The sequence below is a fragment of the Paraburkholderia sp. CNPSo 3274 genome, from assembly GCF_024206475.1.
GTDB lineage: Bacteria > Pseudomonadota > Gammaproteobacteria > Burkholderiales > Burkholderiaceae > Paraburkholderia.
In genome coordinates this window covers 1-55,979 of record NZ_JAMBPR010000045.1, presented here as the reverse complement: position 1 = coordinate 55,979, position 55,979 = coordinate 1, and the positions used below count along the sequence as shown (strand labels likewise).

The 55,979-nt window shown below is 65.0% G+C and carries 54 protein-coding genes (1 of these 54 running past the window's edge); 29 read left to right on the top strand and 25 right to left on the bottom strand.

Annotated elements, in window-relative coordinates:
• The 9 genes from ahcY to M3I54_RS27410 all read left to right on the top strand — a co-directional run.
• Positions 1–368, top strand: partial view of an adenosylhomocysteinase gene (ahcY, locus tag M3I54_RS27450; RefSeq protein WP_254341806.1) — the 3' end only. 1,051 nt of this gene lie to the left of the window's left edge; the window shows 368 of its 1,419 coding nt (coding positions 1,052–1,419); the start codon falls outside the window, past its left edge; the stop codon is at positions 366–368.
• A gap of 162 nt (positions 369–530) precedes the next feature.
• A complete protein-coding gene (locus M3I54_RS27445) occupies positions 531–884 on the top strand; it encodes a phage holin family protein (RefSeq protein WP_254341805.1) in 354 nt (117 codons plus the stop codon).
• 52 nt (positions 885–936) lie between these two features.
• Positions 937–1,767 (top strand): methylenetetrahydrofolate reductase [NAD(P)H], encoded by an 831-nt coding sequence (gene metF / locus M3I54_RS27440; protein ID WP_254341804.1) that lies wholly within the window; start codon positions 937–939, stop codon positions 1,765–1,767.
• 334 nt (positions 1,768–2,101) lie between these two features.
• Complete coding sequence (locus tag M3I54_RS27435) at positions 2,102–3,736, top strand: ABC transporter substrate-binding protein (protein WP_254341803.1); 1,635 nt, start codon at positions 2,102–2,104, stop codon at positions 3,734–3,736.
• Positions 3,737–3,865: 129 nt separating this feature from the next.
• Positions 3,866–4,879, top strand: a complete 1,014-nt coding sequence (locus M3I54_RS27430; RefSeq protein ID WP_254341802.1) for an ABC transporter permease subunit — start codon at positions 3,866–3,868, stop codon at positions 4,877–4,879.
• Between the two features lie 54 nt (positions 4,880–4,933).
• Positions 4,934–5,851: an ABC transporter permease subunit gene (locus tag M3I54_RS27425; protein ID WP_254341821.1), complete on the top strand. Its 918-nt coding sequence runs from the start codon at positions 4,934–4,936 to the stop codon at positions 5,849–5,851.
• A gap of 1 nt (position 5,852) precedes the next feature.
• On the top strand, positions 5,853–6,860 hold the full coding sequence (locus M3I54_RS27420; protein WP_254341801.1) for an ABC transporter ATP-binding protein: 1,008 nt from the start codon (positions 5,853–5,855) through the stop codon (positions 6,858–6,860).
• Entirely contained in the window at positions 6,857–7,882 is a 1,026-nt protein-coding gene (locus tag M3I54_RS27415) for a peptide ABC transporter ATP-binding protein (RefSeq protein WP_254341800.1), read from the top strand. The genes M3I54_RS27420 and M3I54_RS27415 overlap by 4 nt, the downstream gene beginning before the upstream one ends.
• A gap of 130 nt (positions 7,883–8,012) precedes the next feature.
• Positions 8,013–9,185, top strand: a complete 1,173-nt coding sequence (locus tag M3I54_RS27410) for a TraB/GumN family protein (protein ID WP_254341799.1) — start codon at positions 8,013–8,015, stop codon at positions 9,183–9,185.
• A 157-nt stretch (positions 9,186–9,342) separates the two neighbouring features.
• Here the strand turns inward: M3I54_RS27410 and M3I54_RS27405 are convergent, their stop codons facing one another.
• The 5 genes from M3I54_RS27405 to pxpB form a co-directional block, all read right to left on the bottom strand.
• Complete coding sequence (locus M3I54_RS27405) at positions 9,343–10,296, bottom strand: DUF979 domain-containing protein (RefSeq protein ID WP_254341798.1); 954 nt, start codon at positions 10,294–10,296, stop codon at positions 9,343–9,345.
• Positions 10,293–11,042 (bottom strand): DUF969 domain-containing protein, encoded by a 750-nt coding sequence (locus M3I54_RS27400; RefSeq protein ID WP_254341797.1) that lies wholly within the window; start codon positions 11,040–11,042, stop codon positions 10,293–10,295. Before M3I54_RS27400 ends, M3I54_RS27405 begins: the two co-directional genes overlap by 4 nt.
• A gap of 219 nt (positions 11,043–11,261) precedes the next feature.
• Positions 11,262–12,017 (bottom strand): 5-oxoprolinase subunit PxpA, encoded by a 756-nt coding sequence (gene pxpA, locus M3I54_RS27395; protein ID WP_254341796.1) that lies wholly within the window; start codon positions 12,015–12,017, stop codon positions 11,262–11,264.
• Between the two features lie 44 nt (positions 12,018–12,061).
• Positions 12,062–13,129: a biotin-dependent carboxyltransferase family protein gene (locus M3I54_RS27390; RefSeq protein ID WP_254341795.1), complete on the bottom strand. Its 1,068-nt coding sequence runs from the start codon at positions 13,127–13,129 to the stop codon at positions 12,062–12,064.
• Positions 13,126–13,785, bottom strand: a complete 660-nt coding sequence (pxpB, locus tag M3I54_RS27385; RefSeq protein ID WP_254341794.1) for a 5-oxoprolinase subunit PxpB — start codon at positions 13,783–13,785, stop codon at positions 13,126–13,128. Before pxpB ends, M3I54_RS27390 begins: the two co-directional genes overlap by 4 nt.
• A 205-nt stretch (positions 13,786–13,990) precedes the next feature.
• Here pxpB and M3I54_RS27380 point away from each other — a divergent pair, with 205 nt between their 5' ends.
• Positions 13,991–14,503, top strand: coding sequence for a winged helix DNA-binding protein (locus tag M3I54_RS27380; protein WP_112169842.1), 513 nt, complete (start codon positions 13,991–13,993; stop codon positions 14,501–14,503).
• 15 nt (positions 14,504–14,518) lie between these two features.
• On the opposite strand, the gene M3I54_RS27375 is transcribed toward M3I54_RS27380, so the two are convergent.
• A complete protein-coding gene (locus M3I54_RS27375) occupies positions 14,519–15,145 on the bottom strand; it encodes a 5-formyltetrahydrofolate cyclo-ligase (RefSeq protein ID WP_254341820.1) in 627 nt (208 codons plus the stop codon).
• An 8-nt stretch (positions 15,146–15,153) separates the two neighbouring features.
• Between M3I54_RS27375 and M3I54_RS27370 the strand changes: the two genes are divergently transcribed.
• The 4 genes from M3I54_RS27370 to M3I54_RS27355 all read left to right on the top strand — a co-directional run bounded on the left by M3I54_RS27370 (position 15,154) and on the right by M3I54_RS27355 (position 20,175).
• Positions 15,154–17,127: a lytic transglycosylase domain-containing protein gene (locus M3I54_RS27370; protein WP_254341793.1), complete on the top strand. Its 1,974-nt coding sequence runs from the start codon at positions 15,154–15,156 to the stop codon at positions 17,125–17,127.
• Positions 17,128–17,275: 148 nt separating this feature from the next.
• Complete coding sequence (locus tag M3I54_RS27365; RefSeq protein WP_254341792.1) at positions 17,276–18,232, top strand: complex I NDUFA9 subunit family protein; 957 nt, start codon at positions 17,276–17,278, stop codon at positions 18,230–18,232.
• Positions 18,233–18,286: 54 nt separating this feature from the next.
• Positions 18,287–18,937, top strand: coding sequence for a glutathione S-transferase family protein (locus M3I54_RS27360; RefSeq protein ID WP_254341791.1), 651 nt, complete (start codon positions 18,287–18,289; stop codon positions 18,935–18,937).
• Positions 18,934–20,175: a multifunctional CCA addition/repair protein gene (locus M3I54_RS27355; protein WP_254341790.1), complete on the top strand. Its 1,242-nt coding sequence runs from the start codon at positions 18,934–18,936 to the stop codon at positions 20,173–20,175. The genes M3I54_RS27360 and M3I54_RS27355 overlap by 4 nt, the downstream gene beginning before the upstream one ends.
• Before the next feature lie 18 nt (positions 20,176–20,193).
• Here M3I54_RS27355 and M3I54_RS27350 read toward each other — a convergent pair whose 3' ends face one another.
• The gene (locus M3I54_RS27350; protein ID WP_254341789.1) at positions 20,194–20,388 is read right to left on the bottom strand and encodes a DUF2905 domain-containing protein; all 195 of its coding nucleotides are present in this window, start codon (positions 20,386–20,388) and stop codon (positions 20,194–20,196) included.
• 18 nt (positions 20,389–20,406) lie between these two features.
• Positions 20,407–21,642 (bottom strand): class I SAM-dependent methyltransferase, encoded by a 1,236-nt coding sequence (locus M3I54_RS27345; RefSeq protein WP_375542213.1) that lies wholly within the window; start codon positions 21,640–21,642, stop codon positions 20,407–20,409.
• 19 nt (positions 21,643–21,661) lie between these two features.
• Between M3I54_RS27345 and M3I54_RS27340 the strand changes: the two genes are divergently transcribed.
• From M3I54_RS27340 to M3I54_RS27315, 6 genes are all read left to right on the top strand, one after another.
• Positions 21,662–22,480: an SDR family oxidoreductase gene (locus M3I54_RS27340; RefSeq protein WP_254341819.1), complete on the top strand. Its 819-nt coding sequence runs from the start codon at positions 21,662–21,664 to the stop codon at positions 22,478–22,480.
• A gap of 202 nt (positions 22,481–22,682) precedes the next feature.
• Positions 22,683–23,078, top strand: coding sequence for a dihydroneopterin aldolase (locus M3I54_RS27335; protein ID WP_233883225.1), 396 nt, complete (start codon positions 22,683–22,685; stop codon positions 23,076–23,078).
• A gap of 3 nt (positions 23,079–23,081) precedes the next feature.
• On the top strand, positions 23,082–24,053 hold the full coding sequence (gene ttcA, locus M3I54_RS27330) for a tRNA 2-thiocytidine(32) synthetase TtcA (RefSeq protein WP_254341787.1): 972 nt from the start codon (positions 23,082–23,084) through the stop codon (positions 24,051–24,053).
• Between the two features lie 202 nt (positions 24,054–24,255).
• A complete protein-coding gene (glmU, locus tag M3I54_RS27325; RefSeq protein WP_254341786.1) occupies positions 24,256–25,617 on the top strand; it encodes a bifunctional UDP-N-acetylglucosamine diphosphorylase/glucosamine-1-phosphate N-acetyltransferase GlmU in 1,362 nt (453 codons plus the stop codon).
• A 77-nt stretch (positions 25,618–25,694) separates the two neighbouring features.
• Positions 25,695–27,521 carry a glutamine--fructose-6-phosphate transaminase (isomerizing) gene (gene glmS / locus M3I54_RS27320; RefSeq protein WP_254341785.1) on the top strand — a complete coding sequence of 609 codons (1,827 nt, stop codon included), beginning with the start codon at positions 25,695–25,697 and terminating at the stop codon, positions 27,519–27,521.
• A 270-nt stretch (positions 27,522–27,791) separates the two neighbouring features.
• Entirely contained in the window at positions 27,792–28,559 is a 768-nt protein-coding gene (locus M3I54_RS27315) for a Sir2 family NAD-dependent protein deacetylase (protein WP_254341784.1), read from the top strand.
• A gap of 604 nt (positions 28,560–29,163) precedes the next feature.
• Here the strand turns inward: M3I54_RS27315 and M3I54_RS27310 are convergent.
• On the bottom strand, positions 29,164–30,129 hold the full coding sequence (locus M3I54_RS27310; RefSeq protein ID WP_254341783.1) for a DMT family transporter: 966 nt from the start codon (positions 30,127–30,129) through the stop codon (positions 29,164–29,166).
• Positions 30,130–30,555: 426 nt separating this feature from the next.
• Here M3I54_RS27310 and M3I54_RS27305 point away from each other — a divergent pair, with 426 nt between their 5' ends.
• On the top strand, positions 30,556–30,777 hold the full coding sequence (locus M3I54_RS27305) for a hypothetical protein (RefSeq protein WP_254341782.1): 222 nt from the start codon (positions 30,556–30,558) through the stop codon (positions 30,775–30,777).
• Between the two features lie 76 nt (positions 30,778–30,853).
• On the opposite strand, the gene M3I54_RS27300 is transcribed toward M3I54_RS27305, so the two are convergent.
• Together M3I54_RS27300 and M3I54_RS27295 are read right to left on the bottom strand one after the other, a co-directional pair.
• Positions 30,854–31,138 carry a hypothetical protein gene (locus tag M3I54_RS27300; RefSeq protein ID WP_254341781.1) on the bottom strand — a complete coding sequence of 95 codons (285 nt, stop codon included), beginning with the start codon at positions 31,136–31,138 and terminating at the stop codon, positions 30,854–30,856.
• A 117-nt stretch (positions 31,139–31,255) separates the two neighbouring features.
• Positions 31,256–32,074: a Mut7-C RNAse domain-containing protein gene (locus tag M3I54_RS27295; protein ID WP_254341780.1), complete on the bottom strand. Its 819-nt coding sequence runs from the start codon at positions 32,072–32,074 to the stop codon at positions 31,256–31,258.
• Between the two features lie 139 nt (positions 32,075–32,213).
• Here M3I54_RS27295 and M3I54_RS27290 point away from each other — a divergent pair, with 139 nt between their 5' ends.
• Entirely contained in the window at positions 32,214–33,086 is an 873-nt protein-coding gene (locus M3I54_RS27290; RefSeq protein ID WP_254341779.1) for an NAD(P)-dependent oxidoreductase, read from the top strand.
• 252 nt (positions 33,087–33,338) lie between these two features.
• On the top strand, positions 33,339–33,704 hold the full coding sequence (locus M3I54_RS27285) for a response regulator (RefSeq protein WP_254341778.1): 366 nt from the start codon (positions 33,339–33,341) through the stop codon (positions 33,702–33,704).
• A gap of 243 nt (positions 33,705–33,947) precedes the next feature.
• Here M3I54_RS27285 and argC read toward each other — a convergent pair whose 3' ends face one another.
• Together argC and M3I54_RS27275 are read right to left on the bottom strand one after the other, a co-directional pair.
• Positions 33,948–34,895 (bottom strand): N-acetyl-gamma-glutamyl-phosphate reductase, encoded by a 948-nt coding sequence (gene argC / locus M3I54_RS27280; protein WP_254341777.1) that lies wholly within the window; start codon positions 34,893–34,895, stop codon positions 33,948–33,950.
• Between the two features lie 162 nt (positions 34,896–35,057).
• On the bottom strand, positions 35,058–35,585 hold the full coding sequence (locus M3I54_RS27275; protein ID WP_254341818.1) for a YbhB/YbcL family Raf kinase inhibitor-like protein: 528 nt from the start codon (positions 35,583–35,585) through the stop codon (positions 35,058–35,060).
• 336 nt (positions 35,586–35,921) lie between these two features.
• On the opposite strand from M3I54_RS27275, the gene M3I54_RS27270 reads away from it, so the two are divergent.
• Complete coding sequence (locus M3I54_RS27270; RefSeq protein ID WP_254341774.1) at positions 35,922–36,629, top strand: response regulator; 708 nt, start codon at positions 35,922–35,924, stop codon at positions 36,627–36,629.
• A 113-nt stretch (positions 36,630–36,742) separates the two neighbouring features.
• On the opposite strand, the gene M3I54_RS27265 is transcribed toward M3I54_RS27270, so the two are convergent.
• Positions 36,743–37,429: an orotate phosphoribosyltransferase gene (locus M3I54_RS27265; RefSeq protein ID WP_028203433.1), complete on the bottom strand. Its 687-nt coding sequence runs from the start codon at positions 37,427–37,429 to the stop codon at positions 36,743–36,745.
• Positions 37,430–37,808: 379 nt separating this feature from the next.
• On the opposite strand from M3I54_RS27265, the gene M3I54_RS27260 reads away from it, so the two are divergent.
• Entirely contained in the window at positions 37,809–39,050 is a 1,242-nt protein-coding gene (locus tag M3I54_RS27260; protein WP_254341772.1) for an MFS transporter, read from the top strand.
• 208 nt (positions 39,051–39,258) lie between these two features.
• Complete coding sequence (locus tag M3I54_RS27255; RefSeq protein WP_254341770.1) at positions 39,259–41,544, top strand: NADP-dependent malic enzyme; 2,286 nt, start codon at positions 39,259–39,261, stop codon at positions 41,542–41,544.
• An 84-nt stretch (positions 41,545–41,628) separates the two neighbouring features.
• Here the strand turns inward: M3I54_RS27255 and M3I54_RS27250 are convergent, their stop codons facing one another.
• On the bottom strand, positions 41,629–45,225 hold the full coding sequence (locus tag M3I54_RS27250) for an indolepyruvate ferredoxin oxidoreductase family protein (RefSeq protein ID WP_254341768.1): 3,597 nt from the start codon (positions 45,223–45,225) through the stop codon (positions 41,629–41,631).
• Positions 45,226–45,642: 417 nt separating this feature from the next.
• Here M3I54_RS27250 and M3I54_RS27245 point away from each other — a divergent pair, with 417 nt between their 5' ends.
• Entirely contained in the window at positions 45,643–45,831 is a 189-nt protein-coding gene (locus tag M3I54_RS27245; protein ID WP_028203437.1) for a hypothetical protein, read from the top strand.
• Between the two features lie 145 nt (positions 45,832–45,976).
• Here M3I54_RS27245 and hppD read toward each other — a convergent pair whose 3' ends face one another.
• Entirely contained in the window at positions 45,977–47,074 is a 1,098-nt protein-coding gene (gene hppD / locus M3I54_RS27240) for a 4-hydroxyphenylpyruvate dioxygenase (protein ID WP_254341767.1), read from the bottom strand.
• A gap of 140 nt (positions 47,075–47,214) precedes the next feature.
• On the opposite strand from hppD, the gene M3I54_RS27235 reads away from it, so the two are divergent.
• A complete protein-coding gene (locus tag M3I54_RS27235) occupies positions 47,215–47,709 on the top strand; it encodes an Lrp/AsnC family transcriptional regulator (RefSeq protein WP_028203439.1) in 495 nt (164 codons plus the stop codon).
• An 83-nt stretch (positions 47,710–47,792) separates the two neighbouring features.
• Here M3I54_RS27235 and M3I54_RS27230 read toward each other — a convergent pair whose 3' ends face one another.
• The 8 genes from M3I54_RS27230 to paaA all read right to left on the bottom strand — a co-directional run bounded on the left by M3I54_RS27230 (position 47,793) and on the right by paaA (position 54,090).
• Entirely contained in the window at positions 47,793–48,458 is a 666-nt protein-coding gene (locus M3I54_RS27230) for a GNAT family N-acetyltransferase (RefSeq protein ID WP_254341765.1), read from the bottom strand.
• A 240-nt stretch (positions 48,459–48,698) separates the two neighbouring features.
• A complete protein-coding gene (locus M3I54_RS27225) occupies positions 48,699–49,301 on the bottom strand; it encodes a TetR/AcrR family transcriptional regulator (RefSeq protein ID WP_254341763.1) in 603 nt (200 codons plus the stop codon).
• A gap of 6 nt (positions 49,302–49,307) precedes the next feature.
• Entirely contained in the window at positions 49,308–50,132 is an 825-nt protein-coding gene (locus tag M3I54_RS27220; protein WP_254341761.1) for a DUF1835 domain-containing protein, read from the bottom strand.
• A 164-nt stretch (positions 50,133–50,296) separates the two neighbouring features.
• The gene (gene paaE / locus M3I54_RS27215) at positions 50,297–51,385 is read right to left on the bottom strand and encodes a 1,2-phenylacetyl-CoA epoxidase subunit PaaE (RefSeq protein WP_254341759.1); all 1,089 of its coding nucleotides are present in this window, start codon (positions 51,383–51,385) and stop codon (positions 50,297–50,299) included.
• A gap of 1 nt (position 51,386) precedes the next feature.
• A complete protein-coding gene (paaD, locus tag M3I54_RS27210) occupies positions 51,387–51,920 on the bottom strand; it encodes a 1,2-phenylacetyl-CoA epoxidase subunit PaaD (protein WP_254341751.1) in 534 nt (177 codons plus the stop codon).
• A gap of 30 nt (positions 51,921–51,950) precedes the next feature.
• Positions 51,951–52,757: a 1,2-phenylacetyl-CoA epoxidase subunit PaaC gene (gene paaC, locus M3I54_RS27205; protein ID WP_254341741.1), complete on the bottom strand. Its 807-nt coding sequence runs from the start codon at positions 52,755–52,757 to the stop codon at positions 51,951–51,953.
• 9 nt (positions 52,758–52,766) lie between these two features.
• Positions 52,767–53,051, bottom strand: coding sequence for a 1,2-phenylacetyl-CoA epoxidase subunit PaaB (gene paaB, locus M3I54_RS27200; RefSeq protein ID WP_028203445.1), 285 nt, complete (start codon positions 53,049–53,051; stop codon positions 52,767–52,769).
• Positions 53,052–53,091: 40 nt separating this feature from the next.
• Positions 53,092–54,090 carry a 1,2-phenylacetyl-CoA epoxidase subunit PaaA gene (paaA, locus tag M3I54_RS27195; RefSeq protein ID WP_254341732.1) on the bottom strand — a complete coding sequence of 333 codons (999 nt, stop codon included), beginning with the start codon at positions 54,088–54,090 and terminating at the stop codon, positions 53,092–53,094.
• 253 nt (positions 54,091–54,343) lie between these two features.
• On the opposite strand from paaA, the gene M3I54_RS27190 reads away from it, so the two are divergent.
• The gene (locus tag M3I54_RS27190) at positions 54,344–55,603 is read left to right on the top strand and encodes an SGNH/GDSL hydrolase family protein (RefSeq protein WP_254341730.1); all 1,260 of its coding nucleotides are present in this window, start codon (positions 54,344–54,346) and stop codon (positions 55,601–55,603) included.
• A gap of 181 nt (positions 55,604–55,784) precedes the next feature.
• Here M3I54_RS27190 and M3I54_RS27185 read toward each other — a convergent pair.
• Positions 55,785–55,979 (bottom strand): hypothetical protein (locus tag M3I54_RS27185; protein WP_254341722.1); only part of this gene is annotated, 195 nt, incomplete at its 5' end.

Sequence of the window (55,979 nt, the reverse complement as noted above, 5' to 3'; positions counted from 1 at the left end):
CGTCGACGCGCCAGTACCAGTGGGACAACATCAAGCCGCAAGTCGACCACATCATCTTCCCGGACGGCAAGCGCGTGATCCTGCTGGCCGAAGGCCGCCTCGTGAATCTGGGCTGCGCCACGGGCCACCCGTCGTTCGTGATGTCGAACTCGTTCACGAACCAGACGCTCGCGCAGATCGAACTGTTCACGCAGGGCAAAAAGTACGAGAACAAGGTGTACGTGCTGCCGAAGCACCTCGACGAAAAGGTCGCACGCCTGCACCTCGCGCGCATCGGCGCGAACCTGACTGTGCTGTCGGACGACCAGGCTTCGTACATCGGCGTCGACAAGAACGGTCCGTTCAAGCCGAACCACTATCGCTACTAAGCCGATACAACGCGATACAAAACGGGCTGCGGTTTTAAGCCCGTTTTAAGCGGTCAAGCGGATGCTGACCCCAATCCCCGCGCGCGCAGCGTGTGGGGATTGCGGGCGGCATCCGCCGCTGGCACCTGGCGATACAAAAGCAACGACGCAAAAGGAGTCCTTATGACCGTGCTGCTGACCTGGCTGATCAACGCGCTCGCGCTCCTGATCATCACCTGGCTCGTTCCGTCGATCCATATCCGCAGTTTCGGCACCGCGCTCATCGTCGCGATCGTGCTCGGCCTCATCAACGCCGTGCTGCGCCCGCTGCTGATCGTGCTCACGCTGCCTGTGACCATTCTCACGCTCGGCCTTTTCATCCTCGTGGTGAACGCGCTGTGCTTCTGGCTGGCGGCGTCACTCCTCAAGGGCTTCGAGGTGTCGGGCTTCTGGTCGGCATTTTTCGGCTCGATCCTGTACAGCATCGTGTCGTGGCTGCTTTCGGCGCTGATTTTTGGCAACCGCAGCCTCGTCTGACGCGGGCCCGGGCCACTCACATTCGCGGGCCGGCCTCACTGGCCTCATCAACATGAAACCGATCGAACTCTCATTCGAATTCTTCCCGCCGAAGACGCCGGACGGCGTGGAAAAGCTGCGCGCCACGCGCGCCCAGCTCGCCACGCTCAAGCCGAAGTTCGTCTCGGTGACGTTCGGCGCGGGCGGCTCGACGCAACAGGGCACGCTCGACACCGTCGTCGATATCGCGAAGGAAGGCGTCGAAGCGGCGCCGCACCTCTCGTGCATCGGCTCTTCGAAAGAGAGCCTGCGCGCGATTCTCGGCGAGTACCGCTCGCGCGGCATCCGCCACATCGTGGCGCTGCGCGGCGACCTGCCCTCGGGCATGGGCGCGATGGGCGAGCTGCGCTACGCGTCGGAGCTCGTCGCGTTCATCCGCGAGGAAACCGGCGACGCGTTCCACATCGAAGTGGCCGCGTATCCCGAGTACCACCCGCAGGCGCGTTCGCCGCGCCACGACCTCGAAGCGTTCGCGCAAAAGGTGAAAGCGGGCGCCAATTCGGCGATCACGCAGTACTTCTTCAACGCGGATGCGTATTTCCGCTTTGTCGACGACGCGAAGAAGCTGGGCGTGGATATTCCCATCGTGCCTGGCATCATGCCGATCACGAACTACTCGCAGCTCATGCGCTTTTCGGAAATGTGCGGCGCCGAAGTGCCGCGCTGGGTCGCGAAGCGCCTGGAAAGCTTTGGCGACGATCGCGAGTCGATTCGGGCGTTCGGGCTCGACGTGGTGACCAACCTGTGCCGCCGTCTCGTCGAGGCGGGCGTGCCGGGCATCCACTTCTACACGCTCAATGCGGCGCAGGCCACCAAGGCCGTTTGCGAGCGGCTCGGGTTCTAGGGCGCCCACGCTCGACTCGGCAAGCGACAATCAACCGCGCGGTTCCCGGACTCCCGGGCCGCGCGGTTTTCTTTTGGGTAGAGCGATCCGCGTGACGTGCGTCAGGCGCTCAGGCCCGCCCTGGAGCGTGCGTCAATTCGGCGCGCTATTGTCGTGTTCAGGCGCAATAAAAAAGGGGCAAAGCTACGTTGCACCGCACCATGGGGCAACAAGCGATCCTGTCAACCCGGCGTTTTCCACAGGCGACGGGACTTTTGGCTTGCTTGTGACTGCGGCACGTGCTCAAGTAAGATCGCGCTACGCTGGCGCAAGCTGGCATTGAACTGGAGGAAACATGAAAGAAAACAAACTGTTGCGTGCTGCCCGATTGACGTCTCTCGTGGCGCTCGCAGCGGCATCGATTGGTGGAGCCCCGCTCGCGCACGCCGCGCAAAGCATTCCGAACAAGACGCTCGTCTACTGCTCGGAAGGCAGTCCCGCCGGCTTCGACCCCGCCCAATACACCACGGGCGTCGACTTTACCGCGAACACGTTTACCGTCTACAACCGCCTCGTCGAATTCGAGCGCGGCGGTACCAAGGTCGAACCGGGTCTCGCAGAGTCGTGGGATGTTTCCGCAGACGGCAAGAGCTACACGTTCCATCTGCGCCATGGCGTGAAGTTCCAGACCACCTCGTTCTTCAAGCCCTCGCGCGAATTCAACGCCGACGACGTCGTGTTCACGTTCGATCGCATGCTCGACGCGAACAACGCGTTCCGCAAAGCGTACCCGGTGTCGTTCCCGTATTTCACGGACATGGGGCTCGACAAGCTGATCGCGAAGGTCGAAAAGGTCGATCCGTACACGGTCAAGTTCACGCTGAACGAGCCGAACGCGCCGTTCATCCAGAACATGGCGATGGAATTCGCCTCGATTCTCTCGGCTGAATACGCGGATCAACTGATGAAGGCCGGCAAGGCCGCCGACATCAACCAGTTCCCGGTCGGCACGGGTCCGTTCATCTTCAAGAGCTACACGAAGGACGCAACCATCCGTTTCGACGGCAATCCTGACTACTGGAAGCCGGGCGCCGTGAAGCTTTCCAAGCTGATCTTCTCGATCACGCCGGACGCCAGCGTGCGCGTGCAGAAGATCAAGCGCGACGAATGCCAGGTGATGAGCTATCCGCGTCCCGCCGACATCGCGCCGCTGAAGGCCGAGGCGAACATCGCGATGCCGTCGCAGCCGGGCTTCAACCTGGGCTATCTGTCGTACAACGTCACGCACAAGCCGCTCGACAACGCGGACGTGCGCCACGCGCTCGACATGGCGATCAACAAGAAGGCGATCATCGACTCGGTGTACCAGGGCGCGGGCCAGCTCGCAACCAACCCGATGCCGCCGACGCAGTGGTCCTACGTCAAGAACCTGCCGGCCAACGCGTACGACCCGGCGAAGGCCAAGGCGCTGCTCGCCAAGGCTGGCTTGTCGAACGGTTTCGAGATCACGCTGTGGGCCATGCCCGTGCAGCGCGCCTACAACCCGAACGCCCGTCTGATGGCCGAAATGATCCAGGCCGACTGGGCCAAGGTCGGCGTGAAGGCGAAGATCGTCACGTATGAGTGGGGCGAGTACATCAAGCGTGCGCACGCGGGCGAGGACGACTCGATGCTGATCGGCTGGACGGGCGACAACGGCGACCCCGACAACTGGCTCGGCACGCTGCTCGGCTGCGAGGCCGTGAACGGCAACAACTTCGGCAAGTGGTGCTACAAGCCGTTCGACGAGCTGGTCCAGAAGGGCCGTCAGACGTCGGACGTTGCGCAGCGCACGAAGTTCTACCAGCAGGCGCAGCAGATCTTCGCGCAGCAACTGCCGTTCTCGCCGATCGCTCACTCGACCGTCTATCAGCCGGTCAGCAAGAAGGTGATCGACATGCGCATCGAACCGCTCGGCTACGCGCGCTTCGACGGCGTGGGCATGCAGTAAGGATAATCGGGTAAGACTTTCCGCTCGGTCCGCACATCAGCCAGGACCGGCGGAAAATGGTCCGGCGACCGGGGTCACGAGCCCCTGTCGCCGGTTGCGTTTCATTTCAAGCTTTTGGGGGAACACCACATGTTCCGCTTCGTATTGCGCCGCATCGGCATGGTCATACCCACGTTCATCGGTATCACCATTCTGGCGTTCGCACTCATCCACCTGATTCCGGGCGACCCCATCGAAGTGATGATGGGCGAGCGCGGCGTCGATCCGCAAATGCACGCCGAGGCGATGCACCGCTTAGGGCTCGACGAGCCCCTGCCGATGCAGTATGTGCACTACGTCTGGCACGCCGTGCACGGCAATCTCGGCACCTCGATCATCACCAACACGAGCGTGATGGGCGAGTTTCTCGCGCGCTTTCCCGCCACCGTCGAGCTTTCGATCTGCGCGCTCATTTTCGCGCTCGCGATCGGCTTGCCCGCTGGCGTGATCGCGGCACTCAGGCGCGGCACCGTCGTCGATCACGGCGTCATGGGCACCGCGCTCACCGGCTACTCCATGCCGATCTTCTGGTGGGGGCTCATCCTCATCATGGTGTTCTCGTCGAAGCTCGGCTGGACGCCTGTGTCGGGCCGCATCGCGGTGGAATTCGACATTCCTCACGTGACCGGCTTCATGCTGATCGACTCGCTCCTGCCCGGCACCGACGAAGGCGCGTTCAGGTCGGTTCTGAGCCACCTGATCCTGCCGGCCATCGTGCTCGGCACGATTCCGCTCGCCGTGGTCGCGCGCATGACGCGCTCTTCCATGCTCGAAGTGCTGCGCGAGGACTACATCCGCACCGCGCGCGCCAAGGGTCTTTCGCCCTTGCGCGTGATCGTCGTGCATGCGCTGCGCAACGCGCTCATTCCCGTGGTGACCGTGATCGGTCTGCAGGTCGGCACGCTGCTCGCGGGCGCGGTGCTCACCGAAACGTTGTTCTCCTGGCCGGGCATCGGCAAATGGCTGATCGACGCGATCAGCCGGCGCGACTACCCGGTGGTGCAAGGCGGCATTCTCATGATCGCGACGCTCGTGATCGTCGTGAACCTGTTCGTCGATCTGCTGTACGGCGTGCTCAACCCGCGCATTCGACATACGAGGTAAGCGAGCCATGAAAATGCGAACCCCACAACACATCATTCAACACCAGGAGGCATGATGGCTGACATTCAGAACACCGTGCCTCGCGCCGTCACGCCGCCTTCGGGCCGCGCACTCGTGCTGCGCGAATTCTGGGCGAACTTCTCGCGCAACAAGGGCGCCGTCGGCGCCGGCGTGATCGTGCTGCTGCTCGTCTTCCTCGCGATCTTCGCGCCGTTGGTCGCACCGCACAGCCCCATCGAGCAATATCGCGACTACGTGAAGATTCCGCCCGCGTGGCTCGACGGCGGCAACTGGAAGTTCATCCTCGGCACCGACGAAGCGGGCCGCGACATCCTCTCGCGTCTCATGTACGGCGCGCGGCTTTCGCTGTGGATCGGCTGCGTCTCGGTCGTGCTCGCGCTGATTCCGGGCATCGTGCTCGGGCTCGTGGCCGCGTTCTTCGAGAAGTGGGCCGATACGCCCATCATGCGTCTCATGGACGTGCTGCTCGCGCTGCCCTCGCTCTTGCTCGCGGTCGCCGTGGTCGCGATCATCGGTCCGGGCCTCACGAACACCATGCTCGCGATCGCGATCGTGGCGCTGCCCGGTTACGTGCGTCTCACGCGCGGTTCGGCCTTGGGCGAACTGCACAAGGAGTACGTGACCGCTTCACGCGTGGCCGGTGCCGGCACGCTGCGCCTGATGTTCTCGCAGGTGCTGCCCAACTGTACGGCTCCGCTCATCGTGCAGGCGACGCTCGGCTTTAGCTCGGCGATTCTCGACGCCGCCGCGCTCGGCTTCCTCGGCCTGGGCGTTCAGCCGCCGCGTGCAGAGTGGGGCGCGATGCTCGCCTCGGCGCGCGACTACATCGACAGCGCATGGTGGATCGTCACGATGCCGGGTCTGTCCATCCTCATTTCGGTCCTCGCGATCAACCTGCTCGGCGACGGGCTGCGCGACGCGCTCGATCCCAAGCTCAAGCGGATGGCCTGACATGACTCAAGACCTTTTGACTATCCGCAATCTGGCGGTGAACTTCAACGGCCTGCCCGCCGTTGACCGGGTGAATCTGTCGGTCGCGCCTGGCGAAGTGCTCGGCATCGTCGGCGAATCGGGCTCGGGCAAGAGCGTGACGATGATGGCGCTGATGGGCCTCATCGACGCCCCCGGCAAGGTGAGCGCCGATTCGATCACGTTCGACGGCCGCGATCTTCTCAATGCCACTGGCAAGGAGCGCCGCCGCATCGTGGGCAAGGACATCGCCATGGTGTTCCAGGACGCGCTCACGAGCCTGAACCCGAGCTACACCATCGGTTATCAGATCAAGGAAGTGCTCAAGCTGCACGAAGGTCTGCGCGGCTCGGCGCTCAACACGCGCGCGCTGGAACTGCTCGACCAGGTGGGCATTCCCGACGCGAAGAACCGTATCGACAACTTCCCGCACCAGATGTCGGGCGGCATGAACCAGCGCGTGATGATCGCGATGGCCGTGGCCTGCAACCCGAAGCTGCTGATCGCCGACGAGCCCACCACGGCGCTCGACGTGACGATCCAGGCGCAGATCATGGAGTTGCTCGTGCGTCTGCAGAAGGACCGCGGCATGGCGCTCGTGCTGATCTCTCACGATCTGGCCGTGGTTTCCGAAGTCGCGCAACGCGTGGCCGTGATGTACGCGGGCGAGATCATCGAAACGAACCGCGTGCCGGACATCTTTTCGCGTCCGCATCATCCATACACGGAAGCGCTGCTCGCCGCGATTCCCGAGCACAACAAGGGGGCGATGCGTCTTGCCGCGCTGCCCGGCATGGTGCCCGGCCGCGACGACCGGCCGAGCGGCTGTCTCTTCGCGCCGCGCTGCAAGTACGTGGTGGACGACTGCATGAAGGCGCGGCCTGCGCTCGACGCGGTGACCGATGAGAGCGGCGATGCGCAAGTGCGCTGCATCAAGCCGCTGAACGCAGCGGTGAACCTGACTAACCTGACCAAAGGAGGCGCGCGATGAACGCAGTCCAGCAACACGCGGCTCATGAGGACGATAAGGTTCTCGTCGCGGAAAACCTCAAAAAGCATTACTCCGTCAAGCGCGGCATGTTCGGCACGGGCACCGTGAAGGCGCTCAATGGCGTGTCGTTCTCGCTCACGCGCGGGCGCACGCTCGCCGTGGTGGGCGAGTCCGGCTGCGGCAAATCGACGCTAGCGCGCCAGCTCACGATGATCGAGCCGCCCACCGCGGGCAAGCTCACCATCGACGGCGAGGACGTTGCGCACGCAAACGCGGCGAAGATCGCCGCGCTGCGCCGCCGCGTGCAGATGGTGTTCCAGAACCCGTTCGCCTCGCTCAATCCGCGCAAGACCGTGGAGCAGACCCTCGGCGAGCCGCTCGCCATCAACACGCGGCTCACGGCGAGCGAGCGCGCTGACCGCATCGCGCACATGATGCGCATCGTCGGCCTGCGGCCCGAGCACGCCAAGCGCTATCCGCACATGTTTTCGGGCGGCCAGCGCCAGCGCGTGGCGATCGCGCGCGCCATGATTCTCGACCCGCAGATCGTCGTGGCCGACGAGCCGGTTTCCGCGCTCGACGTCTCGATCCAGGCTCAGATTCTCAATCTGTTCATGGACTTGCAGGAGCAGTTCCGCACGAGCTACGTGTTCATTTCGCACAACCTGGCCGTGGTCGAGCACATTGCCGACGACGTGATGGTGATGTATCTGGGCGGCGTGGCGGAACTGGGCGACAAGCACACGGTGATCTCGCGGCCGCGCCATCCGTACACCCGCTCGCTGCTTTCGGCCACGCCCGCGATCTTCGAAGCGGACCGCCGCGTGAAGATCAAGCTCGAGGGCGAATTGCCTTCGCCGCTCAACCCGCCGTCTGGTTGCACGTTCCATCAACGTTGTCCATACGCGGTCGATCGGTGTCGTAAGGAAGTGCCTGCACTTCGCGAAGTGGACGGCCGTCAGGTATCCTGCCATCGTGCAGAGGAGGTGGGGGAAGAGGATGGGCGGCCCATGCCGGCCTGAAGCGACGGCGGCGCGTCGTTTTATTGCTACGCGCCGCCAGTCGATGGGCGGCCGTCGTGCCGCCTTTTTCACTGTTTTTTCCAACGTTTTCTCCGCCGTTCTTTCAATCATTCCGGCTGCCGCTTTTGCCATGGTGGCCGGGCTGTGTACGGCTGTTCGTGTGACATTCGGTGTGGCTTTTCGCGTGGCATTCGCTGTGGCGTTCCGTGCGGCGTTGAAGACGGCGTCGATCGATGCGGTGCGCGTGGCGCTCACGCTGGCGCTTGCGATCGGCTTTCTCGCAGGCGCGCCGGGCTCGGCGTTCGCTGGCGGTGCCGTCGCCAACACGCCCGGGTTGCACCCGGCCGTGCCCATGCCGCCCGGTTCCGCTCGCGGCGCGAACGGCGGTATTCCCGGCTTTCACGCCGCGCCGGCCGTGCCGAGCTACGCATCGGGCACGACGGCTGGCGGCCCGGTGCGCACCCAGCCTGCGCGCATGCCGTTCTATGTCGCCACGCGCGGCAATCTCACGATCTATCTGCTCGGCACGCTCCATGTGGGCGACCCCGCCGACTACCCGCCCGGCCAGCCGTTTCGCCCGCAGATTCTCGCGGCGCTCGCCGCGTCGCCCATTCTCGCGCTCGAACTTTCCCCCGACGATCTGCTCGTTTCCCAGGACGACGTCTCGAAATATGGCGTGTGCAAGCGGCCCTGCCTGCCGGGCCTCCTGCCCGATCCGCTCTGGCAGAAGCTTGAAGCGCGCATGCGCGGCAATCCGGAAGCGCTCGCCGAGATCCGCAAGATGCGGCCGTGGCTCGCCTCGCTGCTCGTGGAAACCTACGATTCGCTGAGCGCCGGCCTGCAGACCGAGTACGGCACCGAGGCGCAGTTGCAGAACGTGTTCCTGCGCTGGAAGGGCCGCCGCATTGTCGGGCTGGAGACGCTCGCCGAGCAGATGCGCGCCTTCACGAACCTGAGCCTCGCGCAACAGCGCGAAATGCTCGCGCAGGACCTCGCGCAGACGCCCGCGCAAAACGTGTCCGACGTGCAGACGCTCCTGCACCTATGGCGCGTGGGCGACGCCGACGCGATCTCCGCGTGGGAATCGGCGCGCACCGAAAAGCTCTCTCACGACGCGCGCGTGGCGGCGTCGGTCGATAACCGCATCGTCTACGAGCGCAACCGGCGTTTCGTCTCGCGCATGCAGCAGTACGTGGCGCCCAACAAGCCGCTCTTCGTGGCCGTGGGCGCGCTGCACCTGGGCGGCCCGAGAGGCGTGCTCCAGCTGCTGCGCCAGCGTGGGTTCAACGTCGATCCGGGTTGAGCCGGGTTGAGCCGGGTTGAGCCGGGTTGGGTCGGGTTGGGTCGGGTTGGGTCTTTACGCTCGATCAGGAGCGCAGCCATTCAGCGACGCTCTCGCGGCCTGAAAGCAAAAAAGCCGGCTTTCGCCGGCTTTTTTGCAACCGCGCGCGTACGAGTCGTCAAAACCCGAACACATTCAGCAGCACGATATTCGCCGCGAGTACGCCCAGCGCCGTGGGCACCTGCACGCGTATCACCGCGTTCTTGTCGGGCAGTTCAAGCAGCGCGGCGGGCACCATGTTGAAGTTTGCGGCCATCGGCGTCATGAGCGTCCCGCAATAGCCCGAGAACATGCCGATGGCGGCCATCATCGCCGGATTGACGTGGAACACGCCCACCAGCACCGGCACGCCCACGCCGCCCGTCATCACCGGAAACGCGGCGAAGCCGTTGCCCATGATGATTGTGAAGAGCGCCATGCCCACGCAATAGACCACGACGGCAACGAAGCGCACGTCCATGTTGATGTACGACGTCGTCACGTGCGCAACGGCCTTGCCCACGCCGGCGTCCGAGAACACGAGGCCGAGCATGCCGAGCATTTGCGGCAGGACGGCGGCCCACGAAAGCGCATCGACGAGGCGGCGCGTCTCCTTCATCGACTGGCCGACGCTGTCGCGCGTGATGATGCAGGCAATGACGAGCGCGATCACGCAGCCAATGCCGAAGCCGATCAGCGTGACGTTCTTCGGGTCGATGAACGGCTTGCCGCCGAACACGAGATGGCTTGCCGCGAGCGTGAGCACGACGGTGACGACGGGAATGGTGAGCGCCGGCACGAAGAGCTTGTTGCCCAGACGCTTCGCGTTGGCGAGACGCGTTTCGAGCGCAAGCACCTTGGGCTTTGCGGCCGTCACGCCGCCGAGACCCGCGATCAGCGCCATGGCGAGCACGAGCACACCTACGACTTCGGCGGGCAGCAGGTCGCCGACGAGAAAGATGAGCGCGTAGAGCAGCCAGAAGCCGCCCGCCGTGAAGCGGCGCGGATGCTCGCGGTCCATCACGATCATGCCGCCGACGATGAGCAGCACGATGCCGAGCAGCCAGAAGAGCCAGTTGAGGGTGAGCGTCATGCTTCGTCTCCCTGTGCACGGTCTGCAGCCGCAGCCTTGACGTCGGTCGCGCCGCGCGGGCCGCCCAGTTCGCGTTCGAGCTTGCGATCGAGCAGCCAGAGCCGCGCGCCGTGAATCAGAAACGCGCAGATCGCCGTGGGAATACCCCAAAACGCCACATGGATCGGCTCCACCGAAACGCCCGCTTCCTTGAGCAGCGTGACCATCAGCACGATCGCGCCGAACGCGACGAAGATGTCCTCGCCGAAGAAGAGGCCCACGTTGTCGGTCGCGGCCGAGTAGGCGCGCAGCTTGTAGCGCACGGCGTCGGAGAGCTTGCCGAAGCGGTTTTCAGTGGCGCCTTCGGCCATCGGCGCGATGAGCGGCCGCACCATCTGCGGATGGCCGCCCAGGCCCGTCAAGCCGACGGCGGCGGTCAGCTCGCGCACGAGCAGATAGACGATGAGCAGACGCCCGGCGGTGGCCGCCTTGATGCTGCCGATCCAGATCTGCGCGCGCTCACGCAGGCCGTGGCGCTCCAGCAGCCCGATCACGGCGAGCGGCAACAGGATGATGAGCGGAATGTTGCGGGTCTTGATGAAGCCGGTGCCGATGGCGGCGAGAATCTTCGCCACCGGAAAGCCCCCGGCGAAACCGGTGACGACGGCCGCCGCGGCGACGATCAGCATCGGATTGAAGCGTAACAGGAAGCCGGCGATGATGACGGCCACGCCGATCAGCGGCCATAAGTTGACGGTGCTCTGCATGTGGATCTCCAAACGTATTGGCTTGTCGTTGATTGCCGCGGGTAGCGGCATTGACTTCGCGGCTCTGATGGCCGTTCGTGCAACTACGAACCTGCTGGGTACAACTACGCTTGGCAAGCTTGCGCTGCCGAGAGATTGCCAGGCGATTACCTTCGGTGATACGGCTCGAGCGGCGCGCGGCGCATGCCGCGCGCTTTGCTGCATGGAAGCTCGCGTGCGTCAGACTTCGCCGGCCCCCGCCGCGCGCACGCCGATGCCTGCGTCGTCGAGCGCCGTGCGGATGCGCCGCGCGAACGCGAGCGCGTGCGGGCCGTCGCCGTGCAGGCAAATGGTCTGCGCGTTGAGCGGCACCCAGGCGCCGTTCACGGCCTGCACGCGCCGCTCGCGGATCATCGCGAGCGTGCGCGCGAGCACGGTGTCTTCGTCGTCGAGCAGCGCGCCCGGCTCGCTGCGCGGCACGAGCGAGCCGTCCGCGCGATAGCCGCGGTCGGCGAACACTTCCTCGATGGCCACGAGCCCCGCTTCGCGCGCGGCCGTCACGAGGCCGCTGCCCGCGAGCGCGAAGACCGTCACGGACGGATCGAAGTCGTGCACGGCGGAGACGATTGCCTCGGCGATCTGCGGGTCACGCGCGGCCTGGTTGTAGAGCGCGCCGTGCGGCTTCACGTGGGCGATGCGTCCGCCTTCGGCCTGGGCGATCGCGGAAAGCGCGCCAAGCTGATAAAGCACGCCCGCGTAGATTTCCTCGGGCGGCAGGTTCATCTCCTTGCGGCCGAAGTTCTCGGGGTCGTTGAAGCTCGGATGCGCGCCGATCGACACGCCTTTTTCCACGGCCCAGCGCACGCATTCGCGCATGGCATTGGCGCCGCCCGCGTGCCAGCCGCACGCAATGTTGGCGGAGCTCACGAGGTCGAGCAGCGCCTCGTCGGAGCCGCAGCCTTCGCCGAGATCGGCGTTCAGATCGATGGTGGTCATGGTGTGTTCCTCTTACTGCTCGTGTTACCGATGGTGCTTGAAAATCACGCGCTCGCAGCCGCGGTCGCGCGGCGGCTCGCAAGGCGCTCGTCGTGCATGGCGATCGCGGCGTCGATCTGCCGCAAATACGCCCGTTCCTCTTCCAGCGCCGCGCGCGCGGCGGCCGGCGTCGCTTCCACGAAACGCACGCCACCGGTCAGCCGCACCTGGGCGAGCTTCCACCAGTCGGCGCGAATCACGGAGCCGATCTTCGGGTAGCCGCCGGTGGTCTGCGCGTCGGCCATCAGCACGATGGGCTGGCCGCTCGGCGGCACCTGGATCGTGCCGGGCAGCACGGCATGCGAGAGCAGATCCGCGCTGTTCGTGCGCGCGAGCGGCGTGCCCGTGAGCCGGAAGCCCATGCGGTTGCTGTTGGGGGTGATCTGCCATTCATCGGACCAGAGCGCGCGCTGCGCCTCGGGTGTGAAGCTGTCGTACTCGGGGCCGCGCAGCACGCGCACGGGCACGGCCCACGCCATGCCGTCCGGATGGCGTCCGCGCCGGTGATGCGGGTCGTCCGCCAACGCGAAGTTGCACCACACGGGCGCCTTCACGCCGAAGGCCGGCGCGCCCGGGTCGAGCGCGGCGCGCTCGCGGCCCGGCGCGAACGAGGCGCCGGTGGCGAGACGGTCGCCGTCTTTGAGCGCGCGGCCCGCGAGGCCGCCGAAGCCCGCCGCGAGGTCGGTGCTGCGCGAGCCGAGCATGGGCAGCACGTCGATGCCGCCGGCCACGCACACATAGGCGCGCATGCCACGCTTCGCGCCGTTGAGCACGAGTTCCTCGCCGGCCGCCACGGGCAGGCTCCACCACGACCAGACCGGGCGGCCGCCGAGGGTCGCGCCGAAGTCCGTGCCGGTAATGGCAACGCGCGTGGCGCGCGCGAAACGCAGCGCGACGGGGCCGAAGGTGATTTCCACGCCAGCGGCGTCGGGCCGGTTGCCGACGAGGCGGTTGCCCACTTCGAGCGCGAGCGTATCGAGCGCGCCGCCGGTTGCGACGCCCAGATGCCGGTAGCCGGGGCGGCCGAGATCCTGGACCGTGGTGAGCAGGCCCGCGCGAAGTACTTCGATCATGCGTGGAGCTCCGCGATGGTGAAACGCACGCGGTCGCCTGGCATGAGGAGCGAAGGCGGATTGCGCGAAGGGTCGAACAGCTTCGCGGCGGTGCGGCCGATCAGTTGCCAGCCGCCTGGCGAGGCGGCCGGATAAATGCCCGTCTGCTCCCCGCCGATGCCCACCGATCCGGCGGGGACGGCAAGGCGCGGCTCACGGCGCCGCGGCGTGTGCAGCGCGGGTTCGAGACCGCCGAGATAGGCGAAGCCGGGTTGAAAGCCGAGGAAGAACACCGTGTAGACGGCCGCCGCATGGCGCGCGGCGACGTCGGCGGCAGCGAGCGCGCAGTGCTGCGCGACCGCTTCGAGATCGGGGCCGTCTTCGCCGCCATAGATCACGGGTATCTCGACGTCGCGGCCTGCCGCGCTCGCGTCTTCGGCGTCGCGCCATGCGTCCCGAAGCGCGCCGGCGAGTGCCGCGGCGTCGGCCGAGAGCGGATCGAAGGTGATCGTCAGGTTGTTCATGCCGGGCACCACTTCGCGCACCGGCGCCCAGCCGCGCGCGAGCGCGGCGACGGCCCAGACGCGGCGCTGGACCTCGAGCGTGGCGGGCGGCGGCGCTTCGCAGACGAGCGCTTCGTCACCGAGAGGAAAAATGCGAGGGTCAGAATTCGGCATGTTGAATCGATCAGGGGGCGGTTTCGACCGGTCGAAAATCGGCGCACGGGGACGGCCGGTGCCGTTCCTTCCTAGCGTACATTGTCGATAAATTATCTACAATTTATCAATAAGCGTTTTCGCCAGGCGCACTGAAAACACACTGCAATTACACTCACGCCACGCCGTTTTGCCTTTTAGACCACCGACTACCGGGTTATCTGTCATGTCGCGCCAGCCGACCAAGATCGTTTCGTCCGAACATCTCGTCTCCGAATCGAGCGCCGAGCTTTCAGAGTTCGAGTACGCGCTCATCATGGCGAGCAATGCGTTCAACCGCTGGATGGTGCGCTGCATGTCGGCGGCGGGCGTGAAGGACATGACGCCGATCGAGGTGTCGCTGCTCCATCATGTCGGCCATCGCGAGCGGCGCAAAAAGCTCGCGGATATCTGCTTCGTGCTCAACATCGAGGACACGCACGTGGCCACGTACGCGTTGAAGAAGCTCGTCTCCAGAGGGTATGTAAAAAGCGAAAAGACCGGCAAGGAAGTCTTCTTTTCGGTCACGCCGGAAGGCCATGACCTGTGCCTGCGCTACCGCGACGTGCGCGAGAGTTGCCTCATCGCGACGCTCAAGGAAAGCGGCCTCACGAACCAGCAGATCGGCGACGCCGCGCAACTCATGCGCAATGCGTCGGGGCTCTATGACACGGCCGCGCGCGCGGCGGCTTCGCTTTGAGCGACTAAGGCGCTTTCAGCGCTCACGTGAACGTTGGCAAAGATGCGTGGCGGCGTCGGTCACCACGGCGTCGAGCGGCAGGTCGTGTGCCTCGCGCGCAAGCACGCCGTCGTCGATGCGGCACGCTTCATACGCAATGCCGACCGTGACGGGCACCGTCTCGCCAGGCCACGCGGCCAGCGTGCGGTCGTAGTAGCCGCCGCCGTAACCGAGGCGATAGCCGTCGCGATCGAAACCCACGCAGGGCACGAAGAGAAGATCGGGCACGATCACATCGCGCGATTGCGGCTCGAGTATCCCGTGATGGCCTTCGCGCATCGGTGCGTCCGGCGTCCAGCCGTGAAAGACGAGCGGCGCGTGGCGCTCGGCAATGGCGGGCAGGGCGGCGCGGCGTGACGCATCGGCGGCGAGCCAGGCGGTGATCCAGGCGCGCGCATCGAACTCGCCGCGCAAGGGCCAATAGAACCCGATCGAACGCGGCGAAAATTGCGTGACGAGCGCATCGAGACGAGCCGTCAGTGCCGCACCGATTGCCACGTCGGAAGCCGCCTCAATTCGCCGAGGAAGCAGCCTTGTACGCCAGTCCTTTTTGGATTCCGTGTGAGGGTTGCGTGCTATGCTTGGGTTCACCTCGCGCTCCAGAAATAACGATGTCCAAACGCCTTGTCCGAGTATATCGCGTGGTCGGTCTCGCACTGACTGCCGCGGCACTCGTAGCATGCAGCACGGCGGACGCCGTGCGCCCCGTCGCGTTGCCCGTAGGCGCAGTCCTTTCCAACGACGATCAGACTTTCATCCAGCTTCGCGAAGCCGCGCGCAACAACGATCCCGCGCGCGCCGCGCAACTCGCTGCGATGATTCCCGATTACCCGGCGCCGTCGTATCTCGAATACTTCCAGCTCAAGCCGCAGCTGTTCGATTCGCAAGGCCACGCGCGCATCGACGCGCCTGACGCACCGGTGCTGTCGTTCCTGCAGCGCTACGACGGCCAGGCGATCGCCGACCGCCTGCGCAACGACTATCTGACCGTGCTCGGCGCGCGCCACGACTGGGCGAACTTCGACCAGCAATATTCGCACTTCGTACTCAACGACGACACGCAAGTGAAGTGCTACGCGCTGGAGTCGCGCGCGGCGCGCGGCGAGAACGTCGCGAACGATGCGCGCGCGCTGCTCACCGAGCCGCGCTATTACGGCGACGGCTGCGTCGATCTCATCACCGCGCTTGCCATCAAAGGCCAGTTCTCGAGCGACGACGTCTGGCAGCAGATCCGCCTCGCCTACGAGCAGAACCAGACCTCGACCGGCGCCAAGCTGCTCGACGGCCTTTCGCAGCGTCCCGACCCGACCGCATTCAGCCAGGCAGTGAGCACGCCGCCGCTCACGCTCGCGCAAGGGGTTTCCGGCGATCCGCAGTCGCATCAGCTCGCACTGCTGGCCGTCACCGTGATGGCACGCAACGATCCGGCCATGGCCGCGGCGACCTACGCCGCCGTCGCGCCGCAGCTCACGTCGCCGGAGCGCACGATCGGCTGGGGCACGATCGGCTATCAGGCGGCGCAAAAGCGTCTGCCCGCCGCACTCGACTGGTATCGCCTCTCGGCCAACGCGCCGCTCTCGAACCCGGCTTACGAATGGCGTACGCGCGCCGCGCTGCTGGGCGGAGACTGGACCATGGTGCGCTGGTCCATCGAACAGATGCCCGCCGCGCTGCGCGCGCAACCGTCGTGGGTCTACTGGCACGCACGGGCGCTCAAGCAGGCCGGCGAAACAGGGCAGGCGAACCAGGAATTCGCGTCGATCTCGCAGGGCTATGACTTCTACGGCCAGCTCGCCACCGAAGAACTCGGCCAGAAGATCACCATCCCGCCCAAGACTACGGTTAGCGACGCCGAAATCGCCCAGGCTGCGCAAACACCGGGCTTCGCGCTCGCGCAGCGGTTTTACGCGCTGAACCTGCGACTCGAAGGCAATCGCGAATGGAACTGGCCGCTGCGTGGCATGAGCGATCGGCAGTTGCTCGCCGTCGCCGAGTACGCGAAGCGCATCCAGCTGCTCGACCGCACCGTCAACACGGCCGACCGCACGCAAACGGAGCACGACTTCTCGCTGCGCTATCTCGCGCCGTTCCGCGATGTCGTGGAACGCGACGCGCAGACCAACGGCCTCGACGTCGAATGGGCCTACGGCCTGATTCGCCAGGAATCGCGTTTCATTCTCAACGCCAAGTCGGGCGTGGGCGCAAGCGGTCTCATGCAGATCATGCCGGCCACGGCGCAGATGGTGGCGAAGAAGATCGGCCTCGGGCCCCTGTCGCGCGACCAGCTCAACGATCTCGACACCAATATCCTGCTCGGAACGAACTATTTGTCGATGATCTACAATCAGTTCGACGGCTCCGCCGTGCTCGCCACCGCGGGCTACAACGCCGGGCCGGGGCGCCCGCGCGCATGGCGCCAGACTTTGCAGGGCGGCGTCGAGGGCGCCATCTTCGCGGAAACCATTCCGTTCCAGGAAACCCGCGATTACGTGAAAAACGTGTTGTCGAACACGGTCTACTATGCGGCGCTGTTCGAGGGCCGTCCGCAATCGCTGAAGGCGCGTCTCGGCTATATCTCGCCGTAAGCGCCGGGCCGTTACGCCGCGCCGCTTCCCTTCATACGGAAACGCGCGCGGCATGACGGCACGCTGCGTGCTCCGTCTTCGGGCTGGCGCGCTGCGGGACGAACCGGACCTCGTACGCGGCGGCGCCGTCTGCCCGAGGAGGTCGAAGATGAGACATCAAGCCATTGCGGTCATCGGCGGTTCGGGATTCATCGGCAGCCATCTCGTCAACGCGCTCGTCGAGGCGGGCAAGGACGTGCGCGTCGCCACCCGCCGTCGCTACAACGCCCGCCATCTCACCCTGCTGCCCGTCGACGTGATCGAGGCCGATGTGTCCGATCCGGTCGCGCTCGCGGCCTTCGTCGAAAATGCGGACGCGGTCATCAATCTCGTCGGCACGCTCAACGGCGGGCGCGGCGATCCCTACGGCCCGGGCTTCGCGAAGCTGCACGTCGACTTGCCCACGAAGATCGTCGCCGCCTGCGAGGGCAAGGGCGTGCATCGCCTCATCCACATCAGCGCCATCGGCGCCGACCCGCGCGGGCCGAGCATGTACCTGCGCTCGAAGGGCGACGGCGAGAAAGCCGTGCACGCGGCCACGGCGCTCGCCACGACCATCTTCCGGCCTTCCGTCGTGTTCGGTCCTGAGGACACCTTCCTGAACCGTTTCGCGCTCCTGCAGCGGCTCTTTCCGATGATTCCGCTCGCCATGCCCGACGCGAAGTTCCAGCCGGTGTTCGTGGGCGATGTGTCGAAGGCGATCGTCAACGTGCTCGATCTCGACGCCGCGAGCGGGCACACTTACGAACTCGGCGGCCCGACGGTCTACACGCTCGAACAGTTGCTGCAGTATTGCGGCGAAGTGGTGGGCCGGCACGCGCGCATCATGCGGCTGCCCGACGCGTTTGGGCGCCTGCAGGCGCTCTCGTTCGAGATGGCGCCGGGCGTGCCGGTGCTCACGCGCGATAATCTCGATTCGATGAAGGTGGACAGCGTGCTGACCGGGCCGCTCGCACCCGAGCTCGATATCGAGCCCGCGAGCATCGAGACGATCGCGCCGCTCTATCTCGCCGACGCCTCGCTGCGCTCGCGGCTGAACATCTTTCGCGCCAGTGCCGGTCGATAGCCAATAACGGACTACCAGCCGGCGCTCTTTCAACTCACAACGGTCATTTGAACAATGAAGCTCGTAATCGGAGACAAGAACTATTCGTCGTGGTCGATGCGCCCGTGGGTGCTGCTCAAGCACTTCGGCATTGCGTTCGAGGAGGTGCTGATCGAGCTCGACGAGCCCGGCACCAAGTCCTCGATCCTTGCGTTCTCGGCGTCGGGCAAGGTGCCGTGCCTCGTTAGCGACGACGGCTTCGCCGTGTGGGATTCGCTCGCGATTGCCGAGACGCTCGCCGAGCGCTTCGCGCAGCACGCGCTGTGGCCGCGCGACGCGAACGTGCGTGCCCGCGCGCGCAGCGTGAGCGCCGAGATGCATTCGGGCTTCGGCGAAGTGCGCAACCACATGCCGATGAACATCCGCAAGGTGAAGCCAGGCGCAGGCGCGACGCCTGGCGCGCTCGCCGACGTCGCGCGCATCGACGCGCTCTGGCGCGAGTGCCTGGCCGCGAGCGGCGGGCCGTTCCTGTTCGGCGAATTCACCATTGCCGACGCGATGTACGCGCCGGTCGTCATGCGCTTCAATAGCTACCAGCCGAAGCTCTCGCCCGAAGCGGCGACGTACGCGCAGCGCGTGAGCGCGCTGCCCGCGGTGGCCGAGTGGGTCGAAGCGGCGCGCCGCGAAACGCACATCGTCGCCGACGACGAACGCGACGACGAATGAAGATCTATGTCGTAGGCGGTGCGATCCGCGACGAGATGCTCGGGCTGCCCGTGCGCGACCGCGACTATGTCGTGGTGGGCGCGACGCCCGAGCAGATGGCCGCGCAGGGCTATCGTCCGGTGGGCAAGGACTTTCCGGTCTTTCTGCATCCCGAAACGCAAGAGGAGTACGCGCTTGCGCGCACCGAGCGCAAGACGGCGGCAGGCTATCACGGCTTCCAGTTCTTCTACGCGCCCGACGTGACGCTCGAAGAAGATCTCGCGCGGCGCGATCTCACCGTGAACGCGATGGCGCAGGAAATGCAGCCGGGCGGCGTGCTCGCGGGAGAGGTCGTCGATCCGTTCGGCGGCGCGCGCGATCTCGAAGCGCGCGTGTTTCGCCACGTGAGCGACGCGTTTCTCGAAGACCCCGTGCGCATTCTTCGCGTCGCGCGCTTTGCGGCGCGTTTCGCCGATTTCACCGTCGCGCCCGAAACGCTTGAACTCATGCGCGAGATGGTCGCATTGGGCGAAGTCGATGCACTCGTGCCCGAGCGCGTGTGGCAGGAAATCGCCCGCGGTCTCATGGAAGCGAAGCCTTCGCGCATGTTCGAGGTGCTGCGCGAATGCGGCGCGCTCGCGCGCGTGCTGCCCGAAGTCGACGTGCTGTGGGGCGTACCGCAGCGCGCGGACTATCACCCGGAAATCGATACGGGCGTGCACGTGATGATGGTGATCGACCATGCGGCCGCGCAGGGCTACGCGCTGCCGGTGCGCTTCGCGGCGCTCACGCATGATCTCGGCAAGGGCACGACGCCCGAGGACGTGCTGCCGCGTCACATTGGCCACGAAGGGCGCAGCGTCGATCTGCTCAAACCGCTGTGCGACCGCCTGCGCGTGCCCAACGATTGCCGCGAGCTGGCGGTGCTGGTCGCGCGCGAGCACGGCAACGTGCATCGCGTGATGGACATGGGCGCGGCGGCGCTCGTGCGCATGCTCGAACGTTGCGACGCGCTGCGCAAACCCGCGCGTTTTGCCGAAGCGCTGCAGTCTTGCGAGGCGGATTTGCGCGGGCGGCTGAACTGGGAGAACGCGCCTTATCCGCAAGCGGAGCGCCTGCGTGTGGCGCTCGTGGCCGCGCGCGGCGTGGATGCGGGGGCGATTGCGCGCTCGATCGAACGCGGCGGCGCCGAGAAAATCAAGGAGGCCGTGCACCAGGCGCGCGTGGCGGCGGTGGAAGGCGCGCTCGCTTTGGCTTGAGCAGTTGAGCGCGCGCGTTCAGAGCGCGCGCACGAGAAACGAAAGCACCATCGAAAGCACGAGCGTCGACATGAACGGCAGCGGATACTCGCGGCCGAAAATGCGCAGCGTGACGTCGCCAGGTAGCCGCCCGATGCCGAGCTTTTTGAGCCACGGCTGCGCGCTGGAGAGAATCGCCACGGCGATGAAGGTGGTGAGAAACCAGCGGATCATGGTCGCGTGGCGTGAGCGTCAGAGTGTGTGGCTGCGGTCGCCGCGCGCGAACGCCGCGATGGTCTCGTCGATGCCGCGCGAAAACGCGATCACCTTGAATAGCTCGCCCATCTCCGCTTCGGAAACGAGTTTCTGCACCGCGTTCGCGGCGGGCAGGAAGCGCTGCGGGTCGCGCGGATCGATCTCGCCTAGCACTTCGGTAATGCCCGCGTTCATCAGAAAGCGCGCCTGCGTGGTGTAGCCGAGCAGGTCCGCGCCCGCTTCGACACCCGCTTCGGCAATGCCCGTGAATTCCACGTGCGCGGTGATGTCCTGCAAACCGGGATAGAGGAACGGGTCGCCATGCGCGCGGTGCCGGTAGTGGCACATCAGCGTGCCTTGCGCGCGCTGCGCATGGTAGTACTCGTGGCGCGGAAATCCATAGTCGATGAAGAACGCCGCGCCGCGCCGCAGCATCGCGCAGACGGTGCGCGTGAACGCGAGCGCGGCTTCGTGCGTTTCGGTCGCGTAGTCATCGCTGCCTTCCACGCCCGCGAGCGCGCTCTCGGGCCAGTTTGCGTCGCGCCCCGAGTTCGCCGGCTGATCGAAAAAGACGAGGGCGCCTTCTGCGTTGACGCTTACACCGCGCTCGTGCCATACGGCGTCCTTGCGCGCGAACAGGCGCACCGGCATGGCGTCGAGCACCTCATTGCCGATTACGACGCCTTCGAATTGCGCGGGCAGCGCATCGAGCCACGTCACGCGATTGAGGAACGCCGGCGCGAGCTGCGCGATGGTCTCGCGCTGGCGCTCGCGCAGTTCACCCGACAGATCGACGATGGCGTAGGAGTCGAACGGAACGGCTGCGGCGTCGAGTGCGAGCATCACGCCCGCCGCGAGGCGGCCCGTGCCCGCACCGAATTCCATCAGGCGGCGCGTGCCGCTAGCGGCTAGCGCTTCGCCCACGGCGCGCGCGAGCGTCGCGGCAAAAAGCGGCGAAAGCTCGGGCGCAGTCACGAAGTCGCTGCCGTCGTCGGCGAAGAGGCCAAACTTGCGTGCTCCGCCGCCGTAGTAACCGAGTCCCGGCGCGTAGAGCGCGCGCTCCATATAGCGGTCGAACGGGAGCCACCCGCCCGCCGATGCAATCTCGGCGCGCAGCGTGGCCGCGAGCGCCTCGGACTGCGCGAGCGCGATCGGCTCGGGAACAGGTAAACTATCGGGTTCGTGAGCTTTCGGATTCATCCCGGTATTGTAAATGAGCGTAACTCCCGGCATCCGCCCGGCTGACGCCGACATGAGCGCATCCGGCGAAGGATCGCGCCCCGATTCTGACGCCCAGACGCCCGTCGTGCTGGTGACGGGTGGAGCACGCCGCATTGGCCGCGAGCTATCGCTCGGCTTTGCGGCGCGCGGCTGGGACGTCGCGGTCCATTACGGCGAGTCGCGCGAGGCGGCCGACGAAGTCGTCGCGCGGATCGCGGCGCTGGGCCGCCGGGCCGTGGCGCTGCACGCCGACCTCGGCGACGAAGCCCAGGTGGCGCGGCTCGTGCCGGACTGCACAGCGGCGCTCGGCCGTCCCGCGTGCGTGCTCAACAATGCCTCGCGCTTCGAAGAGGACACCGCGCAGGATGTGGGCTACACGAAGCTGCTGCAAATGATGGCGATCAACGTGGGCGCGCCTCTCGTGCTCTCGCGCATGCTGTACGAGGCAACGCCCGAGGCGGCGGCGGACGACGAGATGCTGCGCACGTGTGTGATCAACGTGCTCGACCAGAAGCTGTACAACATGAATCCCGACTATCTGTCGTACACGCTGACGAAGGCCGCGTTGCAGAACGCCACCGTCGCGCTCGCCCAGGCGCTCGCGCCGAAGGTGCGCGTGGTGGGGCTCGCGCCCGGCCTCACGCTGCGCTCGGGCGACCAGACGCCGGAGAGCTTCGCCGCCGCGCACCAGGTCACGCCGCTCAAGCGCGCGTCGCGGCCCGCCGATCTCGTGGAAGCCGCGCTGTATCTCGCGCGGGCAGCAGGGGTGACCGGCACGACGCTCGTCGTGGACGGCGGCCAGCACCTCGTGCCGCTGCCGCGCGACGTGATGTTTTTGACGGGCGGCTGACGCCCAGGCGTAGTTGCGTCAAAATTTGCAACTAAATGCATAGCCCGCTGCGCGCAGGACTGCGAGCCAGCGGTGCTGACGAAGACAAAGGAACGCAGGCCGCCGCGCACGAGCGGCTTTGCAGACCGGCTGAACGACCCGCCGGGCGCGCCGCGCCGGCATACGTGCGAGAGAACGCACGCTTTTATCGACTGGAACCGACATGTCCACCGTTTTGCTTCACCCCCGGCTCGCCGATTGCCGCCGGCTTTTCCTGCGCGACTACGAAGTGCATATCAACATCGGCGTGCATGACTTCGAGAAGCGCGGCGAACAGCGCGTCGTCATCAATGTCGATCTGTTCGTGCCGCTCGCTTCGACCACGCCGCACGAGGACAAGCTGCGCGAAGTCGTGGACTACGACTTCATGCGCTCGACCGTTGCCGAACGCGTGGGCCGTGGCCATATCCATCTGCAGGAGACGCTCTGCGACGATCTCGCCGCGGCGCTGCTTTCGCACGAACTCGTGCGCGCGGTGCGCGTCTCGACCGAGAAGCCCGACGTTTATCCGGACTGCGACGCGGTGGGCGTCGAGGTCTTTCGCATCAAAGAGGACTGATTCATGAACGCCCCCGAAACGCTACCCGTCGGCGAGGACGCCGCGACTGAAGAGACGGGCCGCCAGACGCTCACGCGCCGCGAGCAGAAGGAAGCCTACGAGAACAACAAGCTGTTCAAGCGCATCGTGCGTCAGGTCGGCCAGGCGATCGGCGACTACAACATGATCGAGAACGGCGACAAGGTCATGGTCTGCCTTTCGGGCGGCAAGGACAGTTACGCGATGCTCGACGTGCTGCTGCGCCTGCGCGAGCGCGCGCCGATCGACTTCGACATCGTGGCCGTGAATCTCGACCAGAAGCAGCCGGGCTTTCCGGAGCACGTGCTGCCCGAATATCTCGACCGCGTGGGCGTGCCGTACCACATCGAGAACCAGGACACGTACAGCATCGTCAAGCGCCTCGTGCCCGAGGGCAAGACGACATGCTCGCTGTGTTCGCGTCTGCGCCGCGGCATTCTGTACCGCGTGGCGGGCGAACTGGGCGCGACCAAGATCGCGCTCGGTCACCATCGCGACGACATCCTTCAGACGCTGCTGCTGAACCTGTTCTACGGCGGCAAGCTCAAGGGCATGCCGCCCAAACTGCAGTCGGACGACGGCAGGAATGTCGTGATCCGGCCGCTTGCCTACGTGAAGGAAACCGATCTCGAGAAGTACGCGGTGCTGCGCGAATTCCCGATCATTCCGTGCAACCTGTGCGGCAGCCAGCCGAATCTGAAGCGCGCGGAGATGAAGGCGTTGATCCGTGAGTGGGACAAGCGCTTCCCGGGCCGCGTGGAGAACATGTTCAACGCGCTCGGCAACGTCGTGCCGTCGCACCTCATGGACGCGAACCTGTTCAACTTCGCGGACCTGCGCGCGACGGGCGTGGCCGATTCGGCCGGCGACATCGCGTTCGACGAAGAGCCGTGCGCAACAGACCCGGCGCCCGCGCAAGGCACGGCAATCAAGTTCACGCCGTTCGACGATCTTTGAGCCACACGTCAAGCCGCCCCTGCGGTTCGCCTCAAGCGCTCCGACCCCGCATCGGAGCGTTTTTGACTTCTGGCCGCCAGTCCGAAAAAAAACAGTTGTAAAACAGTGTTTATCGGGGCACGAGAGCCCGGCCGGCCGGCGTGTCGGGGATATCCCGCATGCTAAAATCAGCCGCTTCATTCCTCATCCAGTCACTGATGCAATGAACATCGTGATCCTCGCGGCAGGCATGGGCAAACGCATGCACTCCGCGCTGCCGAAAGTGCTCCATCCGCTCGCCGGCAAGCCGCTCCTCTCGCACGTCATCGATACTGCCCGCACGCTTTCGCCCACCCGGCTCGTCGTCGTGGTCGGCCATGGCGGCGAAGCCGTGCGCGAAGCCGTTGGCGCGCCCGACGTCCAGTTCGCGCTGCAGGCGCAGCAGCTCGGCACGGGCCATGCGCTCGCGCAGGCGCTGCCGCTGCTCGACGCGAACGTGCCCACGCTCGTGCTCTACGGCGACGTGCCGCTCACGCGCACTTCCACGCTCAAGCGTCTCGTCGACACCGCCGGTGAGAACGGTTACGGCATCCTCACCGTCACGCTCGACGATCCGACCGGTTACGGCCGCATCGTGCGCGACGCTGCAGGCAAGGTCGAGCGCATCGTCGAGCAGAAGGACGCGAACGAAGCGCAACGCAAGATCGCCGAGATCAACACGGGTATCGTCGTGACGCCTACCGCGCCGCTCGCGGGGTGGCTCGCCGCGCTGAAGAACGACAACGCGCAGGGCGAGTATTACCTCACCGACGTCGTGGAAGCCGCGATCGCCGCCGGTCATCCGGCCGTGACCGCGCAGCCCGACGACGAATGGGAAACGCTCGGCGTGAATAGCAAGCAACAGCTCGCCGAACTCGAGCGCGTGCATCAGCGCACGGTGGCCGAGGCGCTGCTCGTGGCGGGTGTGACGCTCGCGGACCCGGCGCGCATCGACGTGCGCGGCTCGCTTAACTGCGGGCGCGACGTGTTCATCGACGTGAACTGCGTATTCGAAGGCGAGGTGACGCTAGCGGACAACGTGAGCGTGGGCCCGAACTGTGTAATTCGCAGCGCGTCGATCGGCGCGGGTACACGCGTGGACGCCTACACGCATATCGAAAACGCGGCGGTCGGCGCGAACGCGGTGCTCGGGCCGTATGCCCGTCTGCGTCCCGGCGCGAAGCTGGCCGACGACGTGCACGTGGGCAACTTCGTCGAGGTGAAGAACGCGAACATCGGCGTGGGCTCGAAGGCGAATCACCTGAGCTACATAGGCGACGCCGACGTCGGCGCGGGCGTGAACATCGGCGCGGGCACCATCACCTGCAATTACGACGGCGCGAACAAGCACCGCACGATCATCGAAGACAACGTGTTCGTGGGTTCGGATACGCAGTTCGTTGCGCCTGTGCGCGTGGGCCGCGGCGTGACCATCGCGGCGGGCACGACGGTGTGGAAGGACGTGCCGGAAGCCACGCTCGCGCTCAACGAAAAAACGCAGATCGCGAAAGCCGGCTACGTTCGCCCGGTGAAGAAAAAGAACTGAACGGTTGAATCTCGGGCGCTCCATTTCGCGCGACAAGCGCGCGGCGCCCACGCCTCTCATTGCAAAGGATCGAATCCATGTGCGGCATCGTCGGCGCGGTAGCGCTTCGTAACATCGTTCCCGTCCTGATCGAAGGACTGCGGCGGCTCGAATATCGCGGCTACGACTCGTGCGGCGTGGCCGTCGTGACGGCCGACGGCCCGCGGCGCGTGCGCAGCGTGGCGCGCGTGGCCGAGCTCGACGAGCAGGTGCGCGAGGCGCACTTCGAAGGCGTGACCGGCATCGCGCATACGCGCTGGGCCACGCACGGCGCGCCCACGGTGAACAACGCGCATCCGATCTTCTCGCGCGACACGCTCGCGATCGTGCACAACGGCATCATCGAGAACTACGAGTCGCTGCGCGACATGCTGCGGGCGAAGGGCTACGAATTTGTTTCGCAGACCGACACCGAAGTGATCGCCCATCTGATCCACAGCCTTTATCAAGGCGACCTGTTCGCCGCCGTGCGCGCGGCCGTGCAGCAGCTCGCGGGCGCGTATGCGATCGGCGTGGTGCACAAGAGCCAGCCGCATACGGTGGTCGGCGCGCGCGCCGGTTCTCCGCTCGTGGTGGGCTATGGCAAGGGTGAGAATTTCATTGCGTCGGATGGGCTCGCCATTGCGGGGAGTGCCGAGCACATCAGCTATCTGGAAGAAGGCGATGTGTGCGAGATCACGCTGGAAGGCGTGCGCATTGCCGATCGCGCCGGCAACATCGTGACGCGCGAAGTGCGCGACGTGCAGGCCTATGGCGCCTACGGCGGCGCGGTCGATCTCGGCCCGTACCGCCACTACATGCAGAAGGAAATCTTCGAGCAGCCGCGCGCGATCTCCGACACGATTCCCGCCACTGACGCCTTCACGCCCGAACTCTTCGGCGAGAACGCGGGCGAAGTGTTCAAGGGCATCGACAGCATTTTGATTCTCGCGTGCGGTACGAGCTATTACGCTGGCCTCACGGCGAAGTACTGGCTCGAATCCGTGGCGAAGATCCGTACCGATGTCGAGATCGCGAGCGAATACCGCTACCGCGAGTCGGTGCCGAATCCGCGCGCGCTCGTCGTGACGATCTCGCAGTCGGGCGAAACCGCCGACACGCTCGCCGCGCTCAAGCACGCGCAGTCGCTAGGCATGGAGCACACGCTCGCGGTGTGCAACGTGGCGACGAGCGCGATGGTGCGGCTCACGGCGCTCAAGTTCCTCACGCACGCAGGGCGCGAGATCGGCGTGGCGTCGACGAAGGCGTTCACCACGCAGCTCGTCGGCCTCTTCATTCTCGCCGTCACGCTCGGCAAGCTGCGCGGCCATGTGAATGCGGAACAGGAAACCGCGTACCTGAAACTGCTGCGTCACCTGCCGGCCGCGCTCAACGGCGTGCTCGCGCTTGAGCCGCAGATCATCGCGTGGTCCGAAGAGTTCGCGCGCAAGGAAAACGCGTTGTTCCTCGGGCGCGGGCTGCATTACCCGATCGCGCTCGAAGGCGCGCTCAAGCTCAAGGAAATCTCGTACATCCACGCCGAGGCGTATCCGGCCGGCGAACTCAAGCACGGGCCGCTTGCGCTCGTGACCGAGGCGATGCCCGTGGTGACGGTGGCGCCCAACGACGCGCTGCTCGAGAAGCTCAAGTCGAACATGCAGGAAGTGCGCGCGCGCGGCGGCCAGCTGTACGTGTTCGCCGATGCCGATACGCACATCACGAGCGAAGACGGCATCCACGTGATCCGCATGCCGGAACACTACGGGCTGCTTTCGCCGATCCTGCACGTCGTGCCGCTGCAACTGCTCGCGTATCACACGGCGTGCGTGCGCGGCACCGACGTGGACAAGCCGCGCAATCTCGCGAAGTCGGTGACGGTGGAGTGAGGTTGTTCGCGCGTTGATCGCCGTATGTGGAAAAAGGGGATGCCATTGCGGCATCCCCTTTTTGTTGGGTCGATCGCAGCAGAAGGCGCTGAGAGGTCGCTCAGGCGGCTGCCGCGGTTCGGTGCATGGGCTGGGATGGCCAGACGCGTTGCGCCGCTTCTGAGGGCGCGCAACGCGCTCGTTGGGGCCCTGCGCCTGTCCGCCTTTGCGAACCTCTGCCGAAACACCGCTGGACGGTCATAATGTCGCCGTTCGATCATGGAGGCGAAAGTGGCAAACGTGGCGCAATCCCGGCAACCGGGGCAGTCCGGCAGACTACCCCGCCTGTTCGTGTTTTCCGGTGCGGGGCTGTCTGCGGAGAGCGGCATTTCGACGTTCCGCACCGGCGACGGCATCTGGTCCCACGCGAGCATCGACGAAGTCTGCAATTACCTCACGTGGCGCCGCAACCGGCCCGCGGTTTTCCGTTTCTACAACCAGCGCATCGCCGAATGCGGCGACGCGCGCCCGAACGCCGCCCACGAACGGCTCGCGAAGTGGCAGAACGCCTGGGGCACCGAGCGCGTGCATCTCGTCACGCAGAACATCGACGACATGCTCGAGCAGGCCGGCGCGCGCCAGGTGACGCATCTGCACGGCGACATGATTTCGCTTCTGTGCACCGACTGCGAGTATCGGTTTCCCGTGTCCGGCCGCGCGCTCGATCCGCAAACCGCCTGTCCGTCGTGCGGGCAGGTGGAGGGCGTGAAGCCCGGCGTGGTGTTCTTCAATGAAGCTGCGCCCGAGTACGAAACGCTCTGGCGCATTCAGCGCGACATGACGCCGGACGATCTCTTCATCGCCGTGGGGACGGCGTTCGAGGTGATCCCGCCTGAGCGGCTTCTGCCGCCGGAGCGTTGCGGGCATTACGCGCGCAATTTCCTCGTCGATCCGGCGCCGCAGCGCACGGAATGTTTCGGCGTCGTAGAGGCCAAGCCCGCGACCGTCGGTTTGCTCGATCTCGAGCCGACTATCGAGCGGATGATGGCAGGCGACTAGCCACGACGGTGTTCTGACTTGATGCATTCAGCAAGGGCGTGTCTCCTCGGGAGGCACGCCCTTTTTCATTCGTTGCCGTCATGAACATCGCGAAGCAGATCGATCGCGCGACGCGCGTTGCCCGGCTTGCCGCGATTCGTCGACGGTGTTCTCACGCGGGATGAAACACAGAGTGGAATAACCTTGCGCGAATGCGCAGCACGCGAGCGCAGCGAACGTCGCGTGTTTCCCATAGTCTTTTCAGTATTTATATTTATAAGTAGTAGCAGTTAACAAGTCCTGGCATTAACTGTGGACAACAGGAAAATTGCCTGACGGTTCATACCGATGCAAAACGGATAGCCATGCGGACAAAGCTTGTACGCGTTGCGAGCTCCTGGGATAACTTTTCAGGCCGCAACGCCAGACGCGTAGTTATCAAGAAGTGGTCCACAGGTCATTCGCCAGGTCATCCCCAGGTTGTCCAGAGGTGGGAGTGGATAACCTGGCTCGGCGCGGCGCAATCACGCGTTATCCACACAAAAAAATGGCGTCGCTCGAGAGCGACGCCATTTGTCGAAAAAGTGCAGAGCGCGATATCAACGCCAGAAAATCATGCCGCGCTTTACGCCGTTTCGGCAGGTTGCGTGGTTGCGCGCTGCCGGGCGCGCATGCGCGCTTGCCAGGCCGGCAGGAGTTGGCAAGCGAGCAAGCCGGCGAGCATGAGCACGCAGCCGGCGAGTGCGCGCGGCGTGAGCGTTTCGCCGAGTGCGGCCCAGCCCGCGAGCGCGGCAAACACGCCTTCCATACTGAAGATCACGGCGGCGTGCGCGGGCGCCGCATCGCGCTGCGCGACGACCTGCAGCGTATATCCGATCCCCACCGAAAGCGCGCCGCCATAGAGGATGGTGGGCGCAGCGCGCACGATGTCGGCTGCGCGCAGCGGTTCGCACGCGAGCCCGATCGCGAGGCACACCACGCCGCAGGCGACGAACTGCACGATCGAAAGCGCGAGCGGGTCGTGGCGCGGCGCGTAGTGGCCCACGAGCATGACCTGGATCGAGATCACGAGCGCGCAGCCGAGCTGGTACCAGTCGCCGTACATCACCGAAAAGTGCTCGTTGATGCTGAGGAAGTAGAGCCCAACCGCAGCGAGCGCGGCGCCGACCCATGTGCCGATTCCCGTGCGATGGCGCAGCAGCACGCCGAGCATCGGCACGATCACGACATAGAGCGAACTGATGAAGCCGGCGTTGGCGATCTTCGTGTAGCCGAGTCCGATCTGCTGAAGCGAGATGGCGACAGCCAGCACGAGGCCGAGCACGGTGCCCGAGCGCAGCAGCGCGCCGTTGAACAGCGCCGGGGCCACCGTGTTGCCGCTGTCCGTAGCGGAGCGTCGGCTGGCGCCGCGGCGTGCAAGCAAAAAGACCGAGACGACGCCGGCGCCCAGCAGGAAGCGCAGGCCGGTGAACAGGAACGGGCCGATGGCGTCGAGGCTCAGGCGCTGGGCGACGAACGCCGAGCCCCAGATGAGGGCGGCGGTCAGCATCAGCAGATTGGCGCGCAGGTGGCGGTGGGTGGAGGATTGCAAGCGGAGATCTCTTTTCGCGGGGAACGGGCGCGACAGCGTTTTCGACGGCTGGCGCGCCCGGCGCGCGGTGTCCCGCCTGGTGTCCTGTTGCGCAAGGGGCGGGTTGCCCCTTTTTTTCGCGATTGCATCTGAATCAGGTCTCAATCTGGCCCGAATTTGCTTGGGGCAGGCCAATTCAGCGTATTACGTGAAAAAACAACGAACTTCCGGAAAACGAACGCGTAAATGCCGATCGTATCCGAATTGAAAGGGAATTGTCTCCCGGAAAATACACCCGGGCATTAGCGGATGACAAACGCCCTACGCTGCGTAATACTGCTTCGCGCGAAACGCCCGCCCAGATCGGCAAGCGGATCGTTTCGCAGTTTCACGCTGTTCTAATTCACAACGTGCCGGTCATTATTTGTCAGGTTTGGGGAACAACAGATGAAAAAGATTCTCGCCTCGCTCATCGCAGCATCGTTCGCACTGGTTACGGCTTCGGCATTCGCACAAGACGCTTCGGCTCCCGCTGCAACCGCACCGGCAGCCAGCGCGCCGGCAAAGGCCAAGAAGCAACACAAGCAACTCAAGCATCACGGCAAGCGTGCCGCTGTGTCGGAAGGCGCATCGGCCTCCGGTACGGCAGACAAGGGCCAGGCAAACTAAAGCGCCCTTCAGCCATAAAAAAAGCCAGAGCAGATGCTCTGGCTTTTTTTTGCGCGCGCGGCGGGCGAGACGGCGTTCAGGACGCGTCGCGTGCGAGCCCAGCCTCCAGCAATTCCGTGAGCAGGCCGCTCACGCCGCCCGGGTGACCGTCGGCGCGAGCCTTCAGCTTCTCGACGAGATCGGCGTTGAGCTTGCACGCAAACGGCACGAGCCCTTGCGCCTGGTCCAGCTTGCGCTGTTCGCGGCGATCCAGCGCCGGTTGCGCCGAACCCTTGCCAAAACGGTCGGGCCCGCTCTTGTTCGTGGCTTGCATCAGTTTCATCGCCTTGTTCTTTTCAAGGTCGGTTTTCTTCATGGACATATGTCGTGCTCCGGTGTTGGGCGATGGCGCGCATTGTACGCAAACGCCTGCGTGCGTCCATCGCGGCGACTTGGCTCTTGAGCGCCATCGAGCCGCATCGGGTACCCGTGAATACCACTATGCGTCGTCGCCGCGATCCGGCCCCTCATGGCCGTTGTGGCGGTCGTGCCGATCGTGTGCCGCGTGCGCTTCGTCCGAGGGGCGCGTGAGGCCGTCGATCAACGTGCGCATGCGCTGCCAGTGCGAGCCTTCCCAGAACACCCGCCGGCAGACGTCGCAGGTCACGAAGCGCGTCTGCCGATCGTAGACGCCGGCGGGCACGCGCTCGCGCACCGCGGCGCGCTCGATCGGCCGCAGTGGCGCGTTGCACATGAGGCAGAGCCGGAACGGCCGCGCGCTCGCCGCAAGGTCGAGCCGCTCGAAAATCTCGTGGACCTGGGCGCGCGGCTTGAGCGCGCGCACGTAGCAGCCGTGCGTGATGGTGCGCCGCTTGAGCAGCTCGCGGTCGCGCGTGAGGACGACGCGGTGCTCTGCGGCGGCGAGCGCTTCGATCTCCTCGTCGGGGAAGTGGTTGTCGTAGAGCGTATCGAAACCGGCGAGCCGCAGGAGTTGCGCGAGGCCGCCCAGATGCGCGTCGGCGACGAAGCGCAGCTCGCGCAGCGGCACGTCGCGCACGCGCAGCAGTGGCCGGATGTCGAGCGCCTCGAACTTCGGGTAGACGGCCACGCGGTCGCCGTCCGCGAGCGCATGGTCGAAACCCACCGATTCGCCATTCACGAGGATCAGCTCGACTTCCGTGTGCGGCACACCGAGCGCTTCGATCATGTGTTTCGTCGTGGCGTTGCGCGCGCAGGCGCAACTGAACGCACGCCGGCGCAGCGGCCGCGCAAGAAAGTCGTTCAGCTCCTCGTAAAAGCGGAAGGTGGCGGTGACCATGCAAAGCAGTATCGCACCGCCTGCCAGAGCGCGTGCGAGCGTTCGCGCCGCGTGAGAGCCGGCCTGCAGCGCGGCCCGTCTTGTGCTGTACTGCACCTTTCCTCGGGGTTTCCCCTCGTTTTTATGGAAGGAGCAGGCGATGGACATCGGATTTATCGGTCTTGGCGAAATGGGCGGCGCGATGGTCGGCAATTTGCTGAAGGCGGGCCACACGGTGCGCGTGTGGAACCGCACGGCCGCGAAGGCGCGGGCGCTTGCCGACGCGGGCGCGCGCATCGTCGGCACGCCGGGCGAGGCCTTTGCCGGCGACGCCGTGCTCTCGATGCTGGCCGACGACGCCGCGCTGCGCGAAGTCATCGACGCGACGCTGCTCGACCAGGCACAGCCCGCCCTCGTGCACGTGAACATGGCGACCATTTCTGTCGAACTGGCCGAAACGCTTGCGCATGCCCATGCCGGGCGTGGCTTGCACTACGTGGCGGCGCCTGTGCTCGGGCGCCCGGACGCCGCGCAGGCGGCGAAACTCACGATCATGGCGGCAGGGGCGTCCGAAGCGATCGACCGCGTGCAGCCGCTGTTCGACGTGATCGGCCAGAAAACGTGGCGCGTCGGCGCAGTGCCGCAGCAGGCGAACGTGATGAAACTCGCCGCGAACTTCATGCTGGCTTCGGCCGTCGAGTCGCTCGGCGAGGCGGCGGCGCTGCTCGACGGCTATGGCGTCGCGATGCGCGACTTCCTCGACGTCGTGACGGGCGGCCCGTTCCCGGGCCCGGTGTATGCGGGCTACGGCGGCATGATCGCGCAGCGGCGCTACGAGCCCGCGCTCTTCAAGGCGCGCCTCGGCCTGAAAGACGTGCGGCTCGCCCTGGCCGCCGCTGACGCCGCCGCGACGCCGATGCCGCTCGCCAGCGTGCTGCGCGACAGTCTGCTCGAAGCCGTGGCGCACGGCGATGGCGAGTGCGATTTCGCCGTGCTCGGCAAGGTGGCCGCGCGGCGCGCGGGCCGCGGCTGAATACCGGGGAACAATGAGGCGCGGCGAACGTTCGCGGACGTTTTGCGATCAAAATCTTCAGACGACCGCTCGGTGACGCACAAAGACCCGGAGGGCGGCTGAGCACAATGTGGCGCATCGCGATGGACGGCGGCCGGGTTGGCGGCGCCGTCCGCGAGATGGGGACGGGGAACCGATGACGACGACAGGGCACGTACCAGATACAACGGCAGCTCTGCCTGCGAGGCCAATTTCAGGGTAGGAGAACGGCGGATGGAGACGCGCATCCTGATCGCCGATAACGACGAGAAGTCGCTCGATGGGCTCAGCATCTTGCTGACCGATCTTGGCTACGGCGTATCTGCGGCCCGCACGCTCGACGAGGCGCTCGAACTTGCCGCGCGCGGCGCGCCCGACGTGGCGATCGTGGCGCTTTCGCTCGCGCAGGACGAGCCCGGAACGATCGTGCGGCAATTGCGCGCGGTCAGCGGCGAGCGCGTGCCGCTCCTGATCGCGCTCGGCGGCTGGGGCGAATCGCGCCACCGCGACGAGGCGCTTGCGGCGGGCTTCGACGTGCACCTCGTGCGGCCTGTGGGGCTCGATCAGTTGATGTTCATCCTGTCGATGACAGGACAATGACGGCTATGTTGTTGTGGCGCAACATTCAGGGTGCGCACTACTTTACATGTTGCATTGCATCACGCTAGTCGATATACTGCTTCTTGTCTCCTCCATGTCTCCTCTGATATGGATTCAGCCCGCCAAACATTGGCGGGCTTTTTTTCGTCTGTGCATCTTGCATCGGCGCAAGGCAGGACGTAAGAGCGTAAAAAAACCGGCTCCGCGAGCCGGTTTGTTGTTTGCGCGGCAACTCCCGCTGCTTCAGGCATTCAGGCCGGTATTTTCAGCCGCGCCAATCGCAAGATTCATGCACTGGATCGCCGCGCCCGATGCGCCCTTGCCCAGGTTGTCGAGGCGCGCAACGGTGACGAACTGCTCGTCGTTGCCGAACACGAACAGGTCGACACGGTTCGTGTCGTTGTTCGCCTGAACGTCGAGCATGCCGGCGTCGAGGTTCTCATCGGCGTTGAACGGAGCCACGCGCACGAACTGCTCGCCCGCGTAGTACTCGGCGAAGAGCGCCTGCACGTCCTGCGGCTTTGCGCCGCGCGTGAGCTGCTGCGGCGAGAAATAGGTCGTGACCGCGAGCCCCTTGTAGAACGGCCCGACGATCGGCGTGAACACCGGCGCGGACTTCAGGCCGCCGTGCACCGCCATTTCCGGCAAATGCTTGTGCGTGAGGCCGAGCGCGTACGGACGCGGGCTCGCGAGCTTCGCGTTGCCGCCCGCTTCGTACTCCGCAATCATCTTTTTGCCGCCGCCGCTGTAGCCCGTGAGCGAGTAGCTGTGCGCGGCGAAATCCGGCGCGACGAGGCCAGCTTCGACGAGCGGACGCATTGCGAGAATGAACGCCGAAGCGTGACAACCGGGCACCGCGATGCGCTTCGATTTGCGCACCTTGTCGCGTTGGGCTTTGGTCAGCTCGGGCAGGCCGTAGGCCCAATCGGCCTGGGTGCGGAACGCCGTGCTCGCGTCGATCAGTACGGTGCGATCGTTCTCGACGAGCGAGGCCGACTCGCGCGAGGCGACGTCGGGGAGGCACAGGAACGTTACGTCCGAAGCGTTGATGAGACGGCGGCGTTCCTCGACGTCCTTGCGCTTTGCATCGTCGATACGCAGGATCTCGACGTCGGTGCGCGGCGACAGGTATTCAAAAATCTTCAGGCCGGTCGTGCCTTCCTGTCCGTCGACAAAAACTTTCGTGCTCATCTCAGTCTCTCTGAACGCGGGGGATTGCGGGGCGCCATCACCCAGGGCGGTGCTGGAACGGTATTTTAAGACGTCATGCGGACGCGCGTGTGAACGCGTCTGGAAAAAAATCGGGGCTTACCCGTAAGGGCCGAGGCGCTCGCGGCACGCAACCGCTCCCGGTCAGCGGCCGTACGTCACAGTGATTTGTGCGCTTCCGAGCGTCAAGCCGCTGATCTCGCGATCGAACAGCGCTGCCGGGCGGCCTTGCGCGAGCGGGAGCGTATCGACGCGCAGCGCGTAGACGGTGACGACGTAGCGATGGGGATTGCCCGGCGGCGGGCACGGTCCTCCATAGCCGTCGATGTTGAAGTCGTTGCGAGCCTCGATCGCGCCGAGCTTGAGCAGCGCGCCCGCGGCGCTGGCGTTCTCCGGCAGGCTCGTTACCCGCGCCGGAATATTCGCGACGGCCCAGTGCCACCAGCCGTGTCCTGGCGCGTCGCGATCGAAGATCGTGATGGCAAAACTGCGCGTGGCTGCAGGAGCATTGCGCCAGGTCAAACTGGGTGATTGGTTCGGTCCATTGCAGCCCGCATCGTTGAAGACCTGGCGCGGGCCGATTTTTCCGCCATCGCTGAAATCGGCGCTCGATACCGTGAAGTTGTTTTCATCTGCGCAGGCTAAGTTGGCTGTCGTCACGACACTCGCCATCGCAAGCCACGCGAATACGCGTGCGCGGCGCATGCAACCAGGCTGAAAGTCATATGGAGTGCGCATCAGCGAGTTCTCCTGCATATTTGTGAAATTCGGGCCACGTTGTCCTGAAGGAAAGTTTTGAATTGTTCCCGAGTCCGAATTTGATCCAATATAGCGGTATAAGCGAGCGAGCTTTCGCCCGTGTGCGCACCGAGTGCGCGGGAGGATTCCGCTATAGTCGTATATTCTCCTGCTCGGGCACGTGGCGCCGTCGGACGCCAGAAACAACAAGCGAAATGTGGACTGGCCGCGCGCCGGAGAAACAAGCAGGTATGCCTACACGGAGGGGTAATGCAGCAGCCAATCAGGGTCGTAGTCGCCGACGATCATCCGGTGATCTTGTTTGGTGCGGAACATGCACTGCTCAGCTTTCCCGGGATCCAGGTCGTTGGCCGTGCCCGCCAGTCCACCGAACTCGTCAAGGCGTTGCAAACGGTTCCCTGCGACGTGCTGGTGACTGACCTTGCCATGCCGGGCGGCCAGTACGGCGACGGTTTGCCGCTCATCGGCTACCTGCGGCGCAACTTCCCGAACGTTCCCATCGTCGTCCTCACGATGCTCGAAAATGCTGCGCTGCTCAAACGCCTCCGCGAGCTCGGTGTGATCGCAGTGGTGCACAAATCCGACGACCTAAGCCACATCGGCCTCGCGGTGCAGCATGTGAGCCGCAATCTCGAATATATGAGCCCACAGGTGAAGATTGCGCTCGATCAATTGCGTATCAACAGCGGCGGGAAAACCGATGAAGTGATTCTCTCAAAGCGAGAACTCGAAGTCGTGCGACTCTTTGTTTCGGGCATGACGATTAAAGAGATATCCGAAAAGCTGAGCCGGAGTATCAAGACCATTAGTACTCAAAAGAACACGGCGATGCGCAAGCTCGGACTCGAACGAGACTCCGAACTTTTCCAGTACGCGCAGAGCAATGGCTTGCTCAATCTCTCCTCGCATACGCCCGATGTGCCGGATGATGGCGGCGAGGCACAACCGGCGCATTGATCCGGCCGCTCTACACCCGCTCTACCCCTCTACACAGGCCAGCAAAAAGGCCATCTGCCCAGGAGGCAGATGGCCTTTTTGCTATGCGCTCGCACTCGTGCGAGCTCGTGCGTTTACTGCGGTGCCGACGTTGCGCCGCCGTGCGCAGCCGACCACTCAGCCGGTGCATGCAGGAATTTCTCTACTTCGTCGAGCGTCTTCGTTTCGAAGTAGCCCGATTCCTTGGCGACGCGCAGCACGTCCCACCACGTGGCGAGCGCGTGCAGATCGACGTCGATGTCCTTCAGGACCGAGACGCTTTCCTTGAAGATGTTGTAGTGGAACAGCACGAAGCAGTGGTTCACCTGCGCGCCGGCCGTACGCAGCGCGTTGATGAAGTTGATCTTGCTGCGGCTGTCGGTGGTCAGGTCTTCGACGAGCAGCACGCGCTGGCCTTCGGTGAGCAGACCCTCGATCTGCGCGTTGCGGCCGAAACCCTTCGGCTTCTTGCGCACGTACTGCATGGGCACCATCAGGCGGTCGGAGAGCCATGCCGCGAACGGGATGCCCGCGGTTTCGCCGCCGGCCACGGCGTCGATCTGCTCGTAGCCGACGTCGCGCAGAATCGTGGCTTCGGCCATTTCCATCAGGCCGCGGCGCACGCGCGGATACGAGATCAGCTTGCGGCAGTCGATATAGACCGGGCTCGCCCAGCCGGAAGTGAAGATGAAGGGCTTTTCGGCATTGAAGTGCACGGCCTTCACTTCGAGCAGCATTTTCGCGGTTGCGTCCGAGATCGTCTGGCGATCGTAGCCTGTCATGGGCGAATCCTTGGATATGAGTGCGGGAGGAGGATGGGCGCGTGGCCCGGTGGCGCTGGCACGGCGGGCTCGAAGCGTGGCTTCGGCGCCTGCGGTGCGCGGCCCGAAAGGCGTGGATCGTCTGACCTCCCTCACTGCATGGGGTCAAGGCGACTCGCCCGGTCCGGACGGCTTCTCTTGCGCGCGTAGGCCGGTATTTTACCCGACTTGACGACTGCCGACGAGTCGCACGGGCAACCGCCGACAGGGATGGGGGGTGCGAACGCCAGCGGCGCTGCGGTTCGCGCGGTTTGTATCGCGGTTGTGACGGCCCAGCCACGCCTTTACACTCACGCCGGTTTGCGCTCCCCGTGCGCGCACGTTTCCCAGGATTGCCCACATGACCGCCGTTTCTACCAACCCAGCCGCCGCCACGCGCGGCCACGCCCTGCGTGCGCTCGTCGCCTCGGTGCTCGGCTACGCCATGGACGGCTTCGATCTGCTGATGCTCGGCTTCATGCTGCCCGCGATCAGCGCCGACTTGCATCTCTCCGGCGCGCAGGCGGGCGCGCTCGTCACATGGACGCTCGTCGGCGCGGTGGTGGGCGGTATCGTGTTCGGCCTTTTGAGCGACCGTTACGGTCGCGTGCGCGTGCTCACGTGGACCATTCTGCTGTTCGCCGTCTTCACCGGCATGTGCGCGCTTGCGCGGGGCTACGGCGACTTGCTCGTCTACCGCACGATCGCGGGCATCGGGTTGGGCGGCGAGTTCGGCATCGGCATGGCGCTCGTTGCCGAGGCGTGGCCTGCGCAACTGCGCGCGCGGGCGTCGTCGTATGTCGGACTCGGCTGGCAACTGGGCGTGCTGGCCGCGGCGCTGCTCACGCCGCTGCTGCTCCCGCTGATCGGCTGGCGCGGCATGTTCGCCATCGGGCTGCTGCCGGCGGTCGTTTCGTTCGTGGTGCGGCGGCGCGTGGAGGAGCCCGAGCTTTTCGTCGCGCATGCGCAGCGCATGGCCACTGCCGCCAGGGCCGAGCGCCCGCGCGCCCTGCGCATGCTCGTGGCCGATGCGCGCACCGCGCGCGCGAGCATCGGCGTGGCCGTGCTGTGCTCGGTGCAGAACTTCGGCTACTACGGGCTGATGATCTGGTTGCCCGCGTACCTTTCGAAGTCCTTCGGCTATTCGCTCACGAAGTCGGGGCTGTGGACCGCCGCGACGGTTGCCGGCATGGCGCTCGGCATCTGGCTTTTCGGCATCGCGGCCGACCGGTTCGGCCGCCGGCCCGCGTTCCTGTTCTATCAGGCGGGCGCCGTGGTCATGGTGTTCGTCTACGCGCAGCTTTCCACGCCGTTCGCGCTGTTGATCGGCGGCGCGGCAATGGGCGTGTTCGTCAACGGCATGATCGGCGGCTACGGCGCGCTCATCTCCGAGCTGTATCCCACCGCGGCACGCGCTACTGCGCAGAACGTGCTGTTCAACATCGGCCGCGCCGTGGGCGGCTTCGGGCCGCTCGCCGTAGGCGCGCTGGCCGCGCGCTATTCCTTCACGGCGGCGCTCGGCATGCTCGCCGCCATCTACGTGCTCGACATTCTCGCGACCCTCTTCCTGATTCCCGAACGCTGCGGCGCAGCGCTCGAATGAGCAACATGCATCGGTAAGACGAAAGCGCCGCCGCACTATCTATCGGCCACGGGAATTCCCGGTATCAGTCTTTGACCCACGTGGACGCGAACGGCGCCAGGTGTACACTAATCGGCCCTGCTGGAACGCTCGTGCCGCGCGAACCGGCGGGCCTACGACCATAAAAGATTCTCTCTCTCACGTCTCTCACGTCCAGGCAGGCCTGAAAATGGATGAACAACTGAAGCAAAGCGCGCTTGCGTATCACCAGAATCCGAAGCCCGGCAAGATCTCGGTCACGCCGACCAAACCGCTCTCGAATCAGCTCGATCTTTCGCTCGCGTACTCGCCCGGCGTTGCGGCTGCTTGCGAGGCTATCCACGCCGACCCGCTCGACGCACAGAAATACACCTCGCGCGCGAACCTCGTCGGCGTCGTGACGAACGGCACGGCCGTGCTCGGCCTCGGCAACATCGGCCCGCTCGCGGCGAAGCCGGTGATGGAAGGCAAGGGCTGCCTCTTCAAGAAGTTCGCTGGCATCGACGTGTTCGACATCGAACTCGACGAGCTGGACCCGGACAAGCTGGTCGACGCCATCGCCATGCTCGAGCCGACGCTAGGCGGCATCAATCTCGAAGACATCAAGGCGCCCGAGTGCTTCTACATCGAGCAGAAGCTGCGTGAGCGCATGAAGATTCCGGTCTTCCACGACGACCAGCACGGCACGGCCATCATCGCGTCGGCGGCAATCCTCAACGGCCTGAAGGTCGTGGGCAAGGAACTCGGCAGCGTGAAGCTCGTCTGCTCGGGCGCGGGCGCGGCGGCGATTGCGTGTCTGGACCTGCTCGTGAAGCTCGGTCTGAAGAAAGAGAACGTCCTCGTCACCGACTCGAAGGGCGTGATCTACGAAGGTCGTGGCAGTCTCGATCCGTCGAAGGCGCGTTACGCCGCCAACACCGAAGCGCGCACGCTCGGCGACGCGATCAAGGCAGCCGATGTGTTCCTCGGCTGCTCGAGCGCAGGTGTGCTCAAGCCCGAGATGGTCAAGGAGATGGACGACAAGCCGCTGATCCTCGCGCTCGCGAACCCGGAGCCGGAAATCCGCCCGGAAGAAGCGAAGAAGGTGCGCCCGGACGCGATCATCGCCACAGGCCGTTCGGACTATCCGAACCAGGTCAACAACGTGTTGTGCTTCCCGTTCATCTTCCGCGGCGCCCTGGACGTTGGCGCGACGACCATCACGGAGGAGATGAAGCTCGCGTGCGTGCGTGCGATCGCGGAACTGGCCGAGGAAACCGATCAGGGCGACGAAGTGGCGAAGGCCTATGAAGGCCACACGCTCGAGTTCGGCCCGGAGTACCTGATTCCGAAGCCGTTCGACCCGCGCCTGATCATCAAGATCGCGCCGGCCGTGGCGCAAGCCGCGATGGATTCGGGCGTGGCGACGCGCCCGATCCAGGACATGGAAGCCTACCGCGAGCAGCTTGGCGCGACGGTCTACCGCTCGGGCATGGTGATGCGTCCCGTGTTCGCGGCGGCGAAGGCCAACTGCGCGCGCATCGTGTTCGCCGAAGGCGAAGACGAGCGCGTGCTGCGCGCCGCGCAGTTCGTGCTGAACGAGAAGATCGCCAGGCCGATCATCGTGGGCCGTCCGTCGGTCGTGGAAATGCGCCTGAAGAAGATGGGCTCGAAGCTGCGTCCGGGCACCGACTTCGAGATCGTCGATCCCGAAGACGATCCGCGCTTCCAGAAGAGCTGGCAGGCGTACCACGAACTCGGCGCGCGTCAAGGCATCACGCCTGACGTTGCGAAGGCTTCGGTGCGCAAGTTCAACACGCTGATCGGCGCGATTCTCGTGCATCTCGGCGACGCCGACGGCATGATCTGCGGTCTACTGAACAGCTTCGACTACCACCTCAAGTTCATCGATCAGGTGTTCGGCAAGGCGAAGGCAGCCGAGAACTACGCGGCGATGAACCTGCTGATGCTGCCTGGCCGCAACATCTTCATCAGCGACACTTACGTGAACGAAGTGCCGAGCGCCGAGCAGCTCGCCGACATGACGATCCTCGCCTCGCGCGAAATCGAGAAGTTCGGCATCACGCCGAAGGTCGCGCTGCTTTCTTCGTCGAACTTCGGCAGCGTGCGTTCGTCGACGTCGCAGCGCATGCAGGCCGCGCGTGAGCTGATCGCCGCGCGCGATCCGCAGCTCGAAGTGGACGGCGAAATGCACGGCGATGCGGCGCTCTCCGAGCTGATCCGCAAGCAGTCGTTCCCGGGCACGACGCTCACGGGCGAAGCGAACCTGCTGATCATGCCGAACGTGGAAGCGGCCAACATCGCGTACAACCTGCTGAAGGTGATTGGCGGCGAAGGCGTGACGGTCGGCCCGTTCCTGCTGGGCGCGTCGAAGCCGGTGCACATCCTCACGCCGGCGGCGACGGTTCGACGCATCATCAACATGACGGCGGTGGCTTCGGCTAACGCGAACGTGGCGAAGGCAGCGGCAAAGTAAGCGCGCTTTCGATGATCGCCTGATGTGAAAAGGGCGCTCCGTGTTCCACGGAGCGCCCTTTGTTTTTACCGCCTCAAGCGAGCGTCAAGCCGCGTGCCGCGCCGCTCCGTTTTCCGGCGAGCGCCACTTCGCGAGCAGCGTGGCCCACTTCGCGCGCGTGGCCTTGAGGTTGTTCTCCTTGATGTGGCCGTAACCGCGGATCGCGTCGGGCAGATTCGCGAGTTCCACCGCGAGCGACAGATTCGCCTCGCTCAAACCGCCGATCACTTCGCGCATCAGCGTTTCGTACTCGCCGATCAATGCGCGTTCGTGACGGCGCTCCTCGGTGCGGCCGAACGGGTCGAGCGCCGTGCCGCGCAGGAACCTGAACTTCGCGAGCATGCGCATGGCCGTGAACATGCGCGGGCCATACTGCTTCTTCACGAGCTGGCCTTTGTCATCATGCTTCGCGAACGAGGGCGGCGCGAGATGGAAGTTCACCTTCCAGTCGCCTTCGAAGCTCGCCTTGAGCTTTTCGATGAACGCCGGGTCCGCGTAGAGGCGCGCGACTTCGTACTCGTCCTTGTACGCCATCAGCTTATGCAGGTTCTTCGCCACGGCTTCGGTGAGCGCAGACTGGCCGTCTACGTGCTCGAGCTTCGCCTCGGCCTGTCGCACGCTTTCGACGAACGCGCGATAGCGCCGCGCGTATGCCTCGTTCTGATACGCGGCGAGATACTGCGCGCGCTTTTCTATGAGGGTGTCGAGCGCCTTGGGCGTGTGCAGCGTGACGATCTTCGCGCCGGCAGCGTCGGCGTTCTGCTCGGGCATCGGCTTTTTCACGAGCTGATCCACGGCGGCGCGATCATGCGCCACGCGGCGGCCCCATTCGAACGCCGCGAGATTCTTCTCGACCTGCACCGCGTTCAACTCGATCGCGCGCACGAGCGACTCGTGCGTGAGCGGCAGCCAGCCCTTTTGCCATGCGTAACCGAGCACGAACGGGTTCGTGTAGATCGCGTCGCCGAGCAGCGCAAGCGCGTAGCGGTTTGCATCGACGGTGGCGACGTTGTCCGTGCCCGCTGCGGCGCGCACGTCAGCTTCGGTGCTGGAGCCCGGGAACTGCCACTGCGGATTCTTGATGAACTCGGCGGTCGGCGTGGGCGCGCTGTTGAGCACCACGTGCGTCATGCCTTCCTGCATACGCGAGACGCAGTCGTCGCCGGCCGTCACGATGGCGTCGCAGCCGATCACGAGGTTCGCCTCGCCCATGGCGATGCGCGTGGCGTGGATGTCGTCGGGGCGGTTGGCGATCTGCACGTGGCTCATCACCGCGCCGCCCTTTTGCGCGAGGCCGGTCACGTCGAGCACGGTCACGCCCTTGGCTTCGAGGTGCGCGGCCATGCCGAGCAGCGCGCCGATCGTCACCACGCCGGTGCCGCCCACGCCTGTCACGAGCACACCGTACGGGCGGTCGATGGCGGGCACGTCGGGCGTCGGGACACCCGCCATCGCTTCGTTCGCGACGCTGCTCGCCTTCGGCTTGCGTAGCTGGCCGCCTTCCACCGTCACGAAGCTCGGGCAGAAGCCCTTCAGGCACGAGAAGTCCTTGTTGCAGGTGGACTGGTTGATCTGGCGCTTCGTGCCATATTCCGTATCGAGCGGCTCGACGCTCAGGCAATTCGACTGCACCGAGCAATCGCCGCAGCCTTCGCACACGGCCTCGTTGATGACCACGCGCTTTGCCGGGTCCGGATACGTGCCGCGCTTGCGGCGGCGGCGCTTTTCGGTGGCGCAGGTCTGGTCGTAGATCAGGATCGTCGTGCCGGGAATCTCGCGCAGTTCGCGCTGGATCGCATCGAGCTGATCGCGGTGGTGGATCGTCACGCCCGGCGCGAGTGATGTCACGCCCTCGTACTTCTCGGGTTCGTCGGTGACGATCGCGATCTTCGCCGCACCTTCGGCGGCGACTTGATGCGTGATCTGCGGCACGGTGAGCGTGCCGTCGACAGGCTGGCCGCCCGTCATCGCGACCGCATCGTTATAGAGAATCTTGTAGGTGATGTTGGCCTTCGAGGCGATCGCCGCACGGATGGCGAGCAGGCCAGAATGGAAATAGGTGCCGTCGCCGAGGTTGGCGAACACATGCTTGTCGTTCGTGAACGGCGCCTGGCCGACCCACGCCACGCCTTCGCCGCCCATCTGGCTGAAGGTGCTCGTATTGCGGTCCATCCATACGGTCATGTAGTGGCAGCCGATGCCGGCCATCGCGCGCGAGCCCTCGGGCACGTTCGTCGACGTGTTGTGCGGGCAGCCCGAGCAGAACCACGGCTTGCGCTCCGCCTGAACGCGAGGCTTCGCGAGCGCCTTTTCCTTGGCCTCGATCACGCTCATGCGCGCGGCGATACGCGCGCGCACGTCCGAGGGCAATTCGAACTTGTCGAGCCGCGTGGCGATGGCCCTGGCGATGATCGCCGGCGAAAGCTCGTAGTGTGCGGGCAGGAGCCAGTTGCCCATCGGCACCGACCATTCGCCGCCCGCGCCGTCCTTTTCGTCGAACTTGCCGTACACGCGGGGACGCTGTGCGTCGGGCCAGTTATACAGCTCTTCCTTGATCGCGTATTCGAGAATCTGACGCTTTTCCTCGACCACGAGAATCTCTTCGAGGCCGCGCGCGAAGGCGTGCGCGCCCTGCGCTTCGAGCGGCCACACGCAGCCGACCTTATAGAGCCGGATACCGATGCGCGAGCAGGTCTCGTCGTCGAGGCCGAGGTCGGTGAGTGCCTGGCGCACATCCAGATACGCCTTGCCCCCCGTGATGATGCCAAAGCGCGCATGCGGCGAATCGATCTCGATGCGGTCGAGCTTGTTGGCGCGCACGTAGGCGAGCCCCGCGTACCACTTGTAGTCGAGCAGCCGCGCTTCCTGCACGAGCGGCGGATCGGGCCAGCGGATGTTCAGGCCGCCCTCGGGCATTGCGAAGTCTTCGGGGAGGATGATGTTCGTGCGATGCGGGTCGATCTCGACCGAAGCCGACGATTCCACCACGTCGGTCACGCATTTCATCGCGACCCAGAGGCCCGAGTAACGGCTCATCGCCCAGCCATGCAGGCCGAAGTCCAGATACTCCTGCACGTTCGAGGGGAACAGCACGGGCAGGCCGCAGGCCTTGAAGATGTGCTCCGACTGGTGCGCGAGCGTGGACGACTTGGCTGCATGGTCGTCGCCTGCAAGCACGAGCACGCCGCCGTGCGGCGACGAGCCGGCGGAATTACCGTGCTTGAACACGTCGCTGCTGCGGTCGACGCCCGGGCCCTTGCCGTACCACATCGAAAATACGCCGTCGTATTTCGCGGACGGGTACAGGTTCACCTGCTGCGAGCCCCAAACGGCGGTCGCGGCGAGGTCTTCATTCACACCTGGCTGAAAAACGATCTGATGCGCGGCGAGATGCTGCTTCGCCTTCCAAAGGGACTGATCGAGGCCGCCGAGCGGAGAGCCACGATAGCCTGAGATGAACCCCGCGGTATTGAGACCGGCGGCCTTGTCGCGTTCCTGTTGCAGCATCGGCAGGCGGACCAGCGCCTGGATGCCGCTCATGTACGCGCGGCCGCGTTCGAGGGTGTATTTATCGTCGAGCGTGACGGAAGCGAGTGCGGTTTCGAGCGAAGCGCGCTGACCTGCGTCTAGCGGGGCATTCATTATGTGTCTTCCTCCATCCAACCAATCCGTTGTGGGATCGCCAGAACTTCAGGGCCTCGGCATCTTGTGAATGCGTTGGCCGGGTCGCCATATTGGCTTCTTTCTTTCGATAGTAGCACTCGGATAAACCCGCCGCTTCGAGGCTCGGAGCGCCGCGCCGCATTGCGCGGCATGATTTGGGCCTGCCACGAGACCCTGCGTCGGCATGCCGCGCAAGCGGCCTGAAACCCCTGTGTAATAACGGATGTATCGAATTCCTCAGAGGAGTAACAACGTGTAAAACCTGCACTGCCTGGGAACCGGTCTTGAATATCCTGTCTAACTCCCTCACCTGTGCGAACCGCGCAGCGTCCCTCGCAGTTAACGCTTATTAAAGGGGCACTACTGCAACAGGCAGTCTGAAAAAAGGAGTTCAGCATGAATAATCGACATATCCAGACCTTCCTGACGGTCTCGGCCGCGTTCTTTGCCATGAGCGCGCCGCTGCATTCGAACGCCAGCACGAAGAGCGGCGAGAATGCGACGACTCGATGCGCCCAGTACACGCTGAGCATGAAGGCCGATACGAACGCCATGCCGGCCGCGAAGGCCGAACGCAAATCCTGATGCCGCGTTGATCCGCGCAGCATTCCATTCACCCGAATTCTGCGCCGGGGTGTGCGGCGGCGGATTCTAAAATCAAAAAGGGCGAAGATCACGCGATCTTCGCCCTTTTTGTTTGGCTTTGGCTGAAATTATCGGCGTGAGTGCGTCATGCCTTGTCCTGCACCACGCCGCGCCGGATCTGGTCGAGCTCGATCGACTCGAACAGCGCCTTGAAGTTGCCCTCGCCGAAGCCCTGGTTGCCCTTGCGCTGAATGATCTCGAAGAAGATCGGCCCGATCTGGTTCTCCGTGAAGATCTGCAGCAGCAGGTCTTCGGGCATGCCGTCGATCAGGATCTTGCGCTTCTTCAGCTCTTCCAGCGGCTCGGTGTGGCCCGGAACGCGGCGGTTCACGAGCTCGTAATACGTGTCGACCGTGTCGAGCAGCGCGATCTCCTTGGCGCGCAGGCCATCCACGGTGCGATAGATGTCGTTCGTCCCGAGCGCGATGTGCTGAATACCTTCGCCGTGATAGGCGTCGAGGTATTCCTGGATCTGGCCTGCCGTCTCGCCGCCTTCCTCGTTGATCGGGATGCGGATCTTGCCGCAGGGCGAGGTCATCGCCTTCGACTTCACGCCGGTTACCTTGCCTTCGATGTCGAAGTAGCGGATTTCGCGGAAGTTGAAGAGGCGCTCGTAAAACTCGGCCCATTCGGCCATCCGGCCGCGGTGGACGTTGTGCGTGAGGTGGTCGATATAGGTGAGGCCGTGGCCAACCGGGTTCTGCTCGGCGCCCGCAATCGGCTCGAAGTCGACGTCATAGATGCTGATGTCGCCAATGCTCCCCGGCGCCGCGCCGTTCTTGCCGCGCCAGCGGTCGACGAAATAGATCAGCGAGTCGCCAATGCCCTTGATGGCCGGAATGTTCAGCTCCATCGGGCCCGTTTTGTTGTCGAAGCCCCACGCGCCGAGTTCAAGCGCGTGCTTGTAGGCCTTGGCGGCGTCCTGCACGCGGAAGGCGATCGCGCAGATCGACGGGCCGTGCAGGCGCGCAAAGCGCTGAGCGAACGAATCGGGTTCGCCGTTGACGATGAAGTTGATGTCGCCCTGACGGTAGAGGGTCACGTCTTTATGGCGATGGCGCGCGATGGCCGTGAAGCCCATGCGTTCGAACAATTTGCCGAGCGCCTTGGGGTCCGGCGCGGTGTATTCGATGAACTCGAAGCCGTCGGTACCGACGGGGTTCTCCCAGTTGTGGACCTGCATGGTTGTCTCCTCGCTGATGTAGATCAGATTTCGTGCTGCAAAGTGTAGTCCGCAGCATTGGGAGAAAACTTGCGAGTTGGGTCGCATTGCCGTCGATCTGCGCTATAAACTGCCTTGAATAAATGTTCGGGAGGCAGAAAATGGCAAGCATCGAATTGGACGCAATCGACAGGCGCATTCTGGCGATCCTTCAGGAGAATGGCCGGCTCTCGAACCAGGAGATCGCCGAGCGCGTGAATCTCTCCCCGAGCCCGTGTTTGCGGCGCATCCGGCGGCTGGAGGAAAGCGGCGTGATTCGCAGCTACGTGGCGCTGCTCGATGCGCAGAAGCTAGGGCTCGACCTGCTGGCCTATGTGAACGTGCGGCTGGAAAAGCGTGGGCCGACAGCGGCGGGGCGCGAGGGCGTGACGCACGCCGAGCTTTTTCGTGCGGCGGTGCAGACCTGGCCGGAGGTGGTGGCCTGTCACGCGATGACGGGCGACATGGATTTCCTGCTGCGCGTGCAGGTGGAGGACATGGCGCACTTCTCGCGCTTCGTGCAGGACCAGTTGCTGCACCATCCTTCGGTGATCGACGTGAAGTCCAGCTTTTCGCTCGACACGTTCAAGGAAACGACGGCTTTGCCGATCCGCTGATCGCGCGTCTGCGTGGAGCAGGCGCAAAAAAAGCGGCCGAAGCCGCTTTTTTCAGTGCATCAGTCTGTCCCGAAGGGCAGGAGTCACGCCGCGACAGCTTGCGGCAGGATCGTTTCCATCAGCTTGCTGGCCTGGCGCGCCTGACGCTTGAGCGCGTAGTCGAACACGGCGGCCTGCTCCTGGAGCATTTCGGCGATGATGCTGCTCTGGTCGGCCGGGTCGAGCGAGAGATAGGCGTCGGCTTCGCCGTAGGCGTACTCGATCTTCATGCCCGACTTCTTCGCGATGTGCATCATCGTCGAGTTGCGCGACAGGCAGTGCATGTAAAGCGTGGTGACGTGGGTGTTGCGGCTGCGGATGGCGGCGCGCTCGAACAGCTTCGAGCCGATGCCCTGGCCGCGCGCGCTTTCCAGCACGGACACGCCGAACTCTGCGGTGCGGCCGTTGCCGTCCGCCGGCAGGTAGGCCAGATGGCCGACGCCCACGAGTTGCAGCTGGTGGTTGAACACGCCGAACACGGTGTCGCGCGTGAAGTCCATCGAGCGCACGTACTTTTCGATCACGTGGTCGGGCGCGGCCTGGCCGAAGCGCAGCAGGCGGTCATCGCTGTCGAGCGTGAGAAAGTGCGCGAGCAGGCGTTCGCGGTCTGCCGAGGTGAGCACTCGCACCATGACGGGCGCATGACCGGACGTCAGCGGACGAGCGGACGAAATGATCGGCACGTTGGCTTGGGTCGAAAGCGGGATCATGGTGGGTTCTCCTTAAAATGCATGCCGCATGATGCAGCGCAAAACGCATTCTAGCGGAAACCCTGGGTGCACTCTAGGGAAAACCCGGAGTCTAAATTTGAGTGTTGCGCCTAATTAATAAAAATATAAGCGCAAGCATTTGATTATTAACGAGTAATTTTTCGGGTCATTTGACGTGTCAACTGTTGTCTTGGTGCATCATGTCGCACCGCAGCAATCTGGCCCGAAAATTATTGCCCTTCAGGCGCCCGTCAGACCGTGATCGACCATGGCGATCACCTGCTCGGCGAAGTCGCGATAGCCCATGCGGCCACCGGGCTTGAGCCACGTAAACGTCCAGTTGATCATGCCGAACACCATCATCGTCAGCGCGGTCTGGTTTTCGCTCGTGACCTGGCTGGGATACGCGCGCGCAAGCTGGCGCGTAAAGGCGGCGACCACATCGCGCTGGCGGTTCAGGATGATCTCGCGCTGGACGTCCACGAGGTATTTGACGTCGTTCAGCAGCGCCACGTGGCGGCTGTGCGAGGTTTCGTACTCCGCGAGAAACGCGCGAATCAGCTCCGCGAAGCTCTCGCGTTCGTCGTGACCGCGCCGCTGGCTCGCGCCTTCCACCTCCGCGATGATCAGCATGAGCCGCTTGGTGTAGCGATCGAGCAGATCGAAGAGGATCGCTTCCTTGCTCTCGTAATAGTGATAGAGCCGCGCCTTCGAGGTGCCGCTGGCGGCCGCCAGGTCCGACATCGAGGTGCTCGGGTAGCTCGTCTGCGCGAATTTGGCGGCGGCTAGTTCGAGGATCTGGTCGCGTTGGGTTTCGTGGTCGGGCGCTCGGGTGCGTGCCATAGGAAATCAGCGGGGGAGGGAAAGGTGCGCGGCGGTTTGCGGAAGCGGCGGACGCGCGGCGCGCGCGGCAGCGGCGAGCGGAGCGCAGGCGGCGCACATATCGTCGCGCAGGCGCAGTTCCTCAGCCGCGCACAGCTCGCGCAGGCGCCACAGCACGACGGGCTCGCCGACCGTGAAGCCGGCGCCGCCACGGGTGAGCGCTGCGCCCAGCGCGTCGCTGGCGAGCCACGATGCGCCCGCCGGACGGTCTTCATGGGCGTCGAGCACGTCGAGGATCATGGCGTCGAGGTCGCTCCACGTGCCGCTCGTAAAGGTGTTGTCGCGCCAGCGGCGCGTCTCGCCGTTGGCGAACTTGGCTTCCTGCCACTCCAGCGCGAGACGCGTGATGCGCAGCACCGAGATCGGCGCGGCGTCGGGCAAGCGCGCCTCGATGCGGGCTGCGGCGTTCGGACCCGAAATTTCGTCGGCAGTGAGGCGCACTTCGTTCAGGCGCTGCGGGACGTCGCGCAAGCGGTAGCAGACACGCCGCAGCGCGAGTTGGTGCGCGGCGTCGTGCGTGTGCCAGATCACCACGTGGGAGTCGTCGGCTTCGAGGGCATTCAGCGCCGCGCAGTCGTCGTGTGCGAGGGCTGGTGGCGCATCGCCGAGACGCTCCCAGAAGGCGGCGCGTTGCGCCACGCCGGGGTTGCCGGCCACGTCGATGTCGCGCAACGGACCTACCGTCAGGTCGTCGCACAGGGCAATCACGCGGTCCGGACGGCCTGCCGCTTCGAGAGCCTGACGTAGCGTCGTCACGGCCGGCTCGCCGTAAATGAGGTGAATCGTGGTCATCGACAACTCGTTGCGTTCACGATGAACGCCCTGTAAGCCAGAAAGCACGCAATAACAAAAGGGGCCGCCCGCGGGTGTTGCAGCGCTGCGCTGCAACACCCGCGGGCGGCCCCTAGTGTAAGCGGATCGCCTGCAGGCCGAAAGCGTGCTGTTGCTCTAACGCCTTAACGTTCGTCGAAACTCACGACCACACGCTCGCTCACCGGATGGCACTGGCAGGTGAGCACGAAGCCGTCCTTCACCTCCTGCTCCTCGAGCGTGTAGTTCTTGTCCATCTTCACCTCGCCTTCGAGCACCTTGGCGCGGCACGTGCAGCACACGCCGCCCTTGCACGCGTAAGGCAGCGCCAGACCCGCCTTAAGGCCGACGTCGAGCAGGCTCATGCCCTCGTACGGCAGGCGCATCTTGCGCTTTTTGCCGTCGATGACGATTTCCAGGTCGGCGGCCGGCGTGTTTTCGGTGATCTCGACGTTCGGCACACCCGCCTGCGGCAGCGGCGAGCCGAAGCGCTCCACGTGGACCTTCTGCGGCGGCACGCCCGCGTCGTTGAACGCGGCCTCGGCGGCGTCCATCATCGGGCCGGGGCCGCAGATGAAGGCTTCGTCGATCTCGTCGGCGGGCAGCAGCGTCTCGAGGAACGCCGCGCACTTGGCTTGATCCAGCACGCCGTTGAAGAGCTCGACGTCCTGCAGGTCGTCCGAGAGCACGTGATAGAGGCGGAAGCGGCTCATGAAGCGGTTCTTGAGGTCTTCCAGCTCTTCAGCGAACATGATCGCGTCGACGCTGCGGTTGCCGTACACGAGCGTGAACGCGCTGCGCGGCTCCGTTTCGAGCGTCGTCTTGATGATCGCGAGCACCGGCGTGATGCCCGAGCCGCCCGAGAACGCCACGTAGTGCTTGCCGTGCTCGGCGTTCAGGTGCGTGAAGAAGCGGCCATCGGGCGTCATCACGTCGATCTCGTGGCCGGGCGCGAGTTGCTCGAACGCGAAGTTCGAAAAACGCCCGCCGCGCACGCGCTTGATGCCGATGCGCAGCTCGCCATCGCGGTCGTAGTCGGTTACGCCCACGCAGATCGAGTACGAACGGCGCGTTTCCTCACCGTCGATGTGCGACTTGAGCGTGACGAACTGCCCCTGAGTGAAGCGAAACGCCTCGCGCAGCTCGGGCGGGACTTCGAAAGCGACAGAGACCGCGTCCGCGGTTTCGGGCCGCACTTCGCGGATGCGCAGCGAATGGAATTGCGGAGTGGCCATATCAGTACGGTTTGAAGTAGTCGAAGGGTTCGCGGCAGTCGATGCAGCGGTAGAGCGCCTTGCACGCGGTCGAGCCGAACTGCGCGAGGCGTTCGGTGTGCTTCGAGCCACAGTGCGGGCAGGCGGGCGCGGGCAACGGCCTCGGTTTCGCGATAAAGGTGATCGGCTGTTCGGCCGATTGAGGTGCGGAGCCGCAGTTGCCCGTGGGCGGCGCGATGCCATAGGCGCGCAACTTCTCGCGCGCTTCGTCGGTGATCCAGTCGGTGGTCCACGCGGGCGTCAGGGTCGTCGCGATGCGGTAGGGCGCGAGCGAGGCGGCGTCGAGCGCGTGCGCGACGTCCTCCGCGATCTGCGACATCGCCGGACAGCCGGAGTAGGTGGGCGTGATGACCACTTCGATCTGGCCGTCGTCGGCGCGGCGCACGTCGCGCAGGATGCCCAGTTCGCGGATCGACACGACCGGAATCTCCGGATCGGGCACCGATTCCAGCACCTCCCAGGCGCGTTCGAGCGCGTGATCTGCCGTTGCTTGCATCGTGACTTCCTCTTTTCCTGCGGGGTGTGCTTACCAGCGCGCGTCCGGATGCTGGCGCGCGAGGCTCTGCATCTCGGCCAGCACGAAACCCATGTGCTCCGAGTGCTCACCGTGCTTGCCGGTCGTGACGTGCTTCACCTGCGCGGGCATGGCAAGCGTGGCTTCTTCGAGCGCGGCTTCCACGTCGGTGCGCCACGCCGCTTCGAACTGCGCGACGAGCGGCGCGATGCCGGCTTCGGCCACGGCGGTTTCCACGGCGTCGGTGCTGAAGAACTCACGCGTGTACGGCATCAGCCAGTCGATTGCTGCCTGGGCGCGGCGGTGCGATTCGTCGGTGCCGTCACCGAAACGGATCAGCCACTCGCGCGCATGGTGCACGTGGTAGCGCGTTTCCTTGGTCGAGCGCTCGGCGATCGCGGCCAGTTGCGGGTCGGCGGAGCGCAGCAGCGCGCTCCACAGATGCTCCATCAGCGTGGCGTAGAGGAAGTTGCGCACGATCGTCACGGCGTAGTCGTTGGCCGAATGCGTCGTGCCGGCGAGCGGGCCGAAGTGCGGCAGCTCCGCGAGCGTGTAGTTCGCGAACTCGCGTTCGGCGCGGAAGTAGGCGTAGTCGTCCTCGGTGCGGTCGCGGCCGGTGAGCGCCTTGTCGAGCGTGGCGGCGTGCGTGTAGAGCAGGCGCGCCTGACCGATCAGGTCGAGGCTCATGTTGGCGAGCGCGATGTCTTCTTCGAGGATCGGGCCGTGGCCGCACCATTCCGTATTGCGCTGACCGAGGATCAGCGCCGTATCGGCGAGGCGCAGTACGTACGCGAGGTGTTCGGGAGTGGGCGTCGTCATGTTGCGCTCTTACATGTGGTTGACTTCGTCGGGCAGCGTGTAGAACGTCGGGTGGCGATAGATCTTGTCGCCGGCCGGCTCGAAGAGCTCGGCCTTTTCGTTCGGATCCGATGCCGTGATTGCCGACGACGGCACCACCCAGATGCTCACGCCTTCCTGGCGGCGCGTGTAGACGTCGCGCGCCATGCGCAGCGCCATCGAGGCGTCGGAGGCGTGCAGGCTGCCACAGTGCTTGTGGTCGAGGCCCTGCTTGCTACGCACGAACACTTCCCAGATCGGCCATTCCTTGTTCATCGTGGATCTCCTTCCTTCCTGATTCATATGTGAGGTGTGCTCAAGCTGCGTGCTTTTCGGCGCGTTGGCGCTGCTTCTCGGCATGCGCGAGGGCGGCTTCGCGCACCCACGCGCCTTCGTTGTGCGCCTTCACGCGCGTGCCGAGACGCTCGCGGTTGCACGGGCCCTCGCCGTTCACGACGCGCCAGAATTCTTCCCAGTCGATCGTGCCGTAGTCGTAGTGGCCGCGCGCTTCGTTCCATTTCAGATCCGCGTCGGGGAGCGTGACGCCCAGCACCTTCGCCTGCTCGACCGTGGCATCGACGAACTTCTGGCGCAGATCGTCGTTCGAGATGCGCTTGATCCCCCATTTGGCCGACTGGCTGCTATGGACCGAGTCTGCGTCGCTCGGGCCGAACATCATCAGCACCGGCCACCACCAGCGGTTCACGGCTTGTTGAACGAGTTCGCGCTGCGCTTCGGTGCCGCTCATCATGGCGAGCAGGGCGTCGAAGCCCTGGCGCTGGTGGAACGACTCTTCCTTGCAGATGCGGATCATGGCGCGCGCGTACGGGCCGTACGTGCAGCGGCACAGCGGAATCTGGTTCATGATCGCCGCACCATCCACGAGCCAGCCGATCACGCCGACGTCGGCCCACGTGGGCGTCGGGTAATTGAAGATGCTCGAATACTTGGCCTTGCCGGCGTGCAGCGCGTCGACGAGCTGGTCGCGCGAAACGCCGAGCGTTTCCGCCGCGCTATAGAGATAGAGGCCGTGGCCCGCTTCGTCCTGCACCTTGGCGAGCAGGATCGCCTTGCGCTTGAGGCTCGGCGCGCGCGAGATCCAGTTGCCTTCCGGCAGCATGCCGACGACTTCCGAGTGCGCGTGCTGCGAGATCTGGCGCACGAGCGTCTTGCGATAGGCTTCGGGCATCCAGTCCTGCGGCTCGATCTTGCCGTCGGCAGCCATGATGGCGTCGAACTGCGCCTGCTCCGGCGAGGCTGCGTCCGCGTCGAGCGGAGCAACGTTGCCGGGGATGTCGAGGGATTGCGTGTACATGAAGACGCTCTCGTCGAAGTTGGGTATGTCGCGCAGTATAAACCAACCGACCGGTCGGTAAATGAATTTTTTGAGGTAGAGCAAAGAAATTCGGGCCTACAGCTGAGTTTTAGTGGGCGGCAGCGGGAATGCCTGGGATTTGTGCACGTGGGCGGCCTGTGCGTGGGTTTGTGCGCTGGACTGTCAGGCGGATGGAAGGTTGCGCACCGGGCCATGGGGCACAATGCCCCTTTGCCTGCGCACTCGTTCACGGATGAAGATTTCTTTTGCTCCCCTCGCGGCTGCGGCCGCAGTGTTCATTTCACTTGGCGCCGCGTCTCCGGCGTTCGCGGACCAAGCCTCGGGCCCCTGGGTCACGAGCTGGGCGACGGCGCTGCAGTCGATTCCCGAGCGCGACGCGCTGCCGGCGCTGTACCGCGCGCCCGATGTCGCCGGGCGTACCGTTCGGCAGATCGTGTATCCGACGCTGGGCGGCACGGTTGCGCGGGTCCATGTGAGCAACCTCTATGGGCGCACGCCGCTCGTGATCGAGGCGATGGCGATTGCTCCGTCTGCGGGCGGCGCGGCGGCGAGCGAGGCGGGTACGGCGCATGTGACGTTTGGCGGGCGGGCAGCGGTGTCGGTGCCGCCCGGCGCTGCGCTCGATAGCGACCCGGTGCAGATCGATCTAAAGGCGCACGTGCCCTACGCGATCAGTTCCTATATGGGCCCCGAGCAAAAGATGGTCGCGTGGCACCGCGTGGCGAGTCAGGTGAATTACGTCTCGCGTCCGGGCAATCACGTCGCGGATCCGTCGATTGGCGCGTTCACCGAGCGCTTTACGCAGTACGCGTGGGTAACGGGGTTGGCGGTCGAGGCTCCGGGGGCGTCGACGGTCGCGGCGATCGGCGATTCCATTACCGACGGCATGCGTTCCTCGCTCAATCAGAACCGTCGCTGGCCGGACGCGTTGGCGCGGCGCATCGCGCAGTCGCAGCGCGCGGATCTCGCCGTGATCGATCTCGGGATCAGCGGCAACCGGCTGCTGAGCGATTCGCCTTGCTACGGCGAGGCGCTCGAGCGGCGCTTTGGCCGCGACGCGCTCGGCCACCCGGGCGTGAAGACGGTGGTGCTGCTAATCGGCATCAACGACATCAACTTCCAGGCGATGCCGGCGCGATCGGGCCTCGACTGCGACTTTCCGCATACGCACGTGGACGCGAACAACCTGATCGCGGGTTATCGCCGCGTGATCGCGCAGGCGCACGGGCGCGGCGTACGCATTTTCGGCGCGACGCTCACTCCGGCTTCGCTGCCGCCGGAGCGCGAGTCGATCCGCACGGCGGTGAACCAGTGGATCCGGACGAGCGGGGCGTTCGACGGCGTGGTCGACTTCGACGCGGCGCTGCGGGACCCGGCGGATCCTGCGCGACTGCGTTACGGCTATGACAGCGGCGACCACATCCACCCAAGCGACGCGGGCTACGCGGCGATGGCGAATGCGGTGCCCCCGGAGGTCCTTACCCGGAAGTGAGGAATATTTTCGCCACCCCCTTGCGCAGCGCCGGCGGGGGCGATAAGATTCGCCCCCTTCGCAGTTCGATGTCTCTGACGTCAGGCAGCGAGGACCGCCGCGGAAACCGGCGGACGCAGGAGTCGGGAGCTTTTTTAAGCGGTGAGCGAAAAAAAGGGGTTGACGAAGCGAAAAAGATTCTTCATAATCTCGTTTCTCTGCTGCAGACGCAGCAACGCAGAAAGAAGCCGGTAGTTAAGTGGTTGTCTGAACGAAACTGCGCGGCAACTTCGCGATCGATCTTTAAAAATTTACAGCCGATAAGTGTGGGCGCTTGATGCGGTGGCGGCCTGATGATGTTCTTCGGAGCATTGTCGGGAGCAGCAAAAGTATCAAG

Bases quoted from the DNA above. Each gene is read 5' to 3' on its own strand.
- M3I54_RS27445 (WP_254341805.1), top strand. From the start codon at position 531: ATGACCGTGCTGCTGACCTGGCTGATCAACGCGCTCGCGCTCCTGATC.
- metF (WP_254341804.1), top strand. From the start codon at position 937: ATGAAACCGATCGAACTCTCATTCGAATTCTTCCCGCCGAAGACGCCG.
- M3I54_RS27435 (WP_254341803.1), top strand. From the start codon at position 2,102: ATGAAAGAAAACAAACTGTTGCGTGCTGCCCGATTGACGTCTCTCGTG.
- M3I54_RS27430 (WP_254341802.1), top strand. From the start codon at position 3,866: ATGTTCCGCTTCGTATTGCGCCGCATCGGCATGGTCATACCCACGTTC.
- M3I54_RS27425 (WP_254341821.1), top strand. From the start codon at position 4,934: ATGGCTGACATTCAGAACACCGTGCCTCGCGCCGTCACGCCGCCTTCG.
- M3I54_RS27420 (WP_254341801.1), top strand. From the start codon at position 5,853: ATGACTCAAGACCTTTTGACTATCCGCAATCTGGCGGTGAACTTCAAC.
- M3I54_RS27415 (WP_254341800.1), top strand. From the start codon at position 6,857: ATGAACGCAGTCCAGCAACACGCGGCTCATGAGGACGATAAGGTTCTC.
- M3I54_RS27410 (WP_254341799.1), top strand. From the start codon at position 8,013: ATGGTGGCCGGGCTGTGTACGGCTGTTCGTGTGACATTCGGTGTGGCT.
- M3I54_RS27405 (WP_254341798.1), bottom strand. From the start codon at position 10,296: ATGACGCTCACCCTCAACTGGCTCTTCTGGCTGCTCGGCATCGTGCTG.
- M3I54_RS27400 (WP_254341797.1), bottom strand. From the start codon at position 11,042: ATGCAGAGCACCGTCAACTTATGGCCGCTGATCGGCGTGGCCGTCATC.
- pxpA (WP_254341796.1), bottom strand. From the start codon at position 12,017: ATGACCACCATCGATCTGAACGCCGATCTCGGCGAAGGCTGCGGCTCC.
- M3I54_RS27390 (WP_254341795.1), bottom strand. From the start codon at position 13,129: ATGATCGAAGTACTTCGCGCGGGCCTGCTCACCACGGTCCAGGATCTC.
- pxpB (WP_254341794.1), bottom strand. From the start codon at position 13,785: ATGCCGAATTCTGACCCTCGCATTTTTCCTCTCGGTGACGAAGCGCTC.
- M3I54_RS27380 (WP_112169842.1), top strand. From the start codon at position 13,991: ATGTCGCGCCAGCCGACCAAGATCGTTTCGTCCGAACATCTCGTCTCC.
- M3I54_RS27370 (WP_254341793.1), top strand. From the start codon at position 15,154: ATGTCCAAACGCCTTGTCCGAGTATATCGCGTGGTCGGTCTCGCACTG.
- M3I54_RS27365 (WP_254341792.1), top strand. From the start codon at position 17,276: ATGAGACATCAAGCCATTGCGGTCATCGGCGGTTCGGGATTCATCGGC.
- M3I54_RS27360 (WP_254341791.1), top strand. From the start codon at position 18,287: ATGAAGCTCGTAATCGGAGACAAGAACTATTCGTCGTGGTCGATGCGC.
- M3I54_RS27355 (WP_254341790.1), top strand. From the start codon at position 18,934: ATGAAGATCTATGTCGTAGGCGGTGCGATCCGCGACGAGATGCTCGGG.
- M3I54_RS27350 (WP_254341789.1), bottom strand. From the start codon at position 20,388: ATGATCCGCTGGTTTCTCACCACCTTCATCGCCGTGGCGATTCTCTCC.
- M3I54_RS27345 (WP_375542213.1), bottom strand. From the start codon at position 21,642: ATGCCGGGAGTTACGCTCATTTACAATACCGGGATGAATCCGAAAGCT.
- M3I54_RS27340 (WP_254341819.1), top strand. From the start codon at position 21,662: ATGAGCGCATCCGGCGAAGGATCGCGCCCCGATTCTGACGCCCAGACG.
- M3I54_RS27335 (WP_233883225.1), top strand. From the start codon at position 22,683: ATGTCCACCGTTTTGCTTCACCCCCGGCTCGCCGATTGCCGCCGGCTT.
- ttcA (WP_254341787.1), top strand. From the start codon at position 23,082: ATGAACGCCCCCGAAACGCTACCCGTCGGCGAGGACGCCGCGACTGAA.
- glmU (WP_254341786.1), top strand. From the start codon at position 24,256: ATGAACATCGTGATCCTCGCGGCAGGCATGGGCAAACGCATGCACTCC.
- glmS (WP_254341785.1), top strand. From the start codon at position 25,695: ATGTGCGGCATCGTCGGCGCGGTAGCGCTTCGTAACATCGTTCCCGTC.
- M3I54_RS27305 (WP_254341782.1), top strand. From the start codon at position 30,556: ATGAAAAAGATTCTCGCCTCGCTCATCGCAGCATCGTTCGCACTGGTT.
- M3I54_RS27300 (WP_254341781.1), bottom strand. From the start codon at position 31,138: ATGTCCATGAAGAAAACCGACCTTGAAAAGAACAAGGCGATGAAACTG.
- M3I54_RS27295 (WP_254341780.1), bottom strand. From the start codon at position 32,074: ATGGTCACCGCCACCTTCCGCTTTTACGAGGAGCTGAACGACTTTCTT.
- M3I54_RS27290 (WP_254341779.1), top strand. From the start codon at position 32,214: ATGGACATCGGATTTATCGGTCTTGGCGAAATGGGCGGCGCGATGGTC.
- M3I54_RS27285 (WP_254341778.1), top strand. From the start codon at position 33,339: ATGGAGACGCGCATCCTGATCGCCGATAACGACGAGAAGTCGCTCGAT.
- argC (WP_254341777.1), bottom strand. From the start codon at position 34,895: ATGAGCACGAAAGTTTTTGTCGACGGACAGGAAGGCACGACCGGCCTG.
- M3I54_RS27275 (WP_254341818.1), bottom strand. From the start codon at position 35,585: ATGGCGAGTGTCGTGACGACAGCCAACTTAGCCTGCGCAGATGAAAAC.
- M3I54_RS27270 (WP_254341774.1), top strand. From the start codon at position 35,922: ATGCAGCAGCCAATCAGGGTCGTAGTCGCCGACGATCATCCGGTGATC.
- M3I54_RS27265 (WP_028203433.1), bottom strand. From the start codon at position 37,429: ATGACAGGCTACGATCGCCAGACGATCTCGGACGCAACCGCGAAAATG.
- M3I54_RS27260 (WP_254341772.1), top strand. From the start codon at position 37,809: ATGACCGCCGTTTCTACCAACCCAGCCGCCGCCACGCGCGGCCACGCC.
- M3I54_RS27255 (WP_254341770.1), top strand. From the start codon at position 39,259: ATGGATGAACAACTGAAGCAAAGCGCGCTTGCGTATCACCAGAATCCG.
- M3I54_RS27250 (WP_254341768.1), bottom strand. From the start codon at position 45,225: ATGAATGCCCCGCTAGACGCAGGTCAGCGCGCTTCGCTCGAAACCGCA.
- M3I54_RS27245 (WP_028203437.1), top strand. From the start codon at position 45,643: ATGAATAATCGACATATCCAGACCTTCCTGACGGTCTCGGCCGCGTTC.
- hppD (WP_254341767.1), bottom strand. From the start codon at position 47,074: ATGCAGGTCCACAACTGGGAGAACCCCGTCGGTACCGACGGCTTCGAG.
- M3I54_RS27235 (WP_028203439.1), top strand. From the start codon at position 47,215: ATGGCAAGCATCGAATTGGACGCAATCGACAGGCGCATTCTGGCGATC.
- M3I54_RS27230 (WP_254341765.1), bottom strand. From the start codon at position 48,458: ATGATCCCGCTTTCGACCCAAGCCAACGTGCCGATCATTTCGTCCGCT.
- M3I54_RS27225 (WP_254341763.1), bottom strand. From the start codon at position 49,301: ATGGCACGCACCCGAGCGCCCGACCACGAAACCCAACGCGACCAGATC.
- M3I54_RS27220 (WP_254341761.1), bottom strand. From the start codon at position 50,132: ATGACCACGATTCACCTCATTTACGGCGAGCCGGCCGTGACGACGCTA.
- paaE (WP_254341759.1), bottom strand. From the start codon at position 51,385: ATGGCCACTCCGCAATTCCATTCGCTGCGCATCCGCGAAGTGCGGCCC.
- paaD (WP_254341751.1), bottom strand. From the start codon at position 51,920: ATGCAAGCAACGGCAGATCACGCGCTCGAACGCGCCTGGGAGGTGCTG.
- paaC (WP_254341741.1), bottom strand. From the start codon at position 52,757: ATGACGACGCCCACTCCCGAACACCTCGCGTACGTACTGCGCCTCGCC.
- paaB (WP_028203445.1), bottom strand. From the start codon at position 53,051: ATGAACAAGGAATGGCCGATCTGGGAAGTGTTCGTGCGTAGCAAGCAG.
- paaA (WP_254341732.1), bottom strand. From the start codon at position 54,090: ATGTACACGCAATCCCTCGACATCCCCGGCAACGTTGCTCCGCTCGAC.
- M3I54_RS27190 (WP_254341730.1), top strand. From the start codon at position 54,344: ATGAAGATTTCTTTTGCTCCCCTCGCGGCTGCGGCCGCAGTGTTCATT.